The organism is Paenibacillus mangrovi (genome assembly GCF_022898935.1).
Lineage (GTDB): Bacteria > Bacillota > Bacilli > Paenibacillales > Paenibacillaceae > Paenibacillus_AQ > Paenibacillus_AQ mangrovi.
The window spans coordinates 1-57,671 of record NZ_JALIRP010000015.1; the positions used below are offsets into that span (position 1 = coordinate 1).

General features: G+C 45.6%; 58 protein-coding genes and 1 riboswitch (1 of these 59 running past the window's edge). Of the genes, 17 read left to right on the forward strand and 41 right to left on the reverse strand.

Going from position 1 to position 57,671, the window contains the following annotated elements; translation table 11 throughout:
* The 3 genes from MUG84_RS24150 to MUG84_RS24160 all read right to left on the reverse strand — a co-directional run.
* Positions 1 to 435: helix-turn-helix transcriptional regulator (locus tag MUG84_RS24150; RefSeq protein WP_244730166.1), on the reverse strand; the 435-nt coding region annotated here is incomplete at its 3' end.
* Between the two features lie 512 nt (positions 436 to 947).
* Complete coding sequence (locus MUG84_RS24155) at positions 948 to 1,373, reverse strand: GNAT family N-acetyltransferase (RefSeq protein WP_244730168.1); 426 nt, start codon at positions 1,371 to 1,373, stop codon at positions 948 to 950.
* Between the two features lie 209 nt (positions 1,374 to 1,582).
* A complete protein-coding gene (locus tag MUG84_RS24160) occupies positions 1,583 to 2,404 on the reverse strand; it encodes a DUF2785 domain-containing protein (protein ID WP_244730170.1) in 822 nt (273 codons plus the stop codon).
* 363 nt (positions 2,405 to 2,767) lie between these two features.
* On the opposite strand from MUG84_RS24160, the gene MUG84_RS24165 reads away from it, so the two are divergent.
* Positions 2,768 to 2,971: a DUF6199 family natural product biosynthesis protein gene (locus MUG84_RS24165; protein ID WP_244730172.1), complete on the forward strand. Its 204-nt coding sequence runs from the start codon at positions 2,768 to 2,770 to the stop codon at positions 2,969 to 2,971.
* 123 nt (positions 2,972 to 3,094) lie between these two features.
* On the opposite strand, the gene MUG84_RS24170 is transcribed toward MUG84_RS24165, so the two are convergent.
* Positions 3,095 to 5,302, reverse strand: coding sequence for a heavy metal translocating P-type ATPase (locus tag MUG84_RS24170; RefSeq protein WP_244730174.1), 2,208 nt, complete (start codon positions 5,300 to 5,302; stop codon positions 3,095 to 3,097).
* Between the two features lie 187 nt (positions 5,303 to 5,489).
* On the reverse strand, positions 5,490 to 6,173 hold the full coding sequence (locus tag MUG84_RS24175; protein WP_244730175.1) for a hypothetical protein: 684 nt from the start codon (positions 6,171 to 6,173) through the stop codon (positions 5,490 to 5,492).
* A 147-nt stretch (positions 6,174 to 6,320) separates the two neighbouring features.
* On the opposite strand from MUG84_RS24175, the gene MUG84_RS24180 reads away from it, so the two are divergent.
* Positions 6,321 to 6,629 carry an ArsR/SmtB family transcription factor gene (locus MUG84_RS24180; protein ID WP_244730177.1) on the forward strand — a complete coding sequence of 103 codons (309 nt, stop codon included), beginning with the start codon at positions 6,321 to 6,323 and terminating at the stop codon, positions 6,627 to 6,629.
* Between the two features lie 13 nt (positions 6,630 to 6,642).
* A complete protein-coding gene (locus tag MUG84_RS24185) occupies positions 6,643 to 8,304 on the forward strand; it encodes a CoA-disulfide reductase (RefSeq protein WP_244730178.1) in 1,662 nt (553 codons plus the stop codon).
* A 182-nt stretch (positions 8,305 to 8,486) separates the two neighbouring features.
* Here MUG84_RS24185 and MUG84_RS24190 read toward each other — a convergent pair whose 3' ends face one another.
* The 9 genes from MUG84_RS24190 to MUG84_RS24230 all read right to left on the reverse strand — a co-directional run bounded on the left by MUG84_RS24190 (position 8,487) and on the right by MUG84_RS24230 (position 17,385).
* The gene (locus tag MUG84_RS24190; RefSeq protein WP_244730179.1) at positions 8,487 to 8,876 is read right to left on the reverse strand and encodes a rhodanese-like domain-containing protein; all 390 of its coding nucleotides are present in this window, start codon (positions 8,874 to 8,876) and stop codon (positions 8,487 to 8,489) included.
* Between the two features lie 40 nt (positions 8,877 to 8,916).
* Positions 8,917 to 9,237: a thioredoxin gene (trxA, locus tag MUG84_RS24195; protein ID WP_244730180.1), complete on the reverse strand. Its 321-nt coding sequence runs from the start codon at positions 9,235 to 9,237 to the stop codon at positions 8,917 to 8,919.
* A gap of 110 nt (positions 9,238 to 9,347) precedes the next feature.
* Positions 9,348 to 11,099, reverse strand: a complete 1,752-nt coding sequence (locus MUG84_RS24200) for an ABC transporter ATP-binding protein (protein ID WP_244730181.1) — start codon at positions 11,097 to 11,099, stop codon at positions 9,348 to 9,350.
* Between the two features lie 142 nt (positions 11,100 to 11,241).
* On the reverse strand, positions 11,242 to 11,865 hold the full coding sequence (locus MUG84_RS24205; RefSeq protein ID WP_244730182.1) for an undecaprenyl-diphosphatase: 624 nt from the start codon (positions 11,863 to 11,865) through the stop codon (positions 11,242 to 11,244).
* A gap of 16 nt (positions 11,866 to 11,881) precedes the next feature.
* On the reverse strand, positions 11,882 to 13,810 hold the full coding sequence (locus MUG84_RS24210) for an FtsX-like permease family protein (protein ID WP_244730184.1): 1,929 nt from the start codon (positions 13,808 to 13,810) through the stop codon (positions 11,882 to 11,884).
* Positions 13,785 to 14,558 carry an ABC transporter ATP-binding protein gene (locus MUG84_RS24215; RefSeq protein WP_244730186.1) on the reverse strand — a complete coding sequence of 258 codons (774 nt, stop codon included), beginning with the start codon at positions 14,556 to 14,558 and terminating at the stop codon, positions 13,785 to 13,787. The genes MUG84_RS24210 and MUG84_RS24215 overlap by 26 nt, the downstream gene beginning before the upstream one ends.
* Positions 14,559 to 14,750: 192 nt before the next feature.
* Positions 14,751 to 15,740, reverse strand: a complete 990-nt coding sequence (locus MUG84_RS24220) for a sensor histidine kinase (RefSeq protein ID WP_244730187.1) — start codon at positions 15,738 to 15,740, stop codon at positions 14,751 to 14,753.
* Positions 15,737 to 16,459, reverse strand: coding sequence for a response regulator transcription factor (locus MUG84_RS24225; RefSeq protein ID WP_280521489.1), 723 nt, complete (start codon positions 16,457 to 16,459; stop codon positions 15,737 to 15,739). Before MUG84_RS24225 ends, MUG84_RS24220 begins: the two co-directional genes overlap by 4 nt.
* Before the next feature lie 2 nt (positions 16,460 to 16,461).
* Positions 16,462 to 17,385 (reverse strand): LysR family transcriptional regulator, encoded by a 924-nt coding sequence (locus MUG84_RS24230; RefSeq protein WP_244730189.1) that lies wholly within the window; start codon positions 17,383 to 17,385, stop codon positions 16,462 to 16,464.
* Between the two features lie 152 nt (positions 17,386 to 17,537).
* On the opposite strand from MUG84_RS24230, the gene MUG84_RS24235 reads away from it, so the two are divergent.
* A complete protein-coding gene (locus MUG84_RS24235) occupies positions 17,538 to 18,431 on the forward strand; it encodes a DMT family transporter (protein ID WP_244730191.1) in 894 nt (297 codons plus the stop codon).
* Between the two features lie 113 nt (positions 18,432 to 18,544).
* Here the strand turns inward: MUG84_RS24235 and nagZ are convergent, their stop codons facing one another.
* The 8 genes from nagZ to MUG84_RS24275 form a co-directional block, all read right to left on the reverse strand.
* On the reverse strand, positions 18,545 to 19,873 hold the full coding sequence (gene nagZ, locus MUG84_RS24240) for a beta-N-acetylhexosaminidase (protein WP_425313275.1): 1,329 nt from the start codon (positions 19,871 to 19,873) through the stop codon (positions 18,545 to 18,547).
* A 39-nt stretch (positions 19,874 to 19,912) separates the two neighbouring features.
* Complete coding sequence (locus MUG84_RS24245; protein ID WP_244730315.1) at positions 19,913 to 21,265, reverse strand: voltage-gated chloride channel family protein; 1,353 nt, start codon at positions 21,263 to 21,265, stop codon at positions 19,913 to 19,915.
* Positions 21,266 to 21,376: 111 nt separating this feature from the next.
* A riboswitch (Fluoride riboswitch) is annotated at positions 21,377 to 21,436 on the reverse strand.
* 82 nt (positions 21,437 to 21,518) lie between these two features.
* On the reverse strand, positions 21,519 to 23,909 hold the full coding sequence (locus MUG84_RS24250) for a helix-turn-helix domain-containing protein (RefSeq protein WP_244730317.1): 2,391 nt from the start codon (positions 23,907 to 23,909) through the stop codon (positions 21,519 to 21,521).
* Between the two features lie 97 nt (positions 23,910 to 24,006).
* Positions 24,007 to 24,885, reverse strand: a complete 879-nt coding sequence (locus MUG84_RS24255; RefSeq protein WP_280521491.1) for a carbohydrate ABC transporter permease — start codon at positions 24,883 to 24,885, stop codon at positions 24,007 to 24,009.
* A 13-nt stretch (positions 24,886 to 24,898) separates the two neighbouring features.
* A complete protein-coding gene (locus MUG84_RS24260; RefSeq protein WP_244730324.1) occupies positions 24,899 to 25,834 on the reverse strand; it encodes an ABC transporter permease in 936 nt (311 codons plus the stop codon).
* A gap of 113 nt (positions 25,835 to 25,947) precedes the next feature.
* A complete protein-coding gene (locus tag MUG84_RS24265) occupies positions 25,948 to 27,570 on the reverse strand; it encodes a type 2 periplasmic-binding domain-containing protein (RefSeq protein WP_244730195.1) in 1,623 nt (540 codons plus the stop codon).
* Between the two features lie 375 nt (positions 27,571 to 27,945).
* On the reverse strand, positions 27,946 to 29,133 hold the full coding sequence (locus MUG84_RS24270; protein WP_244730196.1) for a glycoside hydrolase family 88 protein: 1,188 nt from the start codon (positions 29,131 to 29,133) through the stop codon (positions 27,946 to 27,948).
* Between the two features lie 408 nt (positions 29,134 to 29,541).
* Entirely contained in the window at positions 29,542 to 30,342 is an 801-nt protein-coding gene (locus MUG84_RS24275) for a sulfite exporter TauE/SafE family protein (RefSeq protein WP_244730197.1), read from the reverse strand.
* Between the two features lie 128 nt (positions 30,343 to 30,470).
* Here MUG84_RS24275 and MUG84_RS24280 point away from each other — a divergent pair, with 128 nt between their 5' ends.
* Positions 30,471 to 30,635 carry a hypothetical protein gene (locus MUG84_RS24280; RefSeq protein WP_244730198.1) on the forward strand — a complete coding sequence of 55 codons (165 nt, stop codon included), beginning with the start codon at positions 30,471 to 30,473 and terminating at the stop codon, positions 30,633 to 30,635.
* Between the two features lie 186 nt (positions 30,636 to 30,821).
* Here the strand turns inward: MUG84_RS24280 and MUG84_RS24285 are convergent, their stop codons facing one another.
* The 4 genes from MUG84_RS24285 to MUG84_RS24300 all read right to left on the reverse strand — a co-directional run bounded on the left by MUG84_RS24285 (position 30,822) and on the right by MUG84_RS24300 (position 33,060).
* Entirely contained in the window at positions 30,822 to 31,049 is a 228-nt protein-coding gene (locus MUG84_RS24285) for a sulfurtransferase TusA family protein (protein WP_244730199.1), read from the reverse strand.
* A 64-nt stretch (positions 31,050 to 31,113) separates the two neighbouring features.
* The gene (locus tag MUG84_RS24290; protein ID WP_244730200.1) at positions 31,114 to 32,271 is read right to left on the reverse strand and encodes an MBL fold metallo-hydrolase; all 1,158 of its coding nucleotides are present in this window, start codon (positions 32,269 to 32,271) and stop codon (positions 31,114 to 31,116) included.
* A gap of 21 nt (positions 32,272 to 32,292) precedes the next feature.
* Positions 32,293 to 32,688 carry a DsrE/DsrF/DrsH-like family protein gene (locus MUG84_RS24295; protein ID WP_244730202.1) on the reverse strand — a complete coding sequence of 132 codons (396 nt, stop codon included), beginning with the start codon at positions 32,686 to 32,688 and terminating at the stop codon, positions 32,293 to 32,295.
* Between the two features lie 48 nt (positions 32,689 to 32,736).
* On the reverse strand, positions 32,737 to 33,060 hold the full coding sequence (locus MUG84_RS24300) for a rhodanese-like domain-containing protein (RefSeq protein WP_244730204.1): 324 nt from the start codon (positions 33,058 to 33,060) through the stop codon (positions 32,737 to 32,739).
* 256 nt (positions 33,061 to 33,316) lie between these two features.
* Between MUG84_RS24300 and MUG84_RS24305 the strand changes: the two genes are divergently transcribed.
* Positions 33,317 to 34,153, forward strand: coding sequence for a sulfurtransferase (locus tag MUG84_RS24305; protein WP_244730205.1), 837 nt, complete (start codon positions 33,317 to 33,319; stop codon positions 34,151 to 34,153).
* A 533-nt stretch (positions 34,154 to 34,686) separates the two neighbouring features.
* Here the strand turns inward: MUG84_RS24305 and MUG84_RS24310 are convergent.
* Positions 34,687 to 35,046, reverse strand: a complete 360-nt coding sequence (locus tag MUG84_RS24310; protein WP_244730206.1) for a DoxX family protein — start codon at positions 35,044 to 35,046, stop codon at positions 34,687 to 34,689.
* Between the two features lie 701 nt (positions 35,047 to 35,747).
* Here MUG84_RS24310 and catA point away from each other — a divergent pair.
* Positions 35,748 to 36,407: a type A chloramphenicol O-acetyltransferase gene (catA, locus tag MUG84_RS24315; protein ID WP_244730208.1), complete on the forward strand. Its 660-nt coding sequence runs from the start codon at positions 35,748 to 35,750 to the stop codon at positions 36,405 to 36,407.
* A 182-nt stretch (positions 36,408 to 36,589) separates the two neighbouring features.
* On the opposite strand, the gene MUG84_RS24320 is transcribed toward catA, so the two are convergent.
* From MUG84_RS24320 to MUG84_RS24340, 5 genes are all read right to left on the reverse strand, one after another.
* Entirely contained in the window at positions 36,590 to 36,973 is a 384-nt protein-coding gene (locus MUG84_RS24320; RefSeq protein ID WP_244730210.1) for a VOC family protein, read from the reverse strand.
* A gap of 113 nt (positions 36,974 to 37,086) precedes the next feature.
* Positions 37,087 to 37,602: an SRPBCC domain-containing protein gene (locus MUG84_RS24325; RefSeq protein WP_244730211.1), complete on the reverse strand. Its 516-nt coding sequence runs from the start codon at positions 37,600 to 37,602 to the stop codon at positions 37,087 to 37,089.
* A gap of 12 nt (positions 37,603 to 37,614) precedes the next feature.
* Positions 37,615 to 37,977, reverse strand: coding sequence for an ArsR/SmtB family transcription factor (locus tag MUG84_RS24330; RefSeq protein ID WP_244730212.1), 363 nt, complete (start codon positions 37,975 to 37,977; stop codon positions 37,615 to 37,617).
* 369 nt (positions 37,978 to 38,346) lie between these two features.
* A complete protein-coding gene (locus MUG84_RS24335) occupies positions 38,347 to 39,153 on the reverse strand; it encodes a copper amine oxidase N-terminal domain-containing protein (protein ID WP_244730213.1) in 807 nt (268 codons plus the stop codon).
* A complete protein-coding gene (locus tag MUG84_RS24340; RefSeq protein WP_244730214.1) occupies positions 39,056 to 39,763 on the reverse strand; it encodes a hypothetical protein in 708 nt (235 codons plus the stop codon). The genes MUG84_RS24335 and MUG84_RS24340 overlap by 98 nt, the downstream gene beginning before the upstream one ends.
* A gap of 473 nt (positions 39,764 to 40,236) precedes the next feature.
* On the opposite strand from MUG84_RS24340, the gene MUG84_RS24345 reads away from it, so the two are divergent.
* The 4 genes from MUG84_RS24345 (at position 40,237) to MUG84_RS24360 (ending at position 44,338) form a co-directional block, all read left to right on the forward strand.
* Positions 40,237 to 41,094 (forward strand): alpha/beta fold hydrolase, encoded by an 858-nt coding sequence (locus tag MUG84_RS24345; protein ID WP_244730215.1) that lies wholly within the window; start codon positions 40,237 to 40,239, stop codon positions 41,092 to 41,094.
* A 24-nt stretch (positions 41,095 to 41,118) separates the two neighbouring features.
* Positions 41,119 to 41,703 (forward strand): TetR/AcrR family transcriptional regulator, encoded by a 585-nt coding sequence (locus tag MUG84_RS24350; protein WP_244730216.1) that lies wholly within the window; start codon positions 41,119 to 41,121, stop codon positions 41,701 to 41,703.
* A 188-nt stretch (positions 41,704 to 41,891) separates the two neighbouring features.
* Complete coding sequence (locus tag MUG84_RS24355; RefSeq protein ID WP_244730217.1) at positions 41,892 to 42,623, forward strand: MORN repeat-containing protein; 732 nt, start codon at positions 41,892 to 41,894, stop codon at positions 42,621 to 42,623.
* A 284-nt stretch (positions 42,624 to 42,907) separates the two neighbouring features.
* The gene (locus MUG84_RS24360) at positions 42,908 to 44,338 is read left to right on the forward strand and encodes an alanine/glycine:cation symporter family protein (RefSeq protein ID WP_244730219.1); all 1,431 of its coding nucleotides are present in this window, start codon (positions 42,908 to 42,910) and stop codon (positions 44,336 to 44,338) included.
* Between the two features lie 83 nt (positions 44,339 to 44,421).
* On the opposite strand, the gene MUG84_RS24365 is transcribed toward MUG84_RS24360, so the two are convergent.
* Positions 44,422 to 45,030 carry a HEAT repeat domain-containing protein gene (locus MUG84_RS24365; protein WP_244730221.1) on the reverse strand — a complete coding sequence of 203 codons (609 nt, stop codon included), beginning with the start codon at positions 45,028 to 45,030 and terminating at the stop codon, positions 44,422 to 44,424.
* Between the two features lie 14 nt (positions 45,031 to 45,044).
* Positions 45,045 to 46,106, reverse strand: coding sequence for a suppressor of fused domain protein (locus MUG84_RS24370; RefSeq protein ID WP_244730223.1), 1,062 nt, complete (start codon positions 46,104 to 46,106; stop codon positions 45,045 to 45,047).
* A 262-nt stretch (positions 46,107 to 46,368) separates the two neighbouring features.
* On the opposite strand from MUG84_RS24370, the gene MUG84_RS24375 reads away from it, so the two are divergent.
* The gene (locus MUG84_RS24375) at positions 46,369 to 47,025 is read left to right on the forward strand and encodes a DUF2306 domain-containing protein (protein WP_244730224.1); all 657 of its coding nucleotides are present in this window, start codon (positions 46,369 to 46,371) and stop codon (positions 47,023 to 47,025) included.
* A 107-nt stretch (positions 47,026 to 47,132) separates the two neighbouring features.
* Here the strand turns inward: MUG84_RS24375 and MUG84_RS27565 are convergent, their stop codons facing one another.
* Positions 47,133 to 48,443 carry an FAD-dependent oxidoreductase gene (locus MUG84_RS27565; RefSeq protein WP_244730226.1) on the reverse strand — a complete coding sequence of 437 codons (1,311 nt, stop codon included), beginning with the start codon at positions 48,441 to 48,443 and terminating at the stop codon, positions 47,133 to 47,135.
* A gap of 300 nt (positions 48,444 to 48,743) precedes the next feature.
* Between MUG84_RS27565 and MUG84_RS24385 the strand changes: the two genes are divergently transcribed.
* The gene (locus MUG84_RS24385; protein ID WP_244730228.1) at positions 48,744 to 49,406 is read left to right on the forward strand and encodes a DUF3995 domain-containing protein; all 663 of its coding nucleotides are present in this window, start codon (positions 48,744 to 48,746) and stop codon (positions 49,404 to 49,406) included.
* Between the two features lie 41 nt (positions 49,407 to 49,447).
* Here MUG84_RS24385 and MUG84_RS24390 read toward each other — a convergent pair whose 3' ends face one another.
* On the reverse strand, positions 49,448 to 50,161 hold the full coding sequence (locus MUG84_RS24390) for a MerR family DNA-binding transcriptional regulator (protein ID WP_244730231.1): 714 nt from the start codon (positions 50,159 to 50,161) through the stop codon (positions 49,448 to 49,450).
* 156 nt (positions 50,162 to 50,317) lie between these two features.
* Here MUG84_RS24390 and MUG84_RS24395 point away from each other — a divergent pair, with 156 nt between their 5' ends.
* Positions 50,318 to 51,202: an alpha/beta fold hydrolase gene (locus MUG84_RS24395; protein WP_244730233.1), complete on the forward strand. Its 885-nt coding sequence runs from the start codon at positions 50,318 to 50,320 to the stop codon at positions 51,200 to 51,202.
* A gap of 100 nt (positions 51,203 to 51,302) precedes the next feature.
* Here the strand turns inward: MUG84_RS24395 and MUG84_RS24400 are convergent, their stop codons facing one another.
* The 3 genes from MUG84_RS24400 to dapA all read right to left on the reverse strand — a co-directional run bounded on the left by MUG84_RS24400 (position 51,303) and on the right by dapA (position 53,413).
* Positions 51,303 to 51,878, reverse strand: a complete 576-nt coding sequence (locus MUG84_RS24400) for a PadR family transcriptional regulator (protein WP_244730234.1) — start codon at positions 51,876 to 51,878, stop codon at positions 51,303 to 51,305.
* A gap of 147 nt (positions 51,879 to 52,025) precedes the next feature.
* Positions 52,026 to 52,238, reverse strand: coding sequence for a hypothetical protein (locus tag MUG84_RS24405; RefSeq protein ID WP_244730235.1), 213 nt, complete (start codon positions 52,236 to 52,238; stop codon positions 52,026 to 52,028).
* Between the two features lie 287 nt (positions 52,239 to 52,525).
* A complete protein-coding gene (gene dapA / locus MUG84_RS24410; RefSeq protein WP_244730237.1) occupies positions 52,526 to 53,413 on the reverse strand; it encodes a 4-hydroxy-tetrahydrodipicolinate synthase in 888 nt (295 codons plus the stop codon).
* Positions 53,414 to 53,524: 111 nt separating this feature from the next.
* Here dapA and MUG84_RS24415 point away from each other — a divergent pair, with 111 nt between their 5' ends.
* Positions 53,525 to 54,451 (forward strand): LysR family transcriptional regulator, encoded by a 927-nt coding sequence (locus MUG84_RS24415; RefSeq protein ID WP_244730244.1) that lies wholly within the window; start codon positions 53,525 to 53,527, stop codon positions 54,449 to 54,451.
* Positions 54,452 to 54,536: 85 nt separating this feature from the next.
* Entirely contained in the window at positions 54,537 to 54,935 is a 399-nt protein-coding gene (locus tag MUG84_RS24420) for a VOC family protein (RefSeq protein ID WP_244730245.1), read from the forward strand.
* Between the two features lie 78 nt (positions 54,936 to 55,013).
* Here MUG84_RS24420 and MUG84_RS24425 read toward each other — a convergent pair whose 3' ends face one another.
* Complete coding sequence (locus tag MUG84_RS24425) at positions 55,014 to 55,805, reverse strand: hypothetical protein (RefSeq protein ID WP_244730247.1); 792 nt, start codon at positions 55,803 to 55,805, stop codon at positions 55,014 to 55,016.
* Positions 55,806 to 55,971: 166 nt separating this feature from the next.
* Positions 55,972 to 57,324: an amino acid permease gene (locus MUG84_RS24430; RefSeq protein ID WP_244730248.1), complete on the reverse strand. Its 1,353-nt coding sequence runs from the start codon at positions 57,322 to 57,324 to the stop codon at positions 55,972 to 55,974.
* A gap of 214 nt (positions 57,325 to 57,538) precedes the next feature.
* Here MUG84_RS24430 and MUG84_RS24435 point away from each other — a divergent pair, with 214 nt between their 5' ends.
* Positions 57,539 to 57,671, forward strand: partial view of a VanZ family protein gene (locus MUG84_RS24435; RefSeq protein ID WP_244730249.1) — the 5' portion only. It continues 1,001 nt past the right edge of the window; the window shows 133 of its 1,134 coding nt (coding positions 1-133); it begins with the start codon at positions 57,539 to 57,541; its stop codon lies beyond the right edge, outside the window.

Consider the following 57,671-nt stretch of genomic DNA (forward strand, 5'->3'; position numbering starts at 1 on the left):
ATCCTCTAATCCAAAAACTTGAAAAGCATCCCGTTGCTCAATTCGATAATTCATCTCGACAACTCCTCTTAATGTAATTTGAAAGGAGATGCGCGGATAGGCTTTTAACGCACTTCCGGCATTGCGCGCCGATGTAGGAGTCAATCCATGCAGATTTTGAAATGCTCGTGAAAATGATTCTGGCGTTTCATATCCATATTTCAAGGCTATATCAGTGACTTTATTCTTTCTGTTTTGTAGATCAAAGGCGGCAAGCGTTAGCCTTCTGCGCCTAATATATTCTGATAAAGGTACTTCAAGTATAAATGAAAACATACGCTGAAATTGATAAACAGAACATAATGCAATTTTAGCAATCTGTTCATAATCAATAATATTTTCTAAGTTACCTTCAATATAATCAATAGCATGGTTCATACGTTGAAGCCAATCCACGGTGATCCCTCCTTTCAAAAGGAGCATATCATGCTGTAGATCAAGTCGCCTGATTTTTCATGCAGCAAAATATCAGATGATTGAAAAGTTCTACTTTGTAATAATTCTTTAATTATTTGAATTATCCTGCCCGTAGCTTAATGTCGCCGTAGTCTGAATCTTTATTTCCTCAGTCCACAAAGGTCTAACACTTTATTTTCAGCGAACAGCTGTAAAGTACCCATCGCAAAAGACCGACCTTGGTAAGATTAGTCTATAACATAATTAATCATTTTAAGCAGCCTAGCCGAGTAGAATAGTTTCATCCACTTTTTGTAAATTATATATTGGTTTTGATATTTTCCACCCCCTACCCTACCCACAACAACAAGGAGCATCTGATTTCTCAAATGCTCCTCTTCACACACTGGTTCTTAATTCTTATAAAGGTTGTCTACCGCCCTCTGCTTATCTTCCTCGCTACGCATAGAGTATCTGAAATCATATCGGCACTCGTATGACAACTAAAGAAACTAATCTTCAATTACGGTAAACATGCCTGTCATATGTGGGGAATGATTATTAAAACCAAACTTCTCATAAAAAGCTTCTTTGCCTTCTGATGCAAATAGCCCAACAAACGCAATTCCGTTATTAAGACAACGCTTCTTGATGTATTCAAGTAAATGATTTACTATCTGCTTACCTAGCCCTAATCCCTGATATGATGGGAGAATCGCGACATCTTGGATATAAAAAAACATGAAATTATCACCGACTATACGTCCCATTCCCACAGGTTCATCATTTACCGTTGCTACTACCCCATAGAGGGAATTTTTCAATGAACCTTCAGACCTTTCCGTATTAATACTTCCCCATCCAACTGCTTCCCATAAATATTGATGTTCTGAGATAGAGGGTATCCGTTCATGGATGATATAATCTGTTAATGCCAAGTTAACCACCATACTTTCTTATTAAAATGAGCGGCTAACCTTAGGTTACCGCCATATTATGTGTTAATGATGTACTCCACGGCACTCACAACCTTTCGTAATCTTAATTATTTATGTTCAACACCATTATTCAACTCTTCTGCCCGTTAGTTGAGATAAGGCATCCATCAAGAATACGGATGGTGCTTTCTCCCTCACTTTTTTCTTAATTAGGAATAGTATACTTTTTCTACTTTATATAATGTATGCTCGATAGTTGGGCAAAGATCGGCATTTACTTTGTAAAATTTAACTCGAAAGTATAAACTTTTTAAAAAGTTCTTTATATTATTTTTTTGCTTAAAGGCAGGAAGAAATTCTGAACTTTTCTCCACATCACCAAAACTTTGAATCCATTGCTCTACATATGTCTTACTAAGTATTTTTCTTTTTAAAACACTAATTATGGATCCTACCATTCTCTCATCTTCACCATCGGAGTAAATTCGATCTGTTATGGTCATCTTTCCGTATACCAAATCGAGGATGGTTATGAGGTCATTTTTATCCAGTTCGGAACATTGAGCCAAATCGTCTAAAGCATCTGCTGCATGGGCTATGGCATGCGCCCAGCCTTTTTCTTCGTCATACCCACGGTAATCTCGCTCTTCTTGTACATTGTAAAATACTTTCTCTTTTATCTGATGAATTTGCTCTCTTGAGAGAAATGGTGATTCTCTATGCCTCAGGAAGAGGAGCGGTATGACTAGCATAGAGAAAGATCGAGTGAAGACAGAATCTGTATTTGTTTCACCAAGCTTAAAAAGCAAATGGTTTTTATCCAAAACAACTGGTAGAAGTTGTTCTAGCTCGTTTGCAGTTAGAGAACTACCAGGAATCCAATGTGATAAGGTTGTATAAATTAGCTCATCACGTAGTTGGGCATCCAAAGAACCGATGTTATTTATCATTTCTTGTATCAACTGGTATGTATCGGGAGGTGCTTGGTAGCCATTTTCTTTTATTAATATCATCTTTTCTTTTAAATTCATTTTACACGCTCCTACTAGAAATTTTCCGAAGTGACTTTTTTGAGGGTTCTCCTCGGATAATTTTTTTGCATTTCTGTAATATTTTTACTTATAGTCCCTCGATCACACTCCAAATGTAATTTGATCTTATTCTAATCGAAATCAATTGATTGCGATATATAAAAGATGTGTTCAATTAATCTATCCTGCCAGTTAGCTTAATGCCGTTCCTAATCTAATATTTTATATTCTCTTAACAATTAATAGTTATTTTCACGTCTCTCCCCCTTGGTTTGTTCATTCATGGATTACCACCTAATTCCATATTAAAATGAAACAAATTTCCAATTGATGCGTTTTTATCTACAAAGGAGTTGAATAAAAATGCTCATTTTCGCTGGAATTTTATTCATCGTGATTGGCCTATTAAATATCGTGAATCCTAACTTCGCATGGTACCTAAAAGAAGGTTGGAAAGTTGATGGTGAGTCTGAGCCAAGCGAAACTTATGTAGCCCTCACTAAAATAGGTGGAGTCATAGCGGTAGTCATGGGCATCTTCGTTTTTTTCACAGGAGTCTTTTCATAATCATCTCTTAATCGGTTTTGATGACCAATTCCTAGTAATTTCGAGGCAAAAATAACTAAGGGACTGCTCCGATCAACGGACAGTCCCTTAGCGATTTTTTAATATTTTTTCTTATAATAATCCCTATTTAACCTTCAGTACCCGCATCGAATTCAGAACAGCGAGCAGCGTTACACCCACATCCGAGAATACAGCTTCCCACATCGTTGCAATTCCGAAAGCTCCGAGAAGCAGGAAAATGCCTTTGACGCCAAGAGCAAAAATAATATTCTGCCATACGATACTGCGTGTCCGCTGTGCGATATGAATCGCTGATGCGATCTTGGACGGCTCATCGGTCATAATGACGACATCCGCAGCCTCGATGGCCGCGTCCGAACCGAGTCCGCCCATAGCCATGCCAACATCCGCTCTGGCCAGTACCGGTGTATCATTAATCCCGTCACCCACGAATACGATTTTCTCTTTCGGGGATTTCTTGCTTTCCAGCTTCTCGATCTCTTCAACCTTGTTCTGAGGCAGAAGCTCTGCATGAACCTCATCCAGTCCCAGCGTTCGTCCAACCGCTTCCCCAACCGCCTTGGAATCACCGGTCAGCATAACGGTCTTTTTGCCCATTTGTTTCAAAGTATGGATGGCTTCCGCCGCATCCTCTTTTACTTCATCCGCAATAGTTATATATCCGGCATATTGGCCATTCACACTGATATGAACCGTTGTTCCCGCTTGCGCAGGCTGTTCATAGGTGATGGATTCCTTATTCATAAGCTTCGTATTTCCAGCCAGGATTTCCTTGCCGTCCACTTTGACGTGAACACCATGTCCGGAGATTTCGTTATATCCTTCAATCCGCGACTCATCCATAGCTTTTCCAAAAGCGATACGGATGGATTCGGCAATTGGATGGGTTGAATGAAACTCCGCATATGCCGCAAGCTCGAGCAGCTGATCTTTTGTAAGCCCATCATGAGAAGTGTGAATATCCGTTACTTTAAAAGCACCTTTAGTCAGTGTGCCTGTTTTATCAAAAACGACATATTTAACGTCATTTAGCGCTTCGAGATAGTTGCTGCCTTTAATCAGGATGCCTGATTTCGAAGCAGCTCCGATGCCTCCAAAGAAACCAAGCGGGATCGAAACCACAAGTGCGCACGGACAAGATATGACGAGGAAAATAAGTGCTCTGTAGATCCAGTCCGAAAAGCTGGCACCGCTGATGATCAGCGGAGGTACAAGCGCCAGCACCAGGGCCACAATCACGACGACTGGAGTATAGTATCTGGCGAATTTCGTGATGAAATTCTCGGTTGGCGCCTTCTTGCTGCTCGCATTTTGGACCAGATCCAGTATTTTCGATACCGTTGATTCACCAAAAGCCTTGGTAACTTTAATGGTAAGTACGCCATTTTTATTAATGAACCCGCTCAGCACCTCGTTGCCCGCTTCGATTTCACGAGGAACAGATTCACCGGTCAAGGCCGATGTATCCACCATGGAGCTTCCTTCGGAGACAACACCATCTAGCGGAACCTTCTCACCCGGCTTCACGACGATTACATCACCGACCTGCACTTCCTCAGGAGCCACGCGTTTGATATCGCCGCCCACTTTCAGGTTAGCATAATCCGGACGAAGATCCATCATCGCGCTGATGGACTTCCGGGAACGGTTTACCGCAATTCCCTGGAACATTTCACCGACTTGATAGAAAAGCATGACCGCAACGCCTTCCGGGTACTGCCCAACACCAAAGGCTCCTATGGTAGCCACCGACATCAGGAAGTTCTCGTCAAACACCTTTCCACGGATGATATTTTTGACTGCCTTAAGGACGATATCACCGCCGACTACCAAGTAGGCTGCAAGAAATATGGCTAGCTCTATATACTCATTGGGATTAATAAGCATACCTGCCGCGGTCAATACTGCGCCAACTGCGAGGCGTATGGCTATGACTTTGGTTCCTCTGCTGCCATGATCATGGGAATGTCCGTGTCCTTCCTCACCATGAGCGTGCTCATGGGAATGGCTGTAGCCGTGATCAAGATCATGTTGATGTAGTCCGGCATTTTTACCTGTTCCATGTTGGTGATTAAGCTCCAGCACCTTGACATCCGGTTCAAGCTTTCTAATTTTATTTTTTACTTGAGTCAGCAGCTGTTCATTTTCTTCATCCGTTTCATAGATTAACGTTTGCTTGACAAAATTGACGGAGCAGGAATGGATGCCTTCAATCTTCTTCACACCGTCTTCGATTTTCATGGCACAGTTTGCACAATCCAAGCCGTCTAGAACAAGCTCCCGTTTTACTTTGTCGGTTGCTTCAGCCATCTTAATGCCTCCGATCCTGTCTGCAAATATAATATGAGCATGTATTCATATGTTAACTTGTTAAACACATTATATTCACTCTACCGGAGAGATGTCAATGAACTCTCACCTAAATTTAGTATTATTGACCAAAAGAACCGCGTTTATACGCAGCTGCCGTTCAACATCCATGTTTAAGGAGTAATGTTTAGTTTCTTGAAAGCCCGTTTCTTTTCTCCAGAATAACTTTAATAATGAGAGAAAGAAAGGAGACGAAAAGCAGGATAAGCTGCATCCCGCTGAGTCCGAACCATAATTCATCCCCCGCTTCCCCAAGCAGTGACGCAGCAAAAAGACCGATAGCTGTCCACATTACCGAGACGTTCAAGTGATACACACTATACATTTGATTTTTATGACGGAACAGGTACAGGATTACCGCCGCTGCGATCATGGCATTGCCAAGCGAATGGATCCACCCATCCTCCAAAAAAACGCGCAGTAGATTCAGGATGCCGTAACCAGATATGAACCAAGTTAGTGCCGTGTTAGCATACAGTACCCAAGACTTGTTATGTTTAATACATTTATAAGTCAAAATCAAAATACCAATAACAACAGCCAAAAGGACTCCCTGTGTTCCACCTGAGTAATAAAGCAGGGACTGCGGTGAATGGATAACGGTTTGGAAATCAAAAACCAGAGTGCTGAATTTCCAAACGAGAATACCGATCAAAAGCGTAGTCATCAGGTCATCCATTAAGGGCTTACGGATATCTGAACCCAGCTGCCTTGTACGAAATAATGTGATAAGATATCCCGCTGCCACAGCAATAATCAGCATGATGAGCGAATATTTAATCATTAAAGGCCCAAGCATAATCACTTGCATTTAAAATGCTCCTCCCATCCTATGAATGTTTGTAATCTCTTTTTCAAAGTGGCTGTACACATTGAATATATGTGACGGATGTTACATCTTAACATCATGATATCATGATATATTGATACTGTAATCCACATAAAGGAAGTGTATAACATGGCCGAGCAATACCGGCAGCAAGCCGAATGGCTGAAGACTTTGGCACATCCGGTCCGGATCTGCATTGTGAAGAAACTCATGATGAAAGGCAGCTGCAATGTGACGGATATGCAGAATTGTCTGCTGGTGCAGCAATCCACATTATCTATGCATTTACAGAAGCTGCGGATTGCAGGGATTATTGAAGGTACCCGGACTGGAAGCGAAGTCCTTTACCGCTTGAAAGATCCGGCAGCTGCACAAATTGTTGAGATCCTGCTGCAAAGCGAGGTATCTGCTCTGACCGAATCGCATCATGAAGCCTAAGGAGGAGACGACAATGGGTAGAAAAATCATTATTGTAGGTGGCGTTGCCGGAGGGGCAACCGCAGCCGCAAGACTAAGAAGACTGGATGAAGAAGCAGAAATCATTCTGCTGGAGCGTGACGAACATATTTCCTTTGCTAACTGCGGACTTCCGTATTATATAGGTGGAACCATTCAAGACCGGTCCAAGCTGCTGGTAACGACACCCGAAATGATGAAAAAGCGCTCACGCATCGATGTCAGAGTCAAAAGCGAAGCCATTTCGGTAAATACGAAAGAAAAGTCCGTGACTATACGACAAAACGGTGAAGATACTTATGAAGAACATTACGACGTATTGATCCTGTCACCTGGCGCCAAGCCAATCAGACCGGGGATTGAGGGAATCGATAATCCAAGAATACTTAGTCTTCGCAATATCCATGATACGGATCAGATGAAAAGCGTTGTGGATCTTGACACTGTCAAAGAGGTTACGGTTATTGGCGGAGGCTTCATCGGCGTCGAAATGGCAGAAGTACTTACCGAACGTGGGCTACGGGTTACATTAGTGGAAGCCTCTTCCCACATCCTCGCCCCTTTCGATGATGATGTCGTCACCATTGCGGAAAAAGAAATGCAGGACAATGGGGTCCGCCTTCTGCTTGGAGATCCCGTTACGAAGTTTAACACCACAGATGACGGCGGGATCAATATCTTCCTGAAAAGCGGTAAATCTCATCACGCAGATCTAGTTGTACTGGCAATCGGAGTTGCTCCGGATACCGCATTTCTGAAAGACTCCGGCATTGAGCTGGGAACCAAGGGTCATATTTTGGTCAACGAGCATTTGCAAACCAACTGTGACGGTGTCTATGCCGTAGGAGATGCGATCGAAATACCGGACTTTATAACCGGCCGCAAGACAGCTGTGCCACTGGCGGGTCCCGCGAACAGACAGGCGCGGATTGCGGCTAACCATATCGCCGGCATGCCTTCTTCCAAGTACGATGGGGCGCAAGGAACCAGCATTCTGAAGATTTTCGGATTGACAGCTGCCAGCACCGGCAGCAACGAACGAACGCTGCGCCGGAATGGTGTACCATACCATGTTGCCCTCGTTCATCCTGGTTCTCATGCAGGCTATTATCCCGGCGCTGAGCCTTTAACACTGAAACTGATTTACGATGAGCAAGGCAAGGTGCTTGGAGCGCAAGGCTTGGGTCGCGATGGGGTAGACAAACGGATCGATGTTATTGCAACCGTGATTCGCCTAAAAGGTACGATCCAGGATTTGACGGATCTGGAACTTGCCTACGCCCCCCCGTATTCTTCCGCCAAAGATCCAGTTAACATGGCAGGTTTTGTTGCCCAGAATGATCTGAGCGGCATGTCGCCGCTCATTACCCTGGAAGATATTAAGCAGCGCAATCCCGAAAAGTCCATTCTTCTGGATGTACGTTCGGTGCAGGAGTATGAATCAGGTCATATTCCGAATTCGGTTAATATTCCTCTGGATGAGCTTCGGGACCGATTGGATGAGCTGGATTCCTCCAAAAAACTGCTTGTCTACTGCCAGGTTGGATTCAGAGGCTACACAGCCGTAAGGATCCTGCATCAAAATGGCTTTAATGCAGTCAATTTAACCGGCGGTTACAAGTACTTTAAAGCCGCATCGTTTACGCCGGATCGATAAGCAATCATAATTTATTTTCCAATACTAAATAAAACTAGAACTACATGAACAATTCATTGCATGCTTCTAAGCTTTCTTATCACCTAAAAAAGAACCTGGCGCTCGCGCCAGGTTCTTTTGGAATGCTTATGGTTCTAGGTTACCGGCTGCAGTCTAATAACCGATCACAGATTCTTTAATCATTACTGACAGCAAACCCCGCAGCCGGGAGAAGCTTTTCCATTTTGCAGCGCATAAATCCGAATAAATCCATAGCGTTTCAGCATACGTGCTGCTCTTTTGGTCTGACGGAAATTCTCTGCCAAGATGAGTACTGGCTCTTCGGAAGCCAGCTGCGATTTATGGACATATGGCAGTCTGCCCATGGAAATATTAATGGAACCAGGGACATGATGCTTCATGTAATCTACGGAATCTCTCACATCAAGCATTTGCAGCTCATGCCCTCCCTGTTCAGATCCACGCAGTTCTTCAGGATTTACGAAGGTCAGCCCGTTGACAGGCAACAATCCCTTCACTGCCCACCAGATTGCCGCTCCTGCTGCGAGAACAGCTAACATTAACCACCACATTCGTGCAGGTTCCCCCTCGGATCTATATTTTAGTCAATGCCTAAATAGCCCGTTCTATTTGATTTTTCAACTGCTGCTTCGATTGAAAGCCGACAAAAGTCGCAACCGCACGTCCGTCTTTGAACAGCTTCATGGTCGGTATGCTTTGAACCTGAAACAATCCAGCCAATTTTTGATTCTCGTCTACATTGACTTTCACAATCTTGATCCGGTCGCCCATTTCCTTCTGCAGCTCTTCCAGCACGGGAGCAATCATCCGGCATGGTCCGCACCATGGAGCCCAGAAGTCAACCAATACAGGCTTAACGGATTTCATAACGGAAGAGGAAAAATTGCTTTCAGAAACATTCGTGACAGCCATCTATTACACCTCCATGAGATTGATCATTCTACACCACTTTCATACCCTATGGGGTATGAAAGTGGTGTAGAGACCATTCTAATAAAAGTCAATATTGATCAAACTCTTACCTAAGACACAGAATCCGCAATACGGAGCTGTTGGTTGGCAAATTCCCGGTACATCGAATGGCTGTCAATCAGTTCCTGATGCGTACCAACGCCGGTAATATGTCCTTTTTCAATGAAAAGAATCTGATCTGCATCCACGACCGTCGATAAACGGTGCGCAATGACAAGTGTCGTACGGCCTTTCATGAGATTCTGAAGCGCCTTCTGCACGAACACCTCGGATTGGCTGTCGAGGCTCGAGGTCGCTTCGTCCAGCATCAAAATCTGCGGATTACGAAGTAGAGCACGGGCAATGGATATCCGCTGGCGCTGACCTCCGGACAGTTTGATCCCACGTTCACCAACTTCGGTGTGATAGCCTTCCGGCAGCTCATCGATAAAAATATCGGCATATGCCATATGCGCCGCGCGTTCAACTTCGTCATCGTTAACCTCTCGGTCCATACCATAGCATATATTATCACGGATTGTCCCTGCAATGATTGGGCTTTCCTGAGGAACATAGCCGATTTGTCTGCGCCAGGATTCCAACGAGAACATGCCTACCTCCTCGCCTCCGACCCGAATCATACCGCTGTCAGGTAGATAGAAACGTTCGATGATGGAAAATAATGTTGTTTTGCCTCCACCACTCGGACCTACCACCGCAGTTACTTTCCCAGGCTCTAATGTAAAATTAATGTCATGCAGGACGGTTTCGCCCTTTTCGTATGAAAAATGAACATGCTCGAGCTGAATGGTTGGAATAGGTCCTGCCAGCGATTTTCCATCTGACACATTTTCCTGGTGGTCTTCCAAAATATTCATGATCCGTTCGGTTGCACCCACCGACTTTTGCAATTGCGTATAAAACATGGTGATCTGATTCATCGGCATAATAATCTGAACCAAATACAGAATAAATGCCACCAAATCTCCGGCTGAAAGTGCGCCACTGGATACTCTCATACCGCCATACCCAATAATGAGTACCATGAGTCCCATCATCACAAAAGAAATAATTGGGCCGATAAAAGCTTGAATTTTTCCTTCCCGGATTCCAAGCTTGAGCAGGCGCTCAATTGCCTTTTGGCCGACACCTGTTTCTCTTTCTTCCGCATTCGAGGCTTTGACCAGCCTGATTTCAGAAAGCACCTGATTGAGTATGGTCGTAAAGTCAGCCGTTTCGTCCTGCAGCCGGCGCGAAATCTGGAGCATGATGCGCCCCATAGGAACGAGCACCGCCGCCGTGACTGGAATCGCCGCAAGGATGATCAGCGTCATTTTCCAATCGAGCAGAAACAAAATGACAATAGCCCCAACCATCGATATGACGCCATTAAAAAATCCTGTGACATGCTCGGCTACAAGTCCTTTCAGAACTGCCGTGTCATTGGTCATCCGGCTGATGGTATCCCCTGTACGGTGGTTGTCGTAATAGGGGACCGTCAGCTTTAGCAGCTTTTTCCAGAGTCGGTCGCGCAGCTTGGCCACAACCTCCTGTCCGAGCCGGTTCAGCAGATAGATGGATATGCCTCCAGCAATGGCGGAAACAACGAAGCTTACGACAAGCATGACGATCTGTATTGGCTGAATGCTGCCTACGGTGAAACTGTCCACCAGCCCTTTCGTAAACAGCGGCACCACGAGACTAACCAACGTTGAGATGATACTTAGCGATACAGCTACGGATAGCATCCAGATGGAAGGCTTGGTTTGTCGGACCAGGTGGATAAACGCTTTCCAGTTCCCTTTTTGATATCTTTCTTTCATTGAAAAATAACCCCTATCCATATATTTACTTTTCAACTCTCCAAACCGATTATACATGGATTGCCTCATGGAGTCATTTCGAAAAAGACACGGATGAATCATCCGCGCCTTTCGAATTTACAGCTAATGTACCGTATTGCAGTCACTTTTCCTGTGCAGTCGCTTGCTGTGTTTTTTTCGTTTGCCGCGGCCAGATTTTGATTTCCCATTTTTCGTAAAAGCTTATACATGCACTCACCCAACCGGACAAGGCTACGGATTTCCAGAGAACCAGGTGTACAACTGAGGAAACCAATACCCCGATCAGAGCGCCAGCCACAACATCCCCTGGATAGTGCACGCCTGTCCAAACCCGTGAAAAAGCAATCAGACCCGCAAGGATCAGCCACACGATCCCCTCTTTACGGAACAGGGCAATCGAAGTTGCAAGTATAAAGGCGCCGAGCGCATGATCACTTGGGAAGGAGGCATTAGCCGCATGGTCAATCAGCTGATTCACCGTGTGTGCAGCAAAGGGTCTGTCGCGGTAAAACATTTGTCCCAGAATCCAACTAATCGCTAGTCCCAAACAAGCGGCGATGGCGGATTCCACAACCATTCTCCTGTTCTCATCACTTCTTGTAAACCAATAAACCAATAGTCCGATACAAAACAGGTAAAACGCATCTTCAGCCAAAAAAATCATCACAGAGTTTAAATAGGAAGCTGAACTTGCCCACTCATTGACTGTATGAAATAACTGATAGTCCAATTGACCGATACTCATCTTCATTCCCCTTTCCTTACACCATCACACGCTTCAGCTTCTGGATGTACCGTGAGCTGACCAGAAGGAAATAGACAGTCTGAACAATCAAAAAAACTGCCGAAGCCATGAATACAGGTTGATTGACATCATCCAGGTCAAATCCTTCCCGTACCCGGTTCAGTACCACCAGTGTCTGAATGGCGGAAACGAATATCGGGATGAAAAAAAGTACTGCGATCTGAATCGAGGATGATTTCCCCATCTCGGAAACTTGTAAGCCGATTTTGGACATCGAGGTGTACATTTGTTGATCCTGTCTAAGCTCGGAATGCAGCTTGAAGTACAGGAAGCTCGCCGAACAAACCGACAGCAGCGAAGCGATAAATATACCGATAAAGCTCATCATGGACACGGCCTGTTCATTGGAGCCGTACATTCCGCCGCGGGTTATCAGCATATCGGAAGGTTCCCCCTTCTTGATCCGTTCATTGTTCCACTGAATAGCTTCCATACCTAACTGATATTCCTCATCGTCTCTCTCAGGAGCGATTCCTCCGGACCAGACAGGTACCATAAAAATATACGAATAAATGATCCCATCGCTTTTCGTCTCTGGAATTTGCTTCTTCAATTGTTCATAAAGCGAACGCTCCACGATCAGAAGATTGGTATCAGGGACCGTCGAAACTTCCTTTTCCGTCCGGATCTCCTTGATGATCTGAAGCCGGGCTTCCGGATCGTTCAACTTCACGGAGGATTGCTGCCCCCAAGCCGGGTTATTTTTGGCCTCTTTGTCCGACTGGACCAGCACAGCCTGATTGCCTTGAAGCGGTCCTGCCTCCGGTAGCCCAAGAGCTTGCGATATATGCTCATAACTATCGACAGGCATAATGGACACAACCTGTTTCCGACCGGATGCTTGTGCAACATAAGATTCGGTGGAAAAGATTTGATATTGGATTCCTTCCTCGTTCAGTTTTTGTTTGATCGGCGCAAGCTCTGCCTGATCTTGACTTGGTTGGTTTAAGAACACCCGAATCGGATAAGGATCTTCCTGATACCTGCTCTGAGTGCGCTGATTTGTAGACATGATGAAGGCCACGGCCATGCAGCAGATCGCAGTTACCACCGTTACCATGAATAATATCCGAGCATTATCCTTGATTTTATAGGCCATTTCTGATATCCAGATCAGGTTCGTACCGCGCCATGTCACTCTTCGGCTTTTCTTCAACAAACGGAATACGAGCACCGTAATTTGCGTGAAGAAGAAGTATGTACCGGCAATTCCCGTTACGGCAGCGATAAAGAGGCTCTTATCAAGCTCGTAGTAACCTATTGCTAGCAACAGAATGCCAAGCAGAGAGATCAGCACGGATACCTTAGGCTCCTTCTTGGGTTTGCTTGATCCCATGAGCAGCTCCAGCACCCGATTACGGTTAATAAAAATCAACGTAAAGGCCGAAATCACAAGGAACAGTAAGATAAAAGCACTAACGGTAAAGAGGAGCGCTTTCGTCGGAAAATACAAACCCAGTTCCTCGATGCCGATCATCCGTGCGCTCAGCGCCAAAAACAGCTTGGACAACACCAGCCCAGCAAGTACGCCTGTCACAATCGAGAGGGTGCCGATCAGCATATTTTCAACAAATACGAGCTTGCTCAGCTGTCCCTGCGTTGCCCCCAGAATCGTTAGAATGCCGAATTCTTTGTTCCTGGCTTTCAGAAAGGTGCCTATGGAATATAACACGAACAAAAACGCAAAAATGTAAATCACGCACTCCATGATCTGCATGACCAGCTGTACATTCGAGCCGATCTGGGTCCGGTCAATATCCGGATGGAAAATGAAAAGAGCATACGTAAAAAACACCATTACCATGAAGCTGCTGCTCAAAAAATAAGCGAAATACGCACGGGCATTACGCTTGACGTTATTAAACGCGAACTGTCGAAAGCTCATGCGTATGACCTCCCAAGTACGAAAGCATATCGATGACTTTCTGAAAAAAGGCCTGCCGGCTGTCGCCTCTGCGTATTTCGCCAGAGAGCTTTCCATCCTTGATGAACACAACGCGGTGGCAGTAGCTGGCTGCCTGCGCATCATGAGTCACGAGCATCATGGTCACTCCATCAGTCTCGTTCAGCTTCTCCATCGTTTGCATGACCGTACGAGAGGAATTCGAATCGAGCGCACCGGTGGGTTCATCTGCGAGCAGCAGCGATGGCTCGGGAATGATCGCACGGGCGATGGCCGCACGCTGCCGCTGACCGCCCGATATTTCATACACCCGTTTATTCAAGATTTCGGTTATGCCCAAGCGGTCTGCGATTTTCTCCAGCTTCGATTCCATCGTTCTCAGGTTCTGCTTATCCAGTGTGAGCGGAAGCACGATATTCTCGGCCACAGTCAGCGTGTCCAGCAGATTGAAATCCTGAAACACGAATCCAAGTTCACGTCTGCGGAATAGTGCCAACTCCTTTTTCTTCAAGGCATGCGGGTTGCTCCCATTGATCAATACTGTTCCAGAGCTAGGCGTATCGATAGTAGATACCATGTTGAGCAGCGTCGTCTTGCCGCTCCCCGAAGGGCCCATGACGCCGACAAATTCTCCTTTTTGAATGGTGAGATCTATGTCGGTTAATGCCCGGGTTGCCACTTTTCCCGGATATACCTTGCTCAGACCGGTTACTTTTAAAATATCCGTCATGAAAACTCTCCTTCCTATGATGCGTTTCTATATGTACTTCACTTTATCGCAACGTCTCTCTGCAAACTATGGATTCTCCTTACCCGAACCTTAAACATTTGTAAGGTTATGTTCGGGAACTGCCGTGTTTATAAGAAGCTTCCACAACAAAGAACGCTGCGTTCTCCGCAGCGCTTCCCATATAACATCCACTTAATATTGATGAAAGGTAAACCGCACCGTCGTCCCCTCGCCAACTACGGACTCAATTTCTACCTGATGCCCAAGCTTGTCGCACACTTCACGTACCAGAAAAAGACCCATGCCGGTCGATTCCTGGTACTGTCGGCCCTGATTGCCTGTAAAATAAGGATCGAACACCCTTCCCAAATCTTCCTTGGCAATGCCGATCCCTTCGTCCCTGATTTCCAGCAGCGTATTCGATCCGTGCTTGTACGCCTTGAAAACGACCTTTTTTCCCATGCCTACTGAATAATTGACCGCGTTCACAATGACTTGTCCCAGAATGAACGCAAGCCATTTGGCATCGCTGATGACCAACAAATCGGATGGAATATGGATCTCCGGATATACCTCCTTCCGGATAAACCACTGGCGGTTACCCGCTACGGCTTGTTCCAAGGTATCGAGAAGCGGGATGCATTCCACCTTGAAATCCTGCTCAAACCTGTCCAGCCTCGAGGTATAAAGCGCCATCTCCAACCCTTTTTTCAGCCTATCGACTTCCTCCTGCATGCCGTCCGTTATCTCATCATCCAGATCCAGATCCTGCAGCGTAAGCTGGATGACTGACACGGGTGTTTTCATCTGATGAACCCACCGGTTAATAAAAGCCGTATGGTGTTCCAGCCTCTGATGCGTGCTATACAGCTCATTTTTGTACAATTGGAACTGGTTCTGGAGCAGATCGCTTACGGCCTCAGCCATCGGCGATTCCCCGAGTTCGTTTAGCGATTGGTCCATTTCGCCAAGGGGCGTCTCCAGCCTTGTATACATCTTTTTTTGAGTGTTGAAACGGAAAGCCAAATACAGCAGCAGCATGACTAGGCTAAGCAATGCTCCATAAATCACATTGGAGATCGAATGATCCTCCTCCGCAAGCCAGTACCACATGCCGACCAGTATGATTTGTCCGATATAAAAAATGATCAGCGGCAGCTGCTCTTTCAGAAAAAGTCTCAAGACCTTTCATTCCCTTCCAGCCGTAGCATATATCCCGCTCCCCGGACCGTCTCGATAGGCTCATCAAATCCTAGCTCCTTCAGCTTCTTCCGGATTCTTGTGATATAGACATTCAGCGTGTTGTCGTCAATGAAAAGGCGGTCTTCCCACATCAAATCGAGTAAACGTCCCCTACTCACAATCCGGTCAGCCTTTTTCATCAAGGCTTCAACCAGAACTGCTTCCTTTTGCGTAAGCTCAACACTTTGATCTTTATAGGTCAGCAGAAACCGTTCGGGATAAAGCACCAGCCCGGAGGCCATGACTGTGCGCTCTTCCGACTTTGCGGAATAAGAGCCGTAGGCACGCCGGAGATGACTGCGGATTTTGGCTACGACGACATCATAATGAAAAGGCTTGGTTATGTAGTCATCCGCTCCATTTTCAAGAGCCATCACCTGATCCATCTCGCTTTCCCTTGCGGATATAAATAGGATCGGACAGGTCGACAGCGCACGGATTTGGCGGCACCAATAAAAACCATCGAACATCGGCAAGTTTACGTCCAGTAGTACCAGTTGCGGCTGCATCTCTCTAAATTCGTCCATCACGCGGCTGAAATCAACAACGGTCGAAGCCTTAAAACCATATTTCTCGATGTGTGATTTCAGTAAGGCCGCGATCTTCATATCGTCTTCAATGATAAGTATGTTTACCTGATCCAGCAATCTCATCTCCATTCTCAACTCCCAGTTCCGGTATCCGGCTCCCTGAATTCAGTTTGGTATTTAGGCTGCCAGCCGGTCAGCCATTTTTGGGCGGTGCGGATCAGCTTCTCTGTAGCCGGAGTGCTGATTTTGGCCGTGTTCAAAGCGATACCCAAAGACCGGAAGCTCTTATCCTCAAGTTCCAAAGCAACGATCTTGTTGGTTCTTCCCTGCAAAATCATTTCAGGCAATATGCTAATGCCAAGCCCATTCTCAACCATAGCGATTATCGCATAGTCGTCCGCAGCCTGAAAAGGGACAGGCGGTTTGATTTTCCCCTTCCGCAGCACCCGCCGCACGTCATAATCGCTGCCATCCTTCGGCATGATAAAAGGTTCATCCGCGATCTCGCTATAACGGACCACAGACTGACCAGCAAGTGGGTGATCCGGCGGCATGATGCATAACATCCGGTCATTCCTTAGGGGAATGATATGAAAAGAGTCCATGGTTGGCAGGGAAACAAAACCAAAGTCAATTTCTCCTTTGAGAAGCCACTCTTCAATTTCATGATAATCCCCTTCAAACAGCCTCACTTCGATATTCGGGTGCTGGCTCAGGAACTGTCTGATCATGCCCGGGAGCCACTGGACCGAAATACTGGTGAAGGTGCCGATTCGGATGGTCCCCACCTCAAGCCCATTAATTAGAGCGACTTCTTGTTTTAGCTGCTCCTGCACCATCAGCATATCCTGAATATATTTCAGCACCCGTTCCCCGTTATATGTTAGCTTCACTCCGGAGCGGCTCCGGCTTAGGAGCGAAAAGCCAAACTCGGACTCCAGGCTGAGTATGGCATGACTGACACCGGACTGCGTTAGACCCAAAATCTCTGCTGCTTTCGTTAAGCTACCCTGCTCAACAACCTTCTGCAGAACCTCATATTTGATCAAGCTCATGCCTCACACGCTCCACTCACCCATTGAAGAAATATTTACATGAATTTTGTTCATGTTTACGATTATAAACATTCAATTTTCTTATTTTAAAATACCACTTATACTAATTCAGGCACAAGATGAAACTGATATAAAGGCTGGAGCATAATCAAATGAAACAATACAAAGCAGATCTAATCGTACTTTTGGTCACTTTTTTTTGGGGAACTTCCTACTTATTTATGAAACTCGGTTTGGACTCGCTGCAGCCATTCAATCTGATCGCGCTTCGGTTCGGAATTGCTTTTGTGGCTGCGGGCTGCCTGTTTTATAAAAGACTGCTGAAGGCGAGTCGAACTGACCTATTCTATTCTCTGCTCCTTGGAGTGCTGCTGTTCGGCGTGTTCGCCTCCATTATGCTGGGACTCCAAAGCACTTCAACTTCCAACGCAGGTTTTCTGATGAGTATGACCGTCATTTTCGTTCCTGTACTCAGTACCGTATTCATGAAAAGTAAATTGGACAAGCGTCTGATCATAGGCTTGATCCTCGCTATTGTGGGCATTGGAATGCTGACACTAAAGCCCAATACTACATTGCAATCCGGAGATGCCTGGTGCATCCTGTCAGCACTATTTTTTGCCATACATATCATCACGACCGGACGGGCCGCCAAAAAAGCAGACTCTCTCCATGTCGGCATCCTGCAGCTCGGCGTAGCTGCTGTCTTGGGGCTTATTTTCACGCTGATGTTCGAGACACCCCGGCTGCCGGATACCACATCAAGCTGGATTTCTGTACTCGCTCTCGGCATTGTATGCAGCGCCATGGGCTTTGTACTTCAGGCAGTTGCGCAGCAGTATACCACCCCAACGCATACCGGCTTGATCTTCGCACTAGAGCCCGTGGTGGCGGCGGTCATCGGGATTTGTTTTTTGAAGGAAACACTGACGATACAAGGCTATATCGGTGCTGCTCTCGTTCTGTGTGGTGTGGCATTTTCCGAGCTTGATGTCAAAAAGCTGCTTGACAAACGCAAGCTTGCGCGTGGGTCATCGTATATGTGATACTAAAATTCTTACTTCTGAACGTGGAAGCCGCTGCGCTAACGATGTCGCTCCTAATGAAACGAGCAGCTCAGGAATAATCCCTGGGCTGCTCTATTAGTAAATATGTACTCTTACTTCCACAATCCATACCTCTTCAGCAAACTCTTCAAGTCCGCATTAATCTCCTGCACATCCGGGCCTGAGGCCGGCTTATCCGACAAGCCGTAGGCCTGCTTCAATTTCAAAATGGCGTATACGCGGTTATTCAGTACATCCTCCGATATTTTGCCTTTTTCAACCGCGCTCTTCAGCGCTTCAATGGCCGTTTTTTCTTTTTCGTAATCATGCCCGACCAGGATGATGTTACCCCCTGCCAGGATGGCGCTTACGGAGGCATTTCCGATGTCATAATTTTTCTCAATAGCCCCCATTGTCATATCATCGGAAATCACGACGCCCTGATAATTCAGTTCATTGCGGAGAAGGTCCGTGATAATTTTTTTCGAAAAAGAAGCCGGGTGATCCGGATCGATCTTAGGCATCAGTAGATGCGCGATCATCACAACTTCCGACTTATTTTCGATGGCTTCCTTGAATGGAATAAGCTCAAAGCTGCGGAGACGGCTCAGATCGTTGTTCACGACAGGTAGCCCGATATGCGAATCGACGGAAGTATCTCCATGGCCGGGAAAATGCTTCACCACAGGCACAACCTTCTGAGATCGTATGCCTTCCATCGTCGCGACGCCAAGGCGGCTCACCAGATCCGCTTTGTTGCCGAAAGAACGATCCCCGATCACCGGATTTTTCGAATTGCTGTTAATATCCAGTACAGGAGCAAAGTCCATGTTCAGGCCAAATCCCGAAAGCTCTCGCCCAAGAATTGCGCCAATGCCTTTGGACAGCTCCGGACTGTTCTTTGCGCCTATCTCCTTATTGGTAGGTATTTTTACAAAATCAGCCGGCAAGCGGGACACCCGTCCGCCTTCTTCATCCACGCTCATCCACAGCGGCACCGGATTCGACTTATTGTCCGCCTTCAGATCGTTGAATAACTCGAGCGCCTGCTTCGTGCTTTCAATATTGTTTTTATAGAAAATAAATCCGCCTACATGGTATTTCCGGATCAGTTCCTTCGTTGCTTCACTGCTCGTTGTCCCATCCATGCCGACCAGAACCAACTGACCGATCTTTTCTTCGGTACTTAGGTTATTTAGCAGCTCCTGTGCCGGATCGTTAGGAACCTTGTTCACATTCTCCGGCTCGGCTTCATTCGTTTCTGATGATGAGTTTGATCCTGTCGTATTGGAGGAACCGTTCAAGCTAGGGTTTGTGTTCTGATGAGAATTCATCACGGTCTGAGATTCCGATGAATTCACTTCTTTCGTTCCTGTACCGCATCCTGCAGTCAACAACCCGGCAAGTATCAAGGCCATCCCCATCTGCCATATCCGTTTCACGACCATGCTCCTTCCCTTACCCATGGTTAAAGGATCTAATTATTTTTCATTGTCGGTTTCTTCTGCCTCATGGTGTGCCTTTGAGTTCCGTTTATCAAACAAAAGGTTGCGCCGTGTGGCCAAAGTTGTGCCTGGCGGTACGCTGATCAGATGGCTTTTGGAAATGCCGATCCGCTGCGATGTATAGATCCCGCTGTAACCTGAAAATAAATAACTGACCAGGCAGGCGATAAACATGTATACCGCTCCGTCTGAACCGAACAATTCAATCCCCATCAGAAAACATGCAATCGGCGTATGCGTCGCCCCGCAAAATACTGCGATAAAGCCCAGCGCAGCAAGAAATGGCCCATACATATGAAATAAGTCAGCTAGTGTATGTCCTAATGTGGCGCCGATGACGAATAGCGGTGTAACTTCCCCGCCCTGGAACCCTGCTCCCAGTGTAATCGAGGTGAAGATGAGCTTCCAGAGGAAAGCAAAGGTCGGCACATCCTGGTGAAATGCATCGGTGAGCAGCGGAATGCTAAGCCCCAGATATTCACGGGAACCGATGATAAAGACAAGTCCGATGATGAGCATACCGCCCACCACGCTTTTCAGCATCGGATTATGAAAAACCTTAGCAAACAGCTTTTTCAGCGCATGCGTCAGTTCACTGAAACAGATGCTCGCCAAAGCGAATACAAGTGAAGCTGCTGTTACTTTAAGCAACACAGTCAGACTTAGCTCTGGTGCAATCATTTGCGGATAATGGACATGATGAGCGCCCCACAGCTGGGTGGTGACCAGATGGCCTACAAAGCTGGCGGTAAAGCAAGGGAGCAGCGCTTCATATTGAATCAGGCCGATCGCAGCGACTTCGAGACCGAACACCGTACCTGCGAGCGGCGTACCGAATACCGATCCGAATCCTCCGCTGATTCCGCACATGAGTAGAATTTTGCGGTCGACTGGTCCTGCCTTAATCCATTTGCCGAAACGTTCCGCCAGACTTCCTCCCATCTGAACCGCCGTTCCTTCACGGCCGGCTGATCCCCCGAACAGATGAGTAATGAGCGTTCCGAATAATACCAGGGGTGCCATGCGCAGAGGAATCGCTTCGTTGCCGTTATGGATCTGTTCGATAATGAGGTTATTTCCTTTGGCGCTGTTTTTGCCGAACTTCCAATATAAAAAGCTGACCAACGCTCCGCCGAGAGGCAGCAAATAAAGCAGCCAAGGATTCTGCAGCCGGGTATCGGTGACATACTCTAGCGCAATCAGAAAAATGGCCGATGCCGATCCACTCAAAATGCCGACAGTCCCACCCATCCAGATCCATTTGAAAAAGCTCCGGAATAGTGCCGCATGCCAAAGATTTAATGCCTTGTGAATGTTCCAATGTTTCATGTTCTTTAACACTTTTCTTAAGCCCCTTCTACCTATATGTATGATATTTCCGCTCACATCCGGCGGGATCAGCTAAAATAAAACAGACTCCTACCAGTGTGCGCTTCCCTTTCACTGGTAGGAGTCATCAGCCTTGCGGCGGTTATGGCGAACTCCATCGCCTTTATTACCTGTTATTGATGTTCATATTGTAAACGAATGAATTGCTCCCAGTCAACATTTTATGGTAGGGATAACCATGTACTCCTAATATCTAACCGGCATCGTTGGAAATATAGGCGAGCAGGTTCTCCCGATACCTTCCCGGAGTCACACCTTCAATCTTTTTAAAGGCTCGGATAAATACGACGTCGCTCGTGTACCCCACCAATTGGGCGATTTGAGCATTCGTTAGTTCCTTGTCGTACATATGCTGCTTGGCGAGCTCAATCCTTCTTCGGACGATATAATCACTGAGATTTATCCCGCTTTGTTTTTTGTAAAAGGTGGAGACATATTGAGGCGTCATATCAAACCGGTCGGCAATCATGCCAAGTCCCATATTCGGGTCCGTGATATGGTCCTCCACAAACTCCGACATATCCTGCATAAGCCGAATGCGATGGTCCGTCCGTTCCGTTACCATTGACTCCGATAGTAATTCATAGAGCTTCTTCGTTCTCTTGTGCATGCCTTCTGCGGTTTCATACGAAAAAATATCCTTCACAAGATCGACTTGCGGTCCGAGAATATCATTCTGCTCCAGCCCGGTGGCGTTAATGATCTTCAGAAACGTGCTTGTAATGTTGAAAAACAGGCATCTACCCAGCTCCGGCGTAATGCTGCCCGACTCAAAGTTCATCATATAGATCGTGTCCAGCAGCTTGAGCGCATTCTCCGTATCTCCGCTACGAACAAAATTGATAAGCTGCACCTCGATATCGATCGGATAATAGTAGTGGGAGTGGACATTCGTAATGTCCTGGAAATAAATAATGGTCCCTCCGCCTTTGATGATGCGGTATTCAAGCGCCGCCACCGCTTCTGCGTAGCTTTCGCCAATACTCTTGGCACCGGTGTGCGGAAGACCGGCCGCTACCGTAATATCAATATTGAACCGTTCTTCAATCATGCTCTTGAGTGATTCGGCCATGTTCTTGATATTCTGATCTATATCATCCGTGCACTCCGCAGCGTAGTTATTCAGCAGAGCAACGCGGTCGCGATCAAGATCTACGGCAAAGGTTTGATGCGGACTTGGAATCATATCCATCCCGATATTCGATACGATAAACCGGGCAAGCGCCCATTGTTCCTCACTTGATTCCGGGTTAAATCTAGTGATGCTGTCCAGCTGAACCACGATGACCGAGAAGTAATCGCTTACAAATGAAACGTCCATAAACCGCAGAGATTGTCCGCCGGTATGTGTTGCATCGACTTCCATTTGCCCCCGGATCAGCCGCGTGAGGAAGTTGGACCTTATGACCGGTGTCTGCTGCGCCAGCAGACTGCGCAGGTTTTTCTCCTCATGTAGAGATCCTTCAATCGTCTGGACAATAAATTCATATTCGTTTCCGGATAGTTTGCCGTTCCACTCCTTGCCGCCCAGGATGGTATTGACCGCTTTGCGGAGCGGGCTGTAATTCCGGTAGGCTATGGTGAAGGCAGCCAACAGGCCCACGGCTAGGCAGAGGCCGAACAGCATCAGCGTCCACTTTTTAATCCATAGGATCTGCTGCATGAATACGCTTCGGGGCGTAATCAGGACATATTTCCATCCTTCCTTCTCTGAAGCTGTGTACGAAACCACCTTCGGGTCGCCATTCAGCGAATGATTGAACAATCCTCCGGTTCCATTAATGCTAGACAACAGCGCCGCCGGTAGAGGCTCTCGGTCCGTAGCCATAATGGTTCTACCCCCTCCATCGACAATATAAATGGAGCTGTCGCTTGCCGATTCAATCTGGGCGAACATTTCCTTGATTTGGCTTTCATCAATCAGGATCACGAAGCTGCCCGTGATATCCCTGCGGTCACGGCCAGGAAGTGACTGCGTGAAGGTAATGACATTCAGCGGCGTTTTCTCAATGCTCTGCATCGGATCATATTCAGCTTGCCGCAGCAGCGTCGCGGAAGGCAGATATGCCATCGTATGGAAGCTAGTCAGCAACTCGTTTCGCCACTGCTCATACGTCATCCCCTGATAGCTGTAATACATATCATAAAACTTACGGGAATCCGTCATAAGGCCGGACTTCATGACTAAATCACTGTTACGGAAGTACACATAATAATCCATGATGAAGTTCGAGATGCTGCCCGGCCGGGACATGGTGTCATTCATAAATTCAATGAATTTATAACGGTCCGGGCTATTCTGATCCTCATTCAGCTTAAGCAAATACTCAAGCTTCGGATCGAAAATAATCTGCCGCGCCAGTTTATCCACTTCGTTTAGTTTGCTGTCGAGTGAAAGTTTAAGCTGCTCGAGCATCGCTTGATTGGACCGATTCGCTCCTTTTTCCAGGCTTTCTTCCACCTTGGTGTACAAAAATGCACCCATCGATACAGGAATAAGCAGTAACACCAAATTCGAGATTAACATCGTGATCCATACGCTTCGTAAATTGCGGAAACCAAGTGAACGAAGCAGCCATTTCACCAAGCATCACCACCCCTACCTTATTCATGCATCAAAATGCGTGAGTAATGAACGATTAGATTCATTATAATGTAACCGGGCAGGGCTGGACACTGTTTTATTCTTTGATGGCTCCGATTAATACCCCTTTAACGAAATACTTCTGCAAAAACGGATACAGACAGATAATCGGCAGCGTAGAGACGATAATCGACGCATATTTGATCGTCTCGCCGATCGCGTATTTGTCATCCGCCGCCACGCCGGTAGACATGGAATCGGTCGAATTCGCAATCAATATTTCCCGTAACACAAGCTGTAAAGGATACATCGTGCGGTCCCGTAAATAAACAAGCGCTGAAAAATACGAATTCCAGTGGCCTACGGCATACCACAAAATCATGACCGCAATCACCGGCATAGACAGAGGAATAACAATGCGAAACAGAATAGTGAATTCCCCCGCCCCGTCGATTTTAGCGGATTCTTCAAGAGATACAGGTACTCCCTGGAATGCTGTTCTCATAATAATCAGGTTAAACGTAGAGATGGCACCCGGAATCAGCAGTGCCCAAGGCGTGTTCATCATGCCAAGCTTGTTGATAAGGATATAGGACGGAATGAGACCTCCGCTAAAGACCATGGTCAGAACGATCCCGAACATTAGGATATTTTTGAAATACAGGTTCCTCCGGGAAAGCACGTATGCTCCGAGAGCCGTCATGAACAGATTGATTGCTGTACCGGCAGCAACGTAGAAGAGCGTGTTCCTGTAACCGCTCGTGATCATCGGATTCTCGAAAACCGCCTTGTATGCTTCAAAGTTTAACCCGAGCGGTTTCAGCAGCAAGCCCCGGTGCTGGATGAAGCTCGAAGCCTCACTGAGGGACGCGAACAAAACATACAAAAAAGGATATAACGTGATGAAGCACAGCAGCAGCATCAGCAGTGTATTGATGACGCCGAATACTTTTTCTCCTGTTGATTGTGCAATCATGATTTGTCCCTCCTTACCAGAGTTTATTTTCAGATACGCGTTTGCTGATTGCGTTGGCAGAGACGATCAAAATCAGACTGATCACGGAGTTGAACAACCCGACCGCAGCCGTAAAGCTGTAGCTGGCCTCGAGAACCCCTTTACGATATACGTAAGTTGAGATGACATCGGCTGTTTCGTAGGTGAGGGGATTGTACAGCAGCAGCACCTTCTCACTGCCTACGGACAACATATGACCCATGTTCAGAATCAGCATGATGACGATCGTTGGCATGATGCCTGGTATAGTGATATGAAAAATCTGCCGCCAGCGGCTTGCCCCGTCGATTTTGGCCGCTTCATACAGTGTAGGGTCAATATTCGCAATCGCAGCCAGATAGATGATGGAACCCCAGCCGACGCCCTGCCATATTCCCGAAGAGACGAAAACAAACCGGAACCAGCCTGCTTCCTTCAGAAAATCAATCGGTTCAAATCCGATCATGCCGAGCAGCTGGTTGATAAGCCCGTCACGACTCAGAAAATCGAACATCATACCCGCAACAACGACGATGGATATGAAATGCGGCAAGTATGAGATCGTTTGAACGAATCTCTTAAACATCATCTGCCGGATTTCGTTAAGCAGCAGCGCTAAAATAATCGCCGCAGGAAAAGCGAAAATCAGATCATACACATTGATGAGCAGTGTATTCCGAATCAGCCTCCAAAAATAAATGCCGTTAAAAAAGCTATCGAAATGTTTGAATCCTACCCATGGACTTCCCCAGATGCCTTCGGCGGGCGAGTAATCTTTGAAGGCTATCAGAAGCCCGTACATTGGACCGTAGTGAAAAATAACATAGTAGGCAATGACAGGCAGCGCCATCAAGTAAATGATCCAATTACGGCGGAGATCCTTACGGATGATTTGGCCTTTGGATATATCTAAACTGCTATTCGCCTTCATAAGTTTTTTATTTGTTACCTGCCACATTTGTCTCCCTGCCCTTCAAGTAAAAATCACCCCGGGATTCCGGGAGATGGCCAAGCCATCCCCATATCCCCGTTCATTTTTATCACCTATCGCTTATTGAACCGGTCAAGAGCTGCCTGTTGAATCTTAATGGCATCTTCAATTCCCATGGTCTCAATTTTCTTGACATATTTATCGAAGTTTTCGAGCGGCTCAGCGCCCATGATGAATTTCAGGAACATTTCGTCTTTATACGTGTTAATGTCCGTCATTATGGAGGCGTATTGCGAGCTTTCGTCCTTCGTTGGCGTCACAAGCGGCATTCTGCGCTCGCCGGTAGGCGTAGACCAGATTGTAAGAGCATCCTTTTGGTTCGGCAGCGCCAGATATTGCATTTGGAAGTCATCGCTGAGGACAAATGGAGCGCTCCAAGTCGAACGGTTATGTTTCCCAAAGGACTGCTGCAGGCTCACACCGCTTGGAGGATTTAGGACTTCCGGCAAGAATACGGGCTTTCCGTTTTCCATCTTGTAGGCTTCGCCTTCCTTGCCATAGTTAAAGAGTAAATTCCCTTTTTCTCCGTAGGCATAATCCAGCCATTTGACCGTTTCAACCGGATTAGGGTTACTGGTCGAGATCGCTGCGCCAATGCCGTTGGCTGCAAAGTCCTTTTGACCCCAAATCGGCTGATCCCCCTTGTTCAGCACCGGATACGGAACTGCGACCAAATTGAAATTCGGATCTTTATCCTTCATCAGGTTGGCGTATTTGCCGATACCCCCGCCGTTATAGACTGGGGCTGCCCCCAGCTGATTGCCCGTCATTTTCGCATCGAACAGCTTGTCGTTCGGCGCCGCGAAATCCTTGTCGATTAGTCCTTCCTTATACCATTTGTTCATGGTGGTCAGAAACTCTTTGTATTCTGGCTGGATCGGTCCATAACTAACCTTATTATCGATTTGGTAGAACCCGTAATTGATTCCCCAGGCGCCAAGGAAAGGCGCATCCGTACCAATATCACCATTCGTGATGTACAGTGGAATTTCATCGGCTTTGCCGTTTCCGTTCGGATCCTTCTCTTTAAAAGCCTTCAGTACCTGATACCACTCATCAATCGTGGTTGGTGCCTGAAGTCCCAGCTTGTCGAGCCAGTCTTTACGGATAGAAGGCCCATAGAATACCCGGACTTTATCTCCCCCACGGAAGAATGGGAACATATACAGGCTTCCATCATCTGTTGTGACCATCTTTTTCCAATCTGGATGCTCATCCAGCAGTTTCTTCAAATTTGGGGCGTTTTGATCGATCAGATCATTCAGTTTAATGATTTTGTTGTCTTGAATTGCTTTCTCAGGCCCTCCCGGATACCCAATCCATGAGGTTTCGATCACATCCGGCAGCTTTTCCGATACCATCATCAAATTGAATTGTTCCTTAGCCTGAGCCGAGTCGGTCGGTGGGTGCTGGAAGTCAACCTTCACGCCCGTAACATTCTCAAGCTCCTTGTACATGCCCATTTCTGCATAGGATTTCATTTGTGCAGCTGCTGCAGGGTGCATGCTCACCCAATATGTAAGATGGCTTAGCTTTTGCGGCTCGGCAGTTTTGCCTTTCGAAGAGGTTTCTCCTGCGGCCTGATCTTTTCCGGAACTGCTGCCGCATGCGGCAAGTGAGAAAGCCAAAGCAGTCACCAAGAGCATTTGACCCAACTTTCTACCTTTTCTTTCCATGAAAGCGCCTCCTTTTTTTTAGATATCAGAAAGTTTAAACTTCATGAAACGCATCCTGATATCGCAAGAAAAACCTCCGCTAAATGCGGTCTGACTTCTGTGAAAGTACGTCGATAAACGTTTTTCTTATTCATATCAAATGTTCCGGAGTTCCGTTTCACCGGTCAGCCGGTATGCAAAGTATAGATAAAAACGACCACTGTTAGGAACTGGAACATTTTCATAAGACCTGTATTTTCGTAAGATTACGGACTGACAATTCTAATTTTTCCATGCATTTTTAAATATTGTGTTCCCGTTCAAAGTCCTAAAACCCTTTATTTACGCGGTTTTTCAATCAGCTCCATAAAATTTGGAGCAATTGCCCGCTCTTCTTTACCAATAGGGTTTCCAGTCTCTCGTTACGCGGACAAGTGCCTCGTACATGTAATAATCGCCCCAGATGCAGCATTCGTCCACGCCGTTGTTCCCCGGTTTGCTGTACACCGCATGAAGCAAAATCCCGTTAGATGAGGGTATTTCCCGGGTCATGTAATTTTTAATCAGAGATTTCAAAATCAGCAGCGCAGCATTTTCGTATTTCCGTTTCAGGGGATCCGTCAGCGGAAGATGCGCGGAAGTTTCGAGAAGCCCACAGACCGCAATGGCTGCTGCAGAGCTGTCCCTTTCCTCGGGGCCGTCTGTGAAGATTAGATCCCAGTATGCAACATAGTCTTCAGGAAGCCGGCTCAAGAAGTAGTTGGCTACTTTTTTCGTCAACCCGATTAATTCCGTGTCCTCTGTATAGCGGTATGAAAGCGGAAAACCGTATATTCCCCAGGCCTGCCCCCGGGACCAGCAAGAATCGTCCGAGTAGCCTTGAGCCGTAGATCCATACTTCGGTCTTCCGGTCTCGGTATCCATATAGAAGGTATGAAAGCTGGTAGCATCCTCGCGAATGAGATATTCTGCCGACTTCTGGACATGAGAGGCCGCCGCATCGTAGTATTTTCTGTCCCCGGATACCTCGCTTGCCCAAAATAACAGAGGCAAATTCATCAAACAGTCGATAATCATCCTTCCCTGCTGTTTCGGATCGCTGAGGTTCCCCCAGGCTTGGATGATTCCGGCTTTCTCCAAATAGCGGTTGTAAAGCAAATCTGCCGCTTCCAAAGCAAGTTGTTTCGCTTCTTCGTTCCCGGTGAGCTTATAGGCCGACACGCAGGAGAGAGTATACAGGAAGCCCAAGTCATGGGTATCCGTGTAGCACCGTTCTTCCACCCGCTGCCTGTAACTGCCTAGCTGCTTCTCTGCTGCCTGCCGGTATTTCTCCTCGCCGGTTGTCTCATAGGCCAGCCACAACATGCCGGTCCAGAACGCCGGAGTCCACTCGGTATTGCCTATCTGTTTGTAAATATTGCCCGTGCTGGCTTCCGAAGGAAAAGTATCCGCGAAAGTTTCAAGATTGCGGTCCACTTGTCCCAATATAAAAGCCATCGCTTCTTCGCAGCGCTCTTTTGTGAGCTGAGGTGCTTGATCATACCTGCTGCCAACTTGAATCCCTTCGTCCTTCACCTGCTTCATTGTTCCTTCCCCCTTGGATACTGAATATCATTCATTGGATTGAATTGTAACCAGAGAAAGTCATGCATCACAATCGCCATATTTTCTGATCTACTGCCGTTTTTACTTCACATGCTGTCAGGTTGAAATATCATCGGCCTTGTTTAAACATCGTTCCATTAGAAAAAACGTCCAGCCAGGTATCAGAAAAACATCCATCAAGGCATCTTCCAAGAAGACAGACCCCGTTCAGCAGAAAGTTTTCTTGCGGGATTAAGGTACACTAGCTTCGAAGTTTAGCTTTTCGATTCCTACCAAAAAAGCCCATGAGATGATCACCTCTATTTCGAGGTGTACAACTCACAGGCCTTTATTTTAGTTTGAGGGAGGGGTGTCCAATGAGGGATCACAATAAGCTTTCAAATCATTCTATGAAGCAAAGATCCCCCACCAGATTTTGATGGCGGTGGCGGAGATCAATACGGCTAGACCGATGCGCAAATATTTGACGTTCATATGACGGCTCACCCGTGTGCCTATCGGTGCTCCCAGCACACTGCCGATCACCGTGAAAACCGTGGGCAGAACCGGTATACCTCCCCCGATGAGTTTTCCGGAGACTCCGCCGATCGCGGAAATAAACACAATGGCGAGCGAGGATGCCACGGTAACCCGGGTAGGTATTTGCAGCACGGTCAGCATAATCGGGATGAGGATAAAGGAGCCGCCCGCTCCGACAATGCCAGATACAATCCCGACAAGCAGCGCCGCAACCGATGCAATCATCGGATTGAAAGTGATAGCTTCAAGCTTAGCTTCTTCCCTGGTTCCCCGGCTCGGTATCATCATTAAAATGACGGCGATAACGGCCAATACACCGTATACGATATTGATGGTATCGCTGGGGAGATACTTTGAACTGATGCTTCCTCCCAGACTCCCGATCAGTATGCTGATCCCCATGTTGGTAATCAGGCCTTTATGCATCAGCGGCTTTTCCTTTTTGCTCTGCTTCCTGAGTGCAAGAATGCCAGCAAGCGAGGAAAAGAAAACCTGGAACATGCTGATCGATGATACTTCTTTGGCTGTAAAGCTGCCTGCATGAAACCATTCGGGAACGTACAGCAGCAGCGGATAGTTGATGATCGCCCCTCCGATCCCCAGAAGCCCCGAGAAGAATGAACCGACCAATCCAATGAAAAACATGATGATAAATCCGGTGATATCCACTTGTTGTGCACCTCCAGTGACGGTTCATTTTCGAATTAATTATTTTTTGAAATGCTCTATACTAATGAAACTTTACGCGTTATAATAATTCCTAGTATTTCGATGGGATAATGATGGTGGATCTCAGCATGCTGGCCAAACTTAAACGCCTGTTTCAAGACCGCTGCCCGGATTGTTCCGAACCGCTCGTTGCCGAATCGGATCATCTGCACTGCATGAAGAGCTGTCCGAATCAACACTATAAGGAAGAAACCTACTTCCATCTAAATTTAAAGATCATATATCACAGTTAATGATTATACTAGATAAATTGAACTAAAGTTTAATCCTCCATCTTCTTGATGTTAAATCAATGAGATAGGTACCTATTCTTAAGTTCAATTTATATAGAAGAATAACTTTATTGGTGTATTTGTTTATACCGAATAAATAGCAAACACTCCGTGGTACCGGAGTGTTTGCTTTTTAAAGGACGGTTCTTACTTCTTTTTGATCCAAAACGTATATATGCCGTTTTCTTCTGCGCTTTCTATGAGCTGATGTCCTGTAGAGTTGGCCCATCCTGTCAGATCGTTTTGCGAACCCTTATCCGTTGTTTGAACTTCAAGAATTTGTCCGGACTGGAGCTCTTCAATAGCTTTTTTGGTGCGTACTATTGGCATTGGACATGCGATTCCCTTGGCATCAAGCACTTTATCTGCGTTCATGAGTGTTCCTCCTAGAATTGAAGTAATGGTAGTTTTGATGTAATGGTAATACGTTCATTTGAATTTATTTATCGTGAACGGCACAGCGGTTTGGACCGATCTCCATCTCGCGCTGTTCCTCTTTATCAGGTTCGATTTTGCCCATATTCGTCTGCCGGATTTCTTGATAGGCGTGGGGCTGCGGAGGAAGATTTTCGGTTACCGTTTGTCTAAATTCCGTTTCGTCCGAAATGTTAAGACCCGGGTTATTACTGAACAAATCACCCAACTTCGCATAAACCTTGCCCTGATTGTCCAGCTCTGTGACTTTACCAAAATGGGCAGGCAGAACGATCAGCTGTTCAGGCAGGCTGCCGTACAGCTCATACAAGGAATGGCGCAGATCACTGACCCAATCCTCCGCTTTTCCGGCCAGATCCGGACGTCCAATGGAAGCCACAAATAGAATATCTCCTGTGAGCAAGTACTCATCATCTATCAGGAATGACGTGCTGCCGATGGTGTGTCCCGGTGTGTAGATGGGATGGATGTTAACCTGGCCGTCACCGATTTGAAGATCGCCATTCTCTACAAGCTCGTGATAGGGGTAGGTGACTTCTTCCGCATCTTTCGGTGGCAGCCAGTAGGATGCTCCCGTAGCTTTGGACAATTCGCGCCCGCCGGATATATGATCTGCATGGAGATGGGTGTCCAGCACATGCTTGATTTGTACGCCATGATCTTTTGCAAAATCGATATAAGGTTGAATCATGCGCGCCGTATCGATCACTACAGCCTCGCCACCTGAGAGAACCATATATGAAAGGCAGCCTTTACCGGTTCTGACGAACTGATAGATCTCTCCACCTCTCTTCAGATCTCCGACTTTAACAGGCTCCAGATGCTCACTCCACAGCTTCATGCCGCCTTCAAGATAAAATACATTATCGCGTCCGGCTCCGGCAATCTGCTCCACGATAAACTGGGATGATCCCTCTTTGGCGCAAACAACAAGCACGCGCTTGTCTTCAGGAATACGCTCAAGAGCAAGATCTACCCCATCCAAAAGATCAAAATACGGAATGTTGATGATTTCAATGTTCTCGCCTTCGATTTTCCAATCGCTAAATTCGATTTCATTGCGGACATCCAAAATAAACAATTCCTCATGCCCCGCAACGGTTTGCGTCAACTCGTGGGGCGTCATTTTCATAAGAGCTGCTTGTTTCGTCTCTTCCGACATGATTTCTCCTCCTCCAGCTTGTTAGAACGACAAGGAAATGTTGGCGTCCTTTGCAAAGTCGATAAAGGTAGCTGCGCCGCCCACCTCGATGCCTTCGATAAAATCTTCTTCCTTCAGGTTCATGACGTCCATCGTCATTTGGCAGGCTATTATTTTCACACCTAACTCTTGCGCCAGAGACACAAGTTCCGGAATGGAAGGCACGTTCGCTTTGTGGAAGCCTTCCGCAAAATGCTCAGCACCTGCAGGCATTGGAAGCTGATGATGAGCTTGCTTATGAATCAGATTCAAACCTTCGAATGTAAAGAAAATGCCTACTTCTGCGTCGCTTGCTGCTGCCGCTGTTGCGATGTTGAATACCTTGTATGCGTCGAACATTCCACCGTTTGCTGCGATAATCGCTACTTTCGTTGCCATGTTTTACTCCTCCAATAGGTTAGATTTGTTGCACGATCCTCATCATGTTTAATCTTTCGTCGTTTCTCCTTGCCAGTTCATCATGCCGCCGATCATATTATGAAGCTTCTGATGTCCGTGAGATGAGAGAAATTCGCAGGCCAGGCGGCTACGATTGCCGCTGCGGCAGATCATAACCGTATCTTTGCTCCGGTCAATTTCATCATGGCGCACCTCGAACTGGCTGAGCGGTATCAGTATGACTTGCTTAATATGACCTTCCAGATACTCTTCTACTTCCCGCACATCAATGAACTGTACATCCTCACGCCCACTCGCAATCAGTTGCTCAACCTCCTGTGGCGTCATGTCTGACCAAGTTTGATTCATCATTACGACAGCTTCCTTCCTATTTCTTTCATATACCCCACAGGGTATTCAAAAAGGTATAAAAAATCGCAGGAGGAAATTCAAATTAAGAATACCCCTACAGGTATACATTCTATCTTGTTGCCACCTTTATGTCAAGACTGTTTGATCCATGAGTATTGGATTTTTATATGAGTTCTTGATATTGAGACTTATCTTTTGGACGCTGCCTATATATAATAGGGTTATTCATCATTATGCAATAAGGCGGTGCGATTAAATGAGCATAGTAGTAAGTAAACCTTGGGTGCTAGCCCGAATGTACGAACCGGATGTAACCATCGTGGATTGTCGCTTCGAGCTGGGCAAGCCTGATTCCGGAAGAGAAGCCTACGAATCAGAGCATATTCCGGGAGCCGTATATCTTGATTTGGAAAAAGATCTCTCCTCCCCTGTTCGCGAGCATGGCGGACGCCATCCACTTCCTGATCCGGAGCAATTAACCCGCACGCTTGCCCAAAAGGGAATTACACCTGAAACACGGATCATTGCTTATGACGATCAGGGCGGAATGTATGCTTCTCGCTTATGGTGGCTGCTAAGTTATCTGGGTCATAAAGAGGCTTTTGTTATGAACGAAGGATTTGCCGCGTGGAAGTCTGCAGGTTATCCGGTAACGGCCGATCAGCCGATTCGGGTGCCCTCGAGCTATACATATACGCTCCATCCGGAAATTCTTGCAAGTATGGAGGATGTACGGAATGCCGCAGGCACAGAAAATGTCATTGTCATCGACTCCCGCGACCCGCGCCGTTATCAAGGATTTGAAGAAACGATGGACAAGGCAGCTGGGCATATTCCGGGCGCCAAGAATAAGTTCTGGAAGCTGCTTCTGGATCAAGACGGAAAGTGGATAGCAGCGGATCAGCTCCAGGAGCACTATGAAGAATTCCCGGCGGACAAAGAAATCATCGTCTATTGCGGATCAGGCGTATCCGCCTGCCCCAATTTCATTGGTCTGAAGGAAGCGGGATATACGAATGTGAAGCTGTATTCGGGAAGCTGGAGCGATTGGATTTCGTATGAGGAGAACCCGATTGCTACGGGAGAAGAGTAAGAGCCAAAAGGCCGCATCGGACGCGGGTTTGGGGGCTGTGACAGGTTGTGAGCAAGTAACCTGTGCAGTCCTCTTTGGGCTTTCCGTTCAACAGCTTGCAAACAAGAAGTCGAGGAAAGCAGTTGCAAGCGGCTCGGAGCCAGCCACAGCAGGGCGGTCGGGTCAGGTTGTTGTTGAATGCTTGGAGGCTTTGTTTCCGTCAACCGTTCACGAGTTGCTGTTGCCACCGACATATGGATCGCTCCTCTCAAAATGGATGCAAAAAAGCCGCCGAAGCTATGGCGGCGATGAGCGGTATATTTATGAAAATTATAAAGTTTTCCCATCCAAGCGGACAAGGTATGCCCCTGCCTCTTTCCCGACGATACCTGTCAACAGCCTGCCAACAACCATTCAACAAGTTGTAAACAAGCCCATATCCGTCCACAACCCAGCCCATCCACCTTCCGGGTACTATCTTACTCCACCCTGTGAAGAGGAGGTTCGAAAGTTCCCCCTCTTTTACGCCTGAAAGCCATCTTGCCCCCAATCCGTTAGATCAGGAAGCCGAATACGAGCACAATGATGGACAAGGCGAGAAGGCCGAGGCAATTCATCCAAAACTCTTGCTTCAGGAAACGTGCCCTGATGTGAGCATACGATGCTGACAAGAAATACAGAATGACCGCCACATTGGCGGCGAGAGCCACGCCCGGAATCCAAATCCCTGCGACGAGACCCGCTGTTGCAGCAAGCTTGATGACGATCAAAGTCCACCACCAATCATGTGGGAAATTGACTCCGTTAAGACAATTGCGTATAAAGGCAGGAGGTTTGATTGAGACGATTGCATCAAAGAGCAGTACAGCTGCGAGGAGAGCACTCAACCACCAAGGATCAGGGACAAGCTTCATGTTGTACCACTTTCCTTTCATATATATAGGGTTCAACTGAAGAATATCATGTCCTTAGTAAAACATATCCAAAATCTGGTTTTCAATCGGCTCGACCCAGCCACAGGGGTATACTTCGCCTTGGCTCAAACCATACTGTTCAGCCAGCCCCGTCCTCCACGGGGTTCTTGCTCTTGAATTGCTTCCAAGCGTAGCCAAGGGGGATCGTTGCACATGGGCGCCGGCATGTCCTTCGAGGTATTCCCGCCGCGCTGATGGAACCCCTACTTTTCGGCGTTGGAACTATTCAAGAATAGAGGTTCGTGGGGGAATAAGAAGCTGGTCGGATTGGATTTCGTATGAGGAGAACCCTATTGCTGCGGGAGAAGAATAAGAGCTGAGAGGCTGATTCAGAAAACGGGGGCGGGGGCTGTGACAGATTGCCGGGAGGTGGACTTTTGTAGCCCTCTTTTGGATTTCCGTTCAACAGTTTGCAAACAGAAGATATAAAATAATCCAGACAATTAGCCTGTGATCGGAAAGAATATGTTAAAATGGCAAGAGCAAAATGAGATAACTTGTGAATCAGTTCAAATCGCCTATGATGGGAAACTTAGGAAGGTTCAACGGCCAGCACAAAAATAGACGAGGAATGTGAATGAGGATATGGTTAAAGCAGTCGATGGTCCCTCCTAAAACAAAAAATTTTAGGAGGGTGAAAGATGATTTTCAATCCGATTGATATTGATAGTTGGACCAGAAAACCTTATTTTGAACATTATTTAAACCATGTAAGATGTACCTACAGCATGACCGCCGATATTGACATCACCTTGTTGCGGGCAGAACTGAAGTCCATGGGGATTAAGTTATATCCAGCTTTGATCTATATGATTACGACGGTGGTTAATCGCCACTGCGAATTCCGAACTTGCTTTGATTCGGAGGGTCGGTTGGGCGTTTGGGATCGTATGTCTCCCAGCTTCACCATATTTTATGAGGAGGATAAGACTTTCTCTAGTATATGGACTCCATTCAGCGAGGAGTTTCAAACGTTTTACGATCGTTACCTTCAAGAGATAGAAACGTACAAGAATACGAAGCAGTTATTCCCTGACACGAACGAACCGCCGAACACGTTCCCAATTTCTAGCATCCCTTGGGTTAGCTTTACTGGATTTAACTTGATTGTCAACACCGGGGGAACCTATTTGCTGCCCATATTTACTATAGGAAAATACCATTGGCAGGATCAAAAGGTATTGCTGCCTTTATCGGTGCAATTCCATCATGCAGTTTGCGACGGTTACCATGCCGGCGTGTTATTTAATGAGCTTCAAGAATTGGCGGTGGGTTGTAAGAGCTGGCTGGCAGGTAAATGATCCTCCGAGGCATTCCCACCGCGCTGATTGGACCCCCTACTTTCAACGTTGGAACCCTCCGAACATAGGGGTTCGTGGGGGGATAAGAAGCTGGAGCGATTAGATTTCGTATGAGGAGAACCCGATCGCGACAGGAGAAGAATAAAAGAAAAAAGCCCGCGCTGGACGCGGGCTTCTAGTCATTATTCAGTTACTTTTTCTATTACGGCAAAGTAATTTTCTTCATGATCTGCAAAATTAAATACTCTGCCGGAAGGCAAGTTTACTATTTCTCCGACTTTTACGTTTTTGTTTGATAAGTCGCCATGTAATTGGTCTAGATTTTCCGTAAAAAACATTAAAGAGGGTGTGCCGAGATTTAATCCAGGTGACATTTTAGCAACGAATTCCTTATTATGGAGAACAATGCTTGTGTCTGCACCTTTAGGAGCAATTTCAATCCATCTAAATCCTTCACCATTATTCTCTTCTGCAATTACATGAAATCCTACTTTTTCTGTCCAAAAACCCACTGCTTCATCTTGGTTATTTACATACAACATAATTTGCCCAACTTTACTAATCATTGATTTTTTCACTCCTTTGTAAAAGTAATTACCAAACTCGATGCTCCTAATCTTTACTATAGGTGCAGGTTCCTTTACAGAACCGCCTACAACCGTCGCCCCCCCCATATTCCTTATATGGCCTCGTTCAGACGCTCCTCCAGACGATCCCAAGTTTCTGTGATTCCTTGTAACATCCCCATGTCCATTACGGTCTTGAGGGCCTCCGCTGATACATATTCGGAACGGCTGACCAGCTTCGTCTTGCCGCCTAGATCGATGAATTCCATCGTGGTCTCGGTCGACGGCATGGTCTCGTTCGAATTGCCCTCGGCATCCGAGAAGTAATCGGTGTAGACGATCTTCTCCGGTTCGACAATTTCCTTATAAACGCCTTTACCCCAAGATTCCATACCGTAAAATTGACCTAGGTTCTGATCGATACACTTCATGCAGTAGTGCCAAACGCCACCCGGCCGGAAATCGACGTTGCAAACCGGAAGCTCCCAGCCTCTAGGTCCCCACCAACGCTTGAGATGCTCAGCCTCTTTAAACATCTTGAACACGAGATCACGCGGCGCGTCAAAAACGCGCTCCAGCACCAGCACCCGATCGTTCTCTACCCTCGAAACCATTTCATTGTTTGACATTGTAATTCCTCCTCATCCATTTGAGTGATCTTGTGATTTTTCCTTGTTTTGCAGTTCCCGTAAGTAGTCTTCCAAATTGTCGAATCTGTCTTCCATGACGCGCTGGAAGGACTTTACCCAAGAGTCCAGCGCTTGGAAGGGCTCGGCCCGGAGCTTGTAGATCCGGCGGTTGGCTTCGGCCTTCACTTCCAAAATCCCGCTATCGCTAAGCACCTTCAAATGCTTCGAGGCTTGGGGTTGTCGAAGCCCCAGCCGGTTGGCAATTTCTCCCACAGTCATTGGACCGTCGCGCAAAAGTTCCACGATATTCATGCGATTCGGTTCGGCCAATGCACTCAGCGTCGTCATGTCCATGCCCGGATTCTTCCCCGACATGTCGCTCACCTCATTCAGTGATGTCCTATCTGGTAATCATCTACTCAATTACCACGATAATCTTCGTGTTAATTATAATATACCCTATAAGGAATATTCCTGTCAATGAATATAAAAAAATAAAATAGCACCACCGAAATAAATTGAAACTCAAACATTCATCATATTAGAGACCCAATATGCTGGGTGTACAAGACGAAGAGCCTGCGTTGGACGCAGGCCCTTTCTTTACTAATCTCCAATATCTTCTGCGGAGTTAGGCTATTCATATCAAGCTCCCTAGCCACTAGATGGTTAGGAAGTATCGTGAAAGAACATTAGTAATATAACAGCAACTTAAAGATTTCGGCTAGTTTTCATGGTTGACACCTATTGATACCATATACCAACACCCGTATCCCCACTAGGCAAAGCGATTACTCGAACTCGATAGGTTTCATCATTGAACCATTTAACCTCCTGCTCTTCAAGATTCTTCTCTTTTCGAATATATTTCATGATATCATCGACAGTATCCGATTTGATCTTCTGGCGGAGAATATCTTCAACCTCTTGGATTTGCATCTCATAATTACCGTTTACGCGGTCCTTTGCCAATCCTAAGATCAGCAAAGCTCTATTCTTCGTACCGTATTCATCATAGTCACCTCGGTCAATATTTAACTCCGATCCCGTAAACAGCGCTACCTTGAAACCGTACATATCCTTAATAATGACTTTATCATCCCCTGTACTGCCTGTGTACTCTGGAGTACTGATATAGACGGTATTAATCGTCTTATCATATTTTAAAGTTGCCCCTAGACCCTCGCTAACGAATCGCAACGGAACGAAGGTACGAGTATCTTTCAGCATTGCCGTGGAATCCATACTCTGCTTCTTGCCATCCAAGTCGTACTCTTTCTTGCCAACCACTAGCGTCATGGTCTTTTTTCCTTGCTTCAATGTCGCTGTTCTCGTCTCGTTATCCCAGCCAACCTCAGCCCCCAGCGCCTCACTTACAAACCGTATGGGTACTTGCACCCTGTTACTGGCATCAACAAATGGCTGTGCATCAGGAAACAACACCCGTTCTCCATCAACCACCACCCTCAATGGCAGTGCCGCATACGTGAGTGTTGGAACTAGCAAGTAGATCAGCAAAAATAGCGTAAATGTGATTTTTAATTTTTTCATTATAAGAACCTCCATCATTCTTTAGCTTCGTGCTCTTTACCCTTTCTTCTTTCCAAATATCAAAGCCTTTGTGCAACTCTTCATTTGTTGTTACTATTTGACCTTGCTCATCAATATCAATACCGTTCGCAGTAACCAAATTCAGTTTTCCCTGCTCATTTTCTTCATCTTTGAAATAATTAATTACGGTCATATCTGAATTTTTAGCTTCGTCAAATCGATCGTATGCACCGGGCGTAATATACCAGATGGAGATGCTGCTTCTCATGTATTTATGGTCTGCCAGCTTCTGTGCGAATGCTTTATATTTATCAATCTCAGCTTGTTCATCCATGTCGCCGTTACTGTTGATGAAGCGTTCACAATTTAAATACACCTGCACCAGCTGCCAATTCATCGGATATAACTTCAGAAACTGTTCATAGGACATATTGGTATCCGAATGTTCTGGATATGTCATACCTGTATCATTGGACACCTCGACCCTGCTCTCTCCCCAGATGCTGTTCGCCATTTCTGTAATTGGCTGTACAGCCGCTTTCTCATCCTTCGATTCACAACCTATCATGCTGAATATTGATAAGAACCCGATTAGGGCCAACACCGCCATCTTCGAAGAACACTTCAAACGATCACTCCTGTTCTGTTTTGAATCTTCCTCCTTACTTTGAAGCCCGGGTGAAATAATATTTAATTGTATATTTCACCCGCTTTCAATTGATTCCTCTATCTATACAAAAAAACGCATGGCCACCTTACTTTTGTAAGATAACCATGCGGATGCTAAATTTATTAGAGATGGTTCGGGCTAGCCATTACAGATTTAAAACGCACGATGAAACCTCAGCCAGAGATAATTTATCATGAATATATCTCTAATTGTAGATTATATTTTTTCCTTTTTTTACTGTTATATTTGGCACAACGGATTATTTAAATAGGATGTACCCGCGATAAACGAGAGATTGTGAGCAGGTTTGTTATTGACAAATATTAGAAGCCAAATTACATTATTATTGACTGATGCAGTCAATCAATAAATTGCTGTGATGGACTAAATATGTTATTAGGGGGACTTATGATATGGCTAAAGCAATAACAGAGGCCAAAATGGATCAATTCACCCGTTCAACAGTTACTTCTCAAGACGGAACGACGATCGGTTATCGAAGTATTGGTAGTGGTCCCGGACTGATTGTAGTCCCCGGTGCGCTTACGACTTCAGAACAATTCACTACATTTGCCCTCCATTTCGCTGATTCACTAACTGTTCATATCATGGATCGCCGGGGACGTGGTGAGAGCGGACCTCAAGGACCGGATTATTCGGTAAACAAGGAATGCGAAGACATCACAGCGCTTCAGGAAGTTACCGGCGCCTCCTTTTTATTCGGTCACAGTTACGGAGGGCTTGCTGCTTTGGAGAATGCTTTATCGAACCATTCATTTGTCAAAATCGCGGTCTACGAGCCTGGAGTCGTCATCCATTTAGAACCATCCGATTGGGATTGGTTAGCTGAATATGAAGAAGATATGAAAAAGAAAGACTTTAGAGGGGCATTTACATCATTCGTACGCGGAGCGGGCCAGACGTTCTTATCGCGAGTACCCAAGTGGTTTGCAAAACTCAACTTATGCATCGGGATACGCGGAGAGCACTGGAGCAGGATGCAGCAGCTTTTGCCTGAAAATCTGAATGAGCATAAGGAAGTACAGAGATTGTCGTCCTCTTACGGTAAATATAAGGCGATAACAGCGGACGTATTGTTAATGTCAGGAGCGAAAAGCGCGAATTCCGTGCAGCACATGATCCGAGAATTAAATCAGACGATCAAGCAGTCAAAAGTACTCATGATTCCAGGATTACATTACCTCTCTCCCGAAAATGGCTATTCCCCTATCCAAGTGGCCCAGCCTGTTAAGGAGTTTTTTCTCAGCTAAAACTAAAAAAAGGAATGAAGATCATTGTCACCTTTAAGTGGAGAACATTTGAACCAAATTCGCGACGAGCGCAGAGAACAAATTATTCAAGCAGCCATTAAAGTATTTTCGAAAAGGGGCATCATTGGAACCAAAATGAGCATGATTGCTGCCGAAGCCGGTATAAGTCACGGGCTTGTTTATCACTATTTTAAAACGAAAGACGAACTGTTCACCTTGCTTATTCAAGGAGCTATAGAAACATCGATATCTTCCATTGAAGGTCTTAATCAAGTTTCAGGGTCGCCTATCGATAAGATAAGACTGCTGACAAAACATATTCTTGATAAAGAAAATACACCGTTCTTCATGCTGATCTATCAGGCTAACCATTCGGACGGCGTTCCTGAACAGGCACAACATCTCATCCGGAAATATCCGCTCCAAGCCTATATCGATCGTCTGCTGCCTATCTTTAGGGATGGTCAACTGGCGGGAGAAATCGTGGAGGGGGATCTCGAAGAAATCGTCGGCAATTATTTCTCGATTCTCTCAGGGATCATGGTGCTAGGCGAAGGCTACCGTATCCCCGAAGTTGAATTTATGATGCGGACAATAACTACAATCTAATAGCATCTGCCGGACAGACCGGATTGTAAATTCGAGCCAAATTTTCTCCTTGAATGGAAACTTATTCCGCTGGTTTACGTCTATATAGTGGGTAGACAGGGAAAGAACCTTCCTGCATATATGTTGGGCTTTTTCCTTTCGCCTCATAAAAAAAACATAATTGCATACTTGAAAGGGTGTTCATCTCTATGAAAAAATTAACTGCGTTATCCTTATCCGTGGCACTATGCGCATCTTTGGCCACTGTTTCTCTCGTTCCCGCTTCCTCCATAGCACATGCTGCAGCAGCCAAAGAATGGGTTAACATTTCAGAACAGGTCCAATACTACGGCGAAGTCAAAAACGGAGTGCCGAATGGACGAGGTACGATGCATTGGGGAGACAGCAAGCAGTATTCAGGCGAATTTGTTAATGGTAAACGCGAGGGTAATGGTAAATATATCAATGAATATGTCCAGGAAGGCGAAAAACACAAAGTGGTGTATAGCGGCACTTGGAAGCAAGATAAAATGGAAGGGCAAGGAACTCTGACATATAAAGTAACTCAGGAAGGCGACGTGGTCAGATCGAATGAAATCCAAACCGGTACGTTTAAAAACGGGGTGCTTCAAAACGGTTATGATGTCATTCATGCCCTGGCAGATCCGGATTACAGCTTCACCTATAAAAACGGAAGCGAAAAGCTGGAAATCCTAGGGACGAATGTCGGCCTCAAAACATCGCTTAAAGAAGGTACACTATTCAGCATAGACTACCGGAATGGCTCCATCCACAAATACTACTCCGTCTTCCCGGCAGACACCAAATCCGAACAGCGCAAATTGAACGCAGATCTGAAATATTTGCGCAGCATCCAGAACAAACTGAATCCCCATCTCGATGAGTTTGAACGATTGTCCAAGCAGCTTCCGTTGAAATAACGAAGCGCAGCCATGAAGATGCTGTGAATAGTCGGGAGAAGTGAGAGAAGCTGACATCGGAATCGCATCATTTATTAGATTGAAATCAAACGGTATGTACCGTGTGCAATCTTGGTTGCAAACGGATGTACCGTTTTTTTATATAGAAAAGGGAGTAATTGTAAACTGTATAAAGGAAAAAAGTAGCGATAAAAAAATGCTTTTATTATCACATAATTACGATATAATTGGTTGTGTAAGTTAATCTGACATCATGATATGCGGAAGAAGGGAAGATAGAAAACGTGGAATGGTTTCACAATGTGGTATTAGCTTTAAGTGATTTTGTCTGGACTTATATCCTTATTTTCATGCTTATTGTACTTGGGATATATTTCTCGATTCGTACAAGATTTGTTCAAGTCTCTGCGATTCGAGAAACACTCCGATTATTAGTGGAGAAGAATGCAAGTGATTCGCCGGCGAATCAAGAGAAAGAGAAGAAAGGCGTCTCCTCATTTCAGGCGTTTTGTATTAGTACGGCTTCCCGAGTAGGCACGGGGAACATGGCTGGTGTGGCCATTGCCATCTCGCTTGGCGGACCTGGCGCCGTATTCTGGATGTGGGTTATTGCGATCTTCGGCGCAGCATCCGGATTTATAGAATCAACACTCGCACAGATCTTTAAGGTTCGTGATGGAAATGCATTCCGCGGGGGCCCGGCTTATTATATGGAGAAAGCGCTCAATGCGCGTTGGTTAGGCATTATTTTTGCTTTATTGATTACGTTCAGTTTTGGGTTTGTGTTCAATGCCGTGCAAGTGAATACGATTACCTCCTCATTTCAAGATACTTTTGGCTGGGAACCGTTATGGATTGGAATCGTACTAGCAGTCATGCTGGCTTTGACAATCTTTGGTGGGGTGGATCGGATCGGGAAAGTGTCGTCTTTCATCGTTCCAATCATGGCTACTGGGTACATCTTGCTCGCTTTGTACGTTATCATAACGAATTTTTCTGCGATTCCACAAGTGTTCTCGGAAATTATCACGAATGCCTTCGGCCTTCGAGAAGCTGTTTCAGGAGGAATTGGAACGGCGATGATGATGGGGATCAAACGCGGTTTGTTCTCGAATGAGGCTGGTATGGGAAGTGCTCCGAATGCTGCAGCAACGGCAAATGTGAGCCATCCGGTTAAGCAAGGTCTGATTCAGTCCTTAGGTGTGTTCGTCGATACGTTGCTTGTCTGTAGTGCGACGGCATTTATTATTCTCTTCTCAGGTTTACACACAACCGGAGATTACGATGGTATCCAGTTGACTCAACAGGCACTTGCCTCGGAGGTCGGCGATTGGGCAGGCATTTTCGTAGGCATCGCTATCTTCTTGTTTGCCTTTAGTTCGTTGATCGGAAATTACTTTTATGGACAGAACAACATTGAGTTTATCAATGGCAAGGGACGTCATATAAAATTGTGGATGTTTCTCTATCGGTTAGGCGTTATTGCAATGGTTATTTTCGGCTCCGTTGCTAAAGTGCAGCTAGTCTGGGATATGGCCGATTTATTTATGGGCTTCATGGCCTTGATTAATCTGGTTGTCATCGCATTGTTAGGCAAATTTGCTTTTGCCGCGCTGCAGGATTACCGCAAACAGCGTCGCGAGGGACTAGATCCTCAGTTCTTTGCGGATTCGATTCCAGGCTTGAAGGGTGCCGAGTGCTGGGTAAAAGAATAGAAGATAGTTAATTAAACCGAGATAAGGAAATACGGTAACGTATTACACTTTCTCGGTTTTTTGTGTGTACCAGAACCCTCCCGTTATTTTCGTTGATAAGGGTCTATGATTTTCCGGAGTATCCCTTTCACCTGGATTAAGGATGAAGGCAGCTCGCGCTCGACTTGCTCCATCGATACAAAAGGATATTCTTCCAGCAATCCGCGCACATTGGACCGGATACAATCCTTGTTGGTTTTATGCTGCTGCAGCAACCGTTCAAATACAGGGAGCAATCTTGCATCTGTTACTCCATTCAGTGCTTGTAAAGCTGTGTGCTGTATTACGGGATCAGCGTCTTCAAGCGCTGCTATAAATTCAGTTACATATTCTGCCTTAGCAGTCGATTTGCCCGCCTGATATAAAGCTTGATTACGAAATTCCTTATTCGGATGAGTAAAAAAGGGCATCAGTGAAAGCATTTCTACTCCCATATCGTTTAAGATCATCGTCATAAAACGAAACGCCTGCTCATCCGTTTCCAGCGGCAGCAGTGCGATCAGATCCTCAGTAAACCGTCCCTCTCCTTGGGGCATATACCATTTGATAAATTGCAGCGCAAGCAGTCGGCAGGCCGCGTTTTTGCTGTGCAGCTCCTGCCTAATGATCGGTTCGGCACGATCAAAATTCACTTTTGCCAGAACCTTTTTCAACCTACACCCCATCATTAACCGATGGTTTCCACAACGTTTCCTTCATTGTCCTTAATATGGGTTTGAACGATGCGAATAGCTGTTCCTTTCAACGAAGTAAGCTCGAACGTGCTTTCCTTAGGAAGTAAATTCCGGCTGAATTCAGCGGCCGTCGAATCATCCAGCGTAAAACGGACTTCATTTCCTTCGGCTGTGCATCCCGCGTTTCCACCTGGTTCGAACACCACCCTGATATCTGGGCCAACCAGACTGAGTGATTTCCCTTTCAAAATACGTCCGCGCAGCAGCTTCCCGATAATCCCGGCCTGTTTCGCTCCTAGCTGAAGAACAGCCGGCGTCTTACTGAACAAGCCCTTTTTGCCTGGGGTCCAGGATAATTGATCAACGTATAAAAAGCCTGTATTTGACCCTTCTTCTTCCATTCCTTTCTGAACAGCTTCCGAAACGGAAGAAGTCCGAAGCAGCGAATCGCGCGATAAATCCGTGATGTAATGCGGTATATGATCTTGTCCGACAGCCAGCACTCCCAGTGTATTCCACGTTTGCATTGCCTCGAGTTCGTCGCCCGTAATACCGACCATTTGCAGAAACTCCACCCGTCCATTCGGCGTATCCATGGCAGGGAGTTCTGGATCGTACACGAAGGCCAGAGCCGTTAGCAGCGTATCGGAGCCGAGGCAGATCGGACCGTTCGCATCCAAATAATCACCGGATCTAAAAACATTACCACTGTTAAACACATATCTCCCCATGTTTTGAAGTAGATTCAAGGCCCATGCCGGCGGTTCTTCCTCATCTGCGCTCCGGGCCAGGCGGAAGGTTAACTCGAACCCATAGCCGCTTTCCTCGGTAAGCTCTGACTCTTTGCCATACAGCTCTGAAAATCCATAGGTAACAAAATGCCAGTACGGAACAGGCGTCTCGCTCTTATACGTGCTTATCCCATCGAGAGGATCTTGGCCGCCCAATGCATACGGAAGGATCGTTCCATAGTGTTTTGGCTCCTGCTCCCCGTATAACTTCAATAATTCTTGATCAATGGCATCCCAGCCGGATGTGTTGGTCTCTTCACTCATATCAATCTTCTCCCTTCAAGTGTTATTTCTAAAACCTTTGCAGATTTAAGCACATATGACTAGTATATGGATCATTTTCATGAAACGCACGGGACTATAGATGCATTGGCGACTGGACTTGAAGAATGCATCCATAAGTTATTGACCAAGAACAGCAATTCACTCCGTAACATGATAAAATGAACTCTATGTGCAAAGAATCATTCACTTTTATACTTGATTCGGCAAGAAGTACTTCAAGAAAAGAGCGGAGTATAATCACATGTCAAAAAACAAACTTCTCTACGTTCTCATGCTAGTTGTCATCGTCATTTTTATTGTTTACATCGCTTTTGTGCAAATGATTCTTGATCCGCAAGCTGCCACGTTCCTCGGTTTCAAAACCAATCTGAATCATCCGCTGAACAAGACCATCTGGCTTGCGACGATGCGGGTGCATGTTGTGTCTGCCTGTATCGGAATGATATCGGGAGCCGTCAATTTCGCGGACTGGATTCGCAAAAAGCACCGGAAATTTCATAAGATCAACGGTTATGTATACCTTGCGACCGTTATGATCGTAGGCCTTACCTCCGGTTATATGGCTCCATATGCGACAGGGGGACGCGGAGTAAGCATCGCGTTTAATATATTAACTATGCTCTGGCCTGCCTTTACCGTCATCGCGATCCATCAGATCCGGAAGAAGCAGGTGCAAAGCCATCAAAAATGGATGATACGAAGCTACGCTTACTGCTTCACCAATATGACCGTGCATCTCCTAACATCCTTTTTCCGCTCCGCCGCCGGATGGTCTTATCCTGACAGTTACCGTATCAGTGTTTATATCACCATCCCGCTCCTCTATATTTTGGCCGAAGTGGTTATCCGTGCTGTCTTGAGGAAACCGAAACATGCAGTACGTCTCAACAAATCCTAAGATTCCGCCATAAAACAAAAAAAGCCGCCTTACTGCGGCTTTTCCAAATTCATCCTACCCTCTACTCTCCCTCTTTCTCCTCACCCCAAATAAACGCTAAAGGCAAACTACTCTTTTCCAAAGTTCCGGAATACAATGCTCTTTAAAGGCGGTACTGCATTTAGCAGCTTGAATGTGGTTTTCATCATCTTGAGGCCAAATGCGTTATCTGCCGTAGATTGTTCGGCTGTTTTCATGGAAGCACGGACCGCTTCAAACCCATATTGAATCATTTCGCTTTCATAGCTATGAACGGCTTCATATAGGGAAAGCTTGCCCTGATGCGCTAGCTTTAGGTTTTGAAATAAAAGTTCCGAATCCCGTAAGGCCGTATTTGCTCCGATTCCTCTCATCGGAGTCATACTGTGAATGGCATCGCCTAGCAGTGTAATTTGCGTCGTTTTCCATGGTTTTATTGGAACAGAAGATTGGATTGATAACAGCGTTATTGCTTCGGGATCAGCCTGACGAACAAGTTTATGAAAGCGTGTATCCCAACCCTTCATCATCTTACAGGCTAGGTCTATCAACTGACGGCCGTTAAGTTTCTCCGTATCTATGTCCTGAAAAGGGTACTTCCCCTTTTTAGCGATAAAATTCCACATGATATAACTTGCTGTATTATCGAAAAGCAGGCTGGATGGGGACGAATGCGCCGGATCATTTGCGCCAATGTAAGAGGGGACTGAGGTATTGCGATGATCGAATTCCTGGATGGCAATAAAGGCTCCAAGCCCACTCGGGGCTGCCACAGAGAAAGTATTGGCAGGTAACAGCGATCTAGTTTGCTCTGTCAATGGAGTTTTGCCAGCAATAGCCCGGATGCCAGTGTCGACCCGCTGGGCGGATGGCAAATACTGCTGACGAACCCTCGAGTTTCCGCCGTCGGCACCTACTAAAAGATCTCCTGTGGCTGATGTTCCATCTTCAAAAAAGGCCGTTACCCGTCCATTGGGTTGTTGTTCATACCGCACAAACTTTTTGCCTAAGTGAACGTAACCTTCCATTTCTGCGAGCAAAACTTGACGCAGGGTGATCCGGCTTACTGATTTGTGACTTGTAATCGGATCAACAGCATCCTCTTCCTGTACACGAAGGGTGAGCAGTTCTTCCATTTGTTCACTGTAAAAGCACAGCTCATTCCCTTGTTTGCCGCAGGTGGATACGAAAGCATCGTACAGATGAGGGGGTAAACAAGCATTCAGTGCACGACTCCCGTAAGAATTAATATGAATTCGATATCCTTGCAGCCGGGAGTTGGATTCGAGATCCCGTTCGTAAACGGCGACGCTGATCCCTGCTTTTTTTAAACCTTGAGCCAAACATAGTCCTCCGATTCCTCCACCAATGATTAATACATGAAAAGATGCTTTTTCCACTACAAAGCCTCCTTTATTTTTCTATAGAACGAATAATCAATTTAGATTTACAAAATGGTTTTAATAAAACTATATGCTAATGAAATTTGATTGTCAATATATAGGAAATAATTCAGCTTCCACAAAGATGATGATAATACCGACATCATTATCCGAACCAGACCTCAGACCGGTATGAAATCACTCCCCCAGTCTGATATAAAGGGAAATTGTGGGTGATATACTGATAAAGTCCTGTTAATACATAACATGAATTATACTGTTTCGAAGACATTGTTAGTCATGGAGGTCTAAAAGTAAATGCAAAAAACATATAGTACGATTTTCTCTGACCGCTTTGAACGCTTTACAAAATCATCTGTTTGGCCTGCTTATGTGGGTTGTTTGATTTCGTTCATATATGCGGTTTTCGTCCGGTTTTATCAAGCTGCTGGTGGTACGATTGGTGTTCCAGGAAAAATGAAAGATCCCGAAATTATTAATATGGGAAGTTACATCGCAGGTCTCGCCATCATGTTCTGTGGATTTGCTTTAATCATGCTAATTAAACCTTGGAGTAGAATCGTTCCGCCAAAGGTACCGTTAATTGGAGGTAGAAAGATTCACCCACTTATTTTGCTGACTCCCACTCTTATCGGTACTGCCTTTTTGATTGCGCATGGAGTGAGTGGAATGATTATTAGAGCGCTCCAGTTGGCTGGCATCATAACACTTGATTTTCCTGGATTTTTAGAAGTAGATGTTCATGAATTAGCTTTATGGGACCTCTTATTCTACGAACCGTGGTTTGTCTTTATAGGTATTATGGCAGGCCTAACTGCCGCTCATTATGCACAAGCCTCTGGAGTTCGACAATCTACTTTCAAGCGGAGTACTGTCATTTATTTGATCTTGATTTTTCTCCTAACAGCACTTTTTGTGATGTCTATCATTTTTGACTTCACTGATAGAATAAGTTTTTAATCTGTCAGAGTTTTATTAAAGCCTAGAAGTGTCAGTTCACGTTAATCGGCATCCTCTTTATAGAAGTCTGCATATTTCATGAGCTCAGTTATCCCCAAAAACTGCTTCATTAATTGACTATTCAATTTTTGCAAGGCAAACTGAAAGGACCGTTCGACTTGTTTATAGTGCTGTGTTTCCATGTCATTCAAAAGCTGTTTCATATTATCGATAAAATATACGGTTTTCCTTAAACTGCTAATGAGAATAATTTTTCTTAATTCCATAATTGTAAAGACTCTGTACCCATTGTCTTTGTTTCTCTCCGAAGTAATTAATCCCTCTTGTTCCCAATGCCGAATGGCTGATGGCTTGACACCAGCCATTTGTGCAACTTCTCCTATTGTCATTGAATCGGTTACATCCAAATTTCTGTATTTCGAGAAATCGGCATTTCGAAGCATAAGCAAGACTTCCTCTACCCTATGTTTTTCCAATTGAGTATCATGCTGCTGCTGATTGATGATCCAAAGCGCATTTTCGATATCCTGATTCTTTATCCTCCTCATCACATCATACACAACTGGAATCTCGTATCCTCGCAATAACGCCCTAATTGCAACGAAGGCTTGTACATGGATGGATGTGTAGCATCTGCGGTTGCTGTCTGTCCTCGGCACATCTGGAATCAATTCTTGATCTTCGTATCTCCGTAAAGTAGTCGTACTCACATTCAGTTTCATAGCAATTTGTTTAGGTGTATAAATCATGTTCATTATCAATATCACTCCAAAGATTAAAGTAAAACCTTCAAGCGCTTCAATAATATTGAATAGAATTTCGGTAGGGAAATCAAGACAGACGAAGCACCAAAACGAAAGATTGCATGAATGTTATATGATGGTAATATTAACCGCGAAGGAGTGAATGAATTGAAAAAAATAATACGGTTAAACAACCATTCAGAAATAGAAGTGGGCTTAACGGGATTTCCTGACCGGCAAACGATCATGCTACCCATCGCTAAAAAATCTGTTTACGATCAGGAAGCAGAAAACTTAAAGTTGTGGGGAGTAGATCCTGAATTAGGAAAACATTTTGTCCAGGGTCTTGCTGATACATTTCAGGTTCTATATTTCGATTATGAAGGACATCTATTTCAACATCCGAATCCTGAAAATCTCACACCGGAACATATTGTAGATGACTTCCTCCTTATAGCTGATGAAATGAATATTGAGTATTTTAGTTACTACGGTTATTCCTGGCTTGCTCTCGCAGGATTACAATTGGCCATAAGGTCAAATCGGCTGGAAAGCTTGGTAATGGGCGGCTTTCCGCCTTATGAAGGACCTTATCAAGAAATGTTAGTTGTAACTAACAAAACACATACGCAATCTTTGAGAAATCAGAGTGAAGTCGTTACGCAGCCTGAAGGATCCGAGAATCCGAATGAAACCGATTGGGATAACATGACGGTGACAATAGATCCCCTTGTAACGAAGCAATTTGTTACATTGTATCAGAGCCTCGCTACTTTTGATGATCGCAGCATTCAACACAAGCTGCATCTTCCGAGACTAGCTTTTGCAGGAGAGAAAGATACCATCGTTTACGGTGAGAATTTTGGAAATGTTACCGTTGACATCGTGGGTTTATTGAAAAATAATAGGTGTAAATTGGAAGATCTAGGTTGGGATGTGGAAATTCTTAAGGGAAGTGATATGAACCATACAAAGGCTATGCAGCCGACATCGGTTTTACCACTGATAAAGCCATGGTTTATGCAACACTTAAAAACGGGAAACGGTAGTTAATTGGTAACAGCGGCCAGTCTAAGACTTTTTTCGCGTCTTAGTCCGCCGCTGTTACTTTTATCGGATTGGGCTCTTATTCTCTTAGAACACCAATTGACCATTAAGTTGCTTTATTATGTTGGAGCTCAATACGTTTCTGTAGACGCTGCGTCCATTCTACTTCCAGCTTCCACTGTTCAAGTTGGAGGTTAAGTTGATCAATGACCGTTTCATAAAACTGTTGACTGGAGTGTGTTTTCTTATCAGAGCTTTTTTCAAAATCCTTCAGCTCCACCAAAATGTGTTGGATAGCTGTTTGACAATAATGTTGGTAATGGTTGACAAGGTATAGCTGATCGTCTATTTCCAGGAAACTCAAATGCAGCGATTTGATCCGAAAGATTTTTTGATAATTCCCCATGTTCGATGTGTTATCCATCATGAGGTGGTAGAAACGTTCCTCTCCGGCAGAGGTAAGAGCATATACCTGAGACGAGCGTCGTTCTATCTTATAGGGAACAATAGACGGATCGGCGAGAGCGATGATGCCATTATTCTTTAACTTGGCCAGCAGTGTCGATAGTGTGCCTTTGCTAATGCTCTCCCATGGGCCAATGGTTTCATTGGTAATCTTAGTGATCAGATATGCATGTAAGGGAGACTGCATCAATAAACCAAGAACAATCAATTCATACAATCGAAAATCCTCCTTATACAGTTTTTGAAAATAGTTTTTATAAAATCATAATATAATAATCCTATAATCACAAGTTGTACAAAAAAACACACGAAAGGTTGGCAATTGCGCTTACCTCCGTGCGTTCTGATGTTTCTGGTATAATTCTTATTTCCGAAGCTCATAAAACTGGCTTTCCCGGCGGGAATGATAAGTCATATCGCTGACATCCGACTGGGTAACGATCGTCGTGTCCGTAAAACGAATGATATACGTTAGAGCATCAATCAGATGATCGTCGCGAAAGACACGGATAGGCAGCTTTTTCTGTTCAGCCTCCTGAAAATCAGCTTCGGTCAGAAGCTCTCGAATGGTAGCCATGATGATAAGGTTCTCCTTTTTCTTTCAATTTATCTATTAATCTGATTGTAAACGAACTCGGCCGATGATACAAAGAGTGATTTGTGATCATTCCGCCTCCTCTATATTTTGGCCGAAGTGGTTATCCGTGCTGTCTTGAGGAAGACGAAACATGCAGTACGTACCAAGGTATATTGACACCGTCTCTTACGATATTTCGATGCGACATCAGACGCTTATTCCTCGAAATGTATACTTTGGAATCATTCCAAAAAGCCGCTCTTCAGCGGCTTTTCTCATGCTATCTATTACACAAATTCGCTCAACATCTGATCCAGCTCATTCCCGAGTTCATCGGACACAGGGTTCATGGGAAGCCGGAGATGATCGGAGGCGATGATCCCCTTCCCCGCCAGGATCCGTTTTAAAGGGGCGGGATTGGATTCTTGAAAGCATTTTCGAATTAAAGGGATCAAATGGTCGAAGGAATGTTTCGCCGAAATTAGATAGCCACTCGCAGCCAGTTTATACACATCGATAAAGCGCTGTGTATTGACATTCGCGGATGCCAATATTCCACCGCTGGCTCCCTGACTCAGCTTAGCATGAAAATAAAGATCATCTCCGCACAATACCGGTCCGGCTCCGAATCTTATCAGCTCTGCTGTGAGCTCCAGGCTATCTGAGCTGTCTTTTATCCCGATTACTCCGTCCATATCCATGATTCTTCTTGCCGTATCCACACTTAAACGTACCCCCGTCCTGGAAGGAACCTCATAAGCAATGACTGGGATTCCTACCTCTGTAACCTTTTCAAAATGCTTGATGATTCCTTCCTGCGAAGGCTTGCTGTAGTAAGGTACGACGACCAACACCGCATCAGCCCCGATTTGCGCAGCATTTTCGGTCCTTTTTACTGTCGAAGACGTATCATTCGTGCCGGTACCGATGATCACAGGTGTAGAGCACTTCCCTCTTTCCAGAAGCTCAAAGGTTATTTTTGCAAGTTTCACAACCTCTTCCCATGTAACCGTGGGCGCTTCTCCGGTTGTTCCATTAATGACAATCCCTTGAATGTCATACGTTAATAATCTGCTTGCATAATTCCGGTATGATTCCGGGTCCAGCTCACCTTCAGGCGAAAACGGAGTTACAACGGGAACGATAACGCCATGCATATCCTGCCGCTTCATCATTTGAATGACCTCCTGCTCAGGTTTGATACCTTCAACTTATCATAGGAATACTCATCAGTGTTATCTATAATAATTGATAAGAACTATCAATAATTTTGATGAGGTGGACCTATGGATTTGGCGTACTTTCAAACCTTTCGTGAGGTTGCCGTCCGGCAGAGCTTTACCCGCGCAGCCGAGGAGCTCGGTTATGCGCAGTCCAGCGTGACGGCACAAATCCAAAAGCTGGAAAAGGTGTATGGCGTACAACTCTTTGAACGTTATGGAAAAGGCATGCGACTCACCTCTGCAGGAGAAGAGCTCTTCTCACTTGCGGTCCAAATGCTCGATTTGTTTCAGCAGTCCAAGGAAAAGCTTAGCAGGCAAGGAGGCGGAACCCTTTCGATCGGTACCATAGATTCGCTGTCCTCTTATTATCTTCCACCGTACCTTCAAAAGATCAAGCAGCAATATCCGGAGTTACGCGTACAACTTCATCCTGGGAGCGAGGAAGACATAATCAAGCGAGTAAAAGATGGCAGTTTGGACCTTGGATTGATTTTGGACCATAAACCATCCGACCTGTCTTTAACCTGGCTGACGCTTCGGAAAGAGCCGCTGATACTGATTGCCAGACCAGGACATCCGCTTGAACAGCATCATGAGATTACGCTGAATCATCTGATTCATGCGGAATGGATTATGCCTGAAGAAAGCTGTAATTACCGGATCATGCTGGAAAAGCTTTTGAATCGAAGTGGTTATCCTTATCGGATCGGATTTGAACTTGGTAATCCCGAAGCGGTCAAAAGATGTGTGATGTCAGGCTTCGGAATCTCTCTTCTGCCTGAAATGGCTGTTATGGATGAAATTCGTAGAGGCGATCTGATGAAGCTTCCATTCAGTCATCCTGATATTCAATTATCTTTGCAGATGGTGATTCACCCCAAAAAATGGCTTTCCATAGCGGTGAGGGAGTTTATTGAGATGATCAAGGAAGAAACTATTTCCGAAGCTCATATAACTGGCATTCCCGGCGGGAATGATACGTCAGAGTGATTTGTGATGATTGTTTTGTTATCATGAAAAATGCGGTAAGCTAATGGAAGTGATAGTTATAACCCCAAAGGAGCTGATCTAGTATATGAATCCCGGCATTACCCCATTTCTCATGTTTGATGGACAGGCTGAGGAAGCGATGAATTTCTACGTCTCTATCTTCAAATCGTCAGAGGTACTCCGCATTACCCGTTATGGAGCCAATGAGGCGGGTGCTGAAGGCTCCGTCAAGCAGGCAGCCTTTTCACTCAAAGGCCAAACTTTCATGTGCAATGACAGTAATGTGAAGCATGCTTTTACGTTCACACCCGCCATCTCCATGTTCGTAACCTGCGATTCCGATGAAGAGATCACCGAGGCGTTCAATAAGCTCTCTGAGGGAGGCGCCATCCTCATGCCGTTGTCCGCTTACCCTTTTGCCTACAAGTTCAGCTGGGTACAGGATAAATTCGGGATTTCCTGGCAGTTAAGCTTCAAAGAGTAGAAATAGACCGGAAGTTCTCAGGTTACGAGTTCTTCCGGTTTTTTATCATACATAATTTCGCTTCTACATGGCGAGTGCTCAGGAAGGCAGCTTTGCTTCAGCTGTACGCAGCGTTTGGGTAATGGCTCTCTCTAAGCTCATTAACTTCTTCTGCGAATCATGAATCCGGTTTAGGTCCTCAATCATCAGCTTAAATTCAGAGGCGACTGTCACAGCATTCCCCAGCTTGACGGCTGCATGATACCGTTTATCGGCACCCACTCTCTCTTTATTCCATTCTGTAATTTTCAAATTCTCCGCAGTTATTTGCTTCTTTAGAGCTTGAACCTCAGCTATAACATCGTTGACGATCTTCGCTTTAGCGGCAGCTTGCTTCTTCGCTGAGGCATAGGCATCCTTCTTCGTCTGGATTTCTTGACGCGCATTATTGACCGATGGCTTTATACGGTTACGTTTGAGATCAAACAAGAGAACCGACTTTGAGTCTTTGCGTTTTCTGGCTTCAGTCGCCTTCCGACCAAGCTCGGTATACTCCGTTAGCAGCGGGGCGTATTTTTTCTGTGCCTGGTCCGCTTCTGTTTTGAGTTTATCGAGCTTGACCTTGTCGATGAGCTGCACCCGTGTATTGATCTCCTTAAGCTTGTCGCTATTTTGCTTGTGCAGCTCTTGGATTTGCTGCTTCTCCAGCTTGTTTGTGGACTCCAATGCGGAAAATGTATCATGCATCTGTTCGATACTGATCAGTGCCGCATCCCAGCTCGAATCCGATGCAAGAACATATGTCGGTCCACACGTACTCAGAAACAAGCACACCATGATGAGCAAAGCCATAGGTACTCCGCGCTTGCATTTGTTTTTTTGTTTCAGCAACGAAATCATCTCCCGTGATCAAAAGTTACTGCCGGAATGCAAAAAAAGCACCCGCAAGAAAGGCCTTAGGCCCATCTGCGAGGTGCTTCACCCGCACATCCGTTCGTATTGACATTAATATAAACTAGGTGGAAAGAGATGTCAATGATTTTCGGAACATTCGTTCTTAAACGGTCTCATCTCGCTTGGTTCGGAATTTGGCGAAGGACCAGATGATGAGCATCAGCAGTACGGCCAAACATATTCCGATACTGAAGCGGTTCTGCGGGTCAAACAGAAAGAATACCGCTATGACAGCCAAACATAAGACGACGGCGCCCGTGATATATGGAAATCCCCAGACCTTAAATGAAGGCTGAACCGGGTACTGTCTGCGAAGTTTCAGCTGGGATAACGCGATACAAATCCATACCAATAGAACAACAAAGCCAGGCACGGCCATAAGCACATGGAAAAGCTGATCCTGCGCAAAGATGCCCAGCATCGAGCCTGCCAGCAGGATGATCGCGCATAACAACAGCGTATTGACCGGCGTGCCCTTTCGGTTTGTTTTGGCAAAAGCCTTAGGAGCTTCACCTGCAGCAGCCATGGAAAACAGCATGCGCGTCGCGCCGTATATTCCCGAATTTGCAGCCGAGAGTACAGCGGTCACCAAAATAAAATTCATAATATGGGCCGCGCTCGCAAGACCCGTTGCTGACAACACCTGCACAAATGGACTGCTCGATTGCCCCACTTCATTCCACGGAATCAGACCGCAAATAATAAGGATCGGCAAAGTAAAGAACAAAATAATCCTCAGAATGAAATTACCTACAACCTTAGGCAAGATCCGCTCTGCATTTTCCGTTTCCGTGAGCGTCAGGCCGATAAGCTCGGATCCGCCGTAAGAAAACATCACGACCAGCATTGCCGAGAATATCGATGTCCAGCCATTCGGAAAGAAGCCTCCGTGATTCGTATAATTCTGTAAGTAAGGCGTATGCTCACTCGGAATGATCCCAAACATCAGACCCGCTCCAAGCGCGATAAAAATGATAATCATGGCGATCTTGATGCCTGCAAGCCAGAACTCGAATTCTCCGAATGTCCCCACACTCAATAAATTGATGAGAATAATAAAGGCCGCGCTTGCCAGACTAAGCACCCAGAGCGGTACATCCGAGAACCAATACTGCAGAAAGCTTCCTGCGGCAATGATCTCAATAATACAAACCGATAACCACATGAAGCAATACATCCAGCCCATAATGAAGGAGACCCTCTCTCCAAAAGCTTCACGTACGAAATCCTTCATGTTTCGATTCGGATACACAGTTGCCATTTCCGCCATTGCAGCCATAACAACCAGAAGCAGCAGTCCGGCAATAAAATAAGTTACAACAACGCCAGGGCCTGCCAGACCGATTGTTTCCGCACTGCCCATGAATATACCGGTTCCGATTACACCGCCCATAGCCATAAAGCTGATATGTCTAGGCTTTAATTTTTTCTGTAATGATCCATCTGCTTGTCCCATCCATATCCTCCTGTGGTTTTAACACTTTAAACAAATGATGCATTTTGTATAGTCCAGTATAACCTATTCTGCGTATTTGTGAATATAAAAACTTGTCCAATTTCAGCAAAATTTAAACTTAATTTAAACAGAATTAAACCATTAATATGTTATGATCATTAAACGGCTAGAAAAGTCAGTCTAGAATTATGATTATAAGGTTGGCGATGATATCATGCTAAATTCCTATCTATTTCCCATTTCATATGCCTTTTTGTTTTTCCCGTTTGCGGCGCTGCTGTTTACACTGCCGTTTCTGATCTTTCAATACCGAAAACACGGATATGTGAATAAAGTCCGGGCACTTG

Coding starts and splice junctions, on each gene's coding strand:
- MUG84_RS24205 (WP_244730182.1), bottom strand. CDS start 11,865: ATGAGTATCGGTCAATTGGACTATCAGTTATTTCATACAGTCAATGAG.
- MUG84_RS24160 (WP_244730170.1), bottom strand. CDS start 2,404: ATGAATTTAAAAGAAAAGATGATATTAATAAAAGAAAATGGCTACCAA.
- MUG84_RS24345 (WP_244730215.1), top strand. CDS start 40,237: ATGGCTAAAGCAATAACAGAGGCCAAAATGGATCAATTCACCCGTTCA.
- MUG84_RS24355 (WP_244730217.1), top strand. CDS start 41,892: ATGAAAAAATTAACTGCGTTATCCTTATCCGTGGCACTATGCGCATCT.
- MUG84_RS24385 (WP_244730228.1), top strand. CDS start 48,744: ATGCAAAAAACATATAGTACGATTTTCTCTGACCGCTTTGAACGCTTT.
- MUG84_RS24235 (WP_244730191.1), top strand. CDS start 17,538: ATGAAACAATACAAAGCAGATCTAATCGTACTTTTGGTCACTTTTTTT.
- MUG84_RS24215 (WP_244730186.1), bottom strand. CDS start 14,558: ATGACGGATATTTTAAAAGTAACCGGTCTGAGCAAGGTATATCCGGGA.
- MUG84_RS24175 (WP_244730175.1), bottom strand. CDS start 6,173: ATGCAAGTGATTATGCTTGGGCCTTTAATGATTAAATATTCGCTCATC.
- MUG84_RS24305 (WP_244730205.1), top strand. CDS start 33,317: ATGAGCATAGTAGTAAGTAAACCTTGGGTGCTAGCCCGAATGTACGAA.
- MUG84_RS24180 (WP_244730177.1), top strand. CDS start 6,321: ATGGCCGAGCAATACCGGCAGCAAGCCGAATGGCTGAAGACTTTGGCA.
- catA (WP_244730208.1), top strand. CDS start 35,748: ATGATTTTCAATCCGATTGATATTGATAGTTGGACCAGAAAACCTTAT.
- MUG84_RS24230 (WP_244730189.1), bottom strand. CDS start 17,385: ATGAGCTTGATCAAATATGAGGTTCTGCAGAAGGTTGTTGAGCAGGGT.
- MUG84_RS24390 (WP_244730231.1), bottom strand. CDS start 50,161: ATGAACATGATTTATACACCTAAACAAATTGCTATGAAACTGAATGTG.
- MUG84_RS24415 (WP_244730244.1), top strand. CDS start 53,525: ATGGATTTGGCGTACTTTCAAACCTTTCGTGAGGTTGCCGTCCGGCAG.
- MUG84_RS24300 (WP_244730204.1), bottom strand. CDS start 33,060: ATGATGAATCAAACTTGGTCAGACATGACGCCACAGGAGGTTGAGCAA.
- dapA (WP_244730237.1), bottom strand. CDS start 53,413: ATGATGAAGCGGCAGGATATGCATGGCGTTATCGTTCCCGTTGTAACT.
- MUG84_RS24280 (WP_244730198.1), top strand. CDS start 30,471: ATGCTGGCCAAACTTAAACGCCTGTTTCAAGACCGCTGCCCGGATTGT.
- MUG84_RS24320 (WP_244730210.1), bottom strand. CDS start 36,973: ATGATTAGTAAAGTTGGGCAAATTATGTTGTATGTAAATAACCAAGAT.
- MUG84_RS24335 (WP_244730213.1), bottom strand. CDS start 39,153: ATGAAAAAATTAAAAATCACATTTACGCTATTTTTGCTGATCTACTTG.
- MUG84_RS24285 (WP_244730199.1), bottom strand. CDS start 31,049: ATGAACGCAGATAAAGTGCTTGATGCCAAGGGAATCGCATGTCCAATG.
- MUG84_RS24370 (WP_244730223.1), bottom strand. CDS start 46,106: ATGAGTGAAGAGACCAACACATCCGGCTGGGATGCCATTGATCAAGAA.
- MUG84_RS24310 (WP_244730206.1), bottom strand. CDS start 35,046: ATGAAGCTTGTCCCTGATCCTTGGTGGTTGAGTGCTCTCCTCGCAGCT.
- MUG84_RS24420 (WP_244730245.1), top strand. CDS start 54,537: ATGAATCCCGGCATTACCCCATTTCTCATGTTTGATGGACAGGCTGAG.
- MUG84_RS24405 (WP_244730235.1), bottom strand. CDS start 52,238: ATGGCTACCATTCGAGAGCTTCTGACCGAAGCTGATTTTCAGGAGGCT.
- MUG84_RS24265 (WP_244730195.1), bottom strand. CDS start 27,570: ATGGAAAGAAAAGGTAGAAAGTTGGGTCAAATGCTCTTGGTGACTGCT.
- MUG84_RS24340 (WP_244730214.1), bottom strand. CDS start 39,763: ATGGCGGTGTTGGCCCTAATCGGGTTCTTATCAATATTCAGCATGATA.
- MUG84_RS24375 (WP_244730224.1), top strand. CDS start 46,369: ATGTCAAAAAACAAACTTCTCTACGTTCTCATGCTAGTTGTCATCGTC.
- MUG84_RS24200 (WP_244730181.1), bottom strand. CDS start 11,099: ATGAAAGAAAGATATCAAAAAGGGAACTGGAAAGCGTTTATCCACCTG.
- MUG84_RS24290 (WP_244730200.1), bottom strand. CDS start 32,271: ATGTCGGAAGAGACGAAACAAGCAGCTCTTATGAAAATGACGCCCCAC.
- MUG84_RS24325 (WP_244730211.1), bottom strand. CDS start 37,602: ATGTCAAACAATGAAATGGTTTCGAGGGTAGAGAACGATCGGGTGCTG.
- MUG84_RS24255 (WP_280521491.1), bottom strand. CDS start 24,885: ATGATTGCACAATCAACAGGAGAAAAAGTATTCGGCGTCATCAATACA.
- MUG84_RS24260 (WP_244730324.1), bottom strand. CDS start 25,834: ATGAAGGCGAATAGCAGTTTAGATATATCCAAAGGCCAAATCATCCGT.
- MUG84_RS24295 (WP_244730202.1), bottom strand. CDS start 32,688: ATGGCAACGAAAGTAGCGATTATCGCAGCAAACGGTGGAATGTTCGAC.
- MUG84_RS24170 (WP_244730174.1), bottom strand. CDS start 5,302: ATGGCTGAAGCAACCGACAAAGTAAAACGGGAGCTTGTTCTAGACGGC.
- MUG84_RS24185 (WP_244730178.1), top strand. CDS start 6,643: ATGGGTAGAAAAATCATTATTGTAGGTGGCGTTGCCGGAGGGGCAACC.
- MUG84_RS24165 (WP_244730172.1), top strand. CDS start 2,768: ATGCTCATTTTCGCTGGAATTTTATTCATCGTGATTGGCCTATTAAAT.
- MUG84_RS24210 (WP_244730184.1), bottom strand. CDS start 13,810: ATGAGCTTTCGACAGTTCGCGTTTAATAACGTCAAGCGTAATGCCCGT.
- MUG84_RS24330 (WP_244730212.1), bottom strand. CDS start 37,977: ATGTCGGGGAAGAATCCGGGCATGGACATGACGACGCTGAGTGCATTG.
- MUG84_RS24270 (WP_244730196.1), bottom strand. CDS start 29,133: ATGAAGCAGGTGAAGGACGAAGGGATTCAAGTTGGCAGCAGGTATGAT.
- MUG84_RS24245 (WP_244730315.1), bottom strand. CDS start 21,265: ATGAAACATTGGAACATTCACAAGGCATTAAATCTTTGGCATGCGGCA.
- MUG84_RS24225 (WP_280521489.1), bottom strand. CDS start 16,459: ATGGAGATGAGATTGCTGGATCAGGTAAACATACTTATCATTGAAGAC.
- MUG84_RS24430 (WP_244730248.1), bottom strand. CDS start 57,324: ATGGGACAAGCAGATGGATCATTACAGAAAAAATTAAAGCCTAGACAT.
- MUG84_RS24190 (WP_244730179.1), bottom strand. CDS start 8,876: ATGTGGTGGTTAATGTTAGCTGTTCTCGCAGCAGGAGCGGCAATCTGG.
- trxA (WP_244730180.1), bottom strand. CDS start 9,237: ATGGCTGTCACGAATGTTTCTGAAAGCAATTTTTCCTCTTCCGTTATG.